This window comes from Pseudarthrobacter sp. AB1 (assembly GCF_014926485.1).
Lineage (GTDB): Bacteria > Actinomycetota > Actinomycetes > Actinomycetales > Micrococcaceae > Arthrobacter.
In genome coordinates this window covers 1-45,758 of sequence record NZ_PZKO01000051.1, presented here as the reverse complement: position 1 = coordinate 45,758, position 45,758 = coordinate 1, and the positions used below count along the sequence as shown (strand labels likewise).

The window sequence follows — 45,758 nt, the reverse complement described above, 5'->3', positions numbered from 1 at the left end:
TCTCGAGGCCGCGAGGGAGTACCTCACCGACTATGTGCACTGGTACAGCACCGATCACAAACACTCCGGCATCGCGCTGTTCTCACCCTCACAAGTCCACAACGGCTCTTGGAAAGAGCTCTGGGACAAGCGAGACCAAGTCCACCAGGACTACTACGAACGACACCCAGAAAGATTCCGCCAACGACCCACCACACCGGCCCCCGCCCAACACGTCGGGATCAACCTGCCCGAGACCAAAACACCCCAAAAACTAGCCCAGTGACTCCACACAGCTTGACAATTTTCGGCTCTCTCACTCCCTGCCGCAGCAGGGCAGGAAGTGATAGAGCGTTGGCGAAAAACCCACCAAAAGTGAGAGAGCGTCCGGGCTGGGGGGGAACTAGCCGCGGAACACCTGGACTACCGCCGGACGGGGCGCACGCACCTGGCCGCGGGCCGGCGTCGTGCCTTCTGCAACGTAGTCCGGGAAGAAGGAGTGCTGGTCCGCGAACGAGCCGTCTTCACCCGGGTGCTGCACGGACACGAACACGTTCCGCTCCTCGTCGTGGACGATCGGTCCGCAGGTTTCCGCTTCCCTCGGCACCGCCAGGAACTGCTCCACCTTGCCGCGCTCGGCGCCTTCGAGGGTGACCTTGAAGAGGCCGTCGGCCTTGCCGATGCCGGCGGGGGCACCGTCCGTGGAGATCCACAGGTTGCCAACGGAGTCGAACGCAAGGTTGTCCGGGCAGGAGATCGGCGAGACCTTGTCCACCGGGAAGCCGGAGAAGTAGGTCACGTCACCGGTGGCGGGGTCGCCGCAGACCATCAGCAGGTTCCAGGTGAACGCGGTGCCGATCTGCCCGGGAGCCTCGGTGATTTCCACGATGTGGCCGTCGCGGTTGGCGTTGCGCGGGTTGATCTCCGTGGCGCCTTCCTTGCCAACCTTGCCGCGGTCCGAGTTGTTGGTGCAGGCCACGTAGACCTTGCCCGTGAGGAGACTCGGTTCCACATCCTCGCAGCGGTCCATCTTGGTGGGGCCCACTTTGTCGGCGGCGAGGCGGGTGTAGACCAGGACCTCTTCCACGGTCATGCCGGGCACGGCGGAGGCGCCGTCCACCACCAGGGGCAGCCATTCGCCGGTGCCGTCGAAGGAACCGTCGGCGGGCACGTTGCCGGCTCCGGTGATCTCCTCCAACGGTGAGTTGCCGGTGAACCTGGCGACGTAGAGGTTGCCCGCGGAGAGCAGGGTCATGTTGTGCGCCCGGTCGGCAGCCGAAGTACCGGGGCGGTACTTCCCGGCCGAGACGAACTTGTACAGGTAGTCGAAGCGTTCGTCGTCGCCCGAGTAGGCCACTACGTGCCCGGAATCTGCCACGATCACGTTGGCGCCCTCGTGCTTGAAACGGCCCAGCGAGGAGTGCTTCTTCGGGGTGGACGTGGGATCGAACGGGTCAACTTCCACGATCCAGCCGAAGCGGTTGGTTTCGTTTTCGTAGCCGGCGTTGCGGGTGTCGAAGCGGGGATCGTCCAGTTCCCACTTGCGTGCAGTGGCCGACGACGACAGTCCGTAGCGCTTGTCGCTGGCGGACGTGCCCGGGGAGACGAAGTAGCCGTTGAAGTTTTCCTCGCCGGACAGGATGGTGCCCCACGGGGTGGTGCCGCCGGCGCAGTTGCCCAGGGTGCCCTTGATCTTGCGGCCGCTCGGGTCCGCGACGGTCTTGACGAGGGCGGAGCCCGCGGCGGGGCCGGTCAGTTCGTAGACGGTGTTGTTCAGGTACCGGCGGTTCAGCGGCGCGCCCTGGACGTAGGTCCACGGCTTGGTGGTGTTCTTGCGCTCGAGTTCGACGACGCTCAGCCCGTGCGCAGCGGCCCCCACCGCGCGGACGTCGGCCGCCGGCATGGTGGCCGGGAACATGATGTTCTCGTTCGTGTATTCATGGTTGGCGAACAGCACGGCGCGGCGGCCCTTGCTGTTCGGGACCTCCAGGATGTCCGTGTAGTCGTTGTTGTAGCCGAACTGCTTCTCCTGCGCGGCGGCCGTCTGGTTGTTCAGGTCGAAGTCCGGCGTGCCGTTGAAGATCGGGTCGCCCCAGCGGATCACGGGCTGCCAGGTAAAGCCTTCCGGCACCGTGAAAGCGTCCACGGCAGCGTCCACCGGAGCGATCGGCGTGAACGTCAGCTTCGACTTCGCGAAGCCTTCCTTAGCGGCGGGGGCCAGGCCGGGTCCGCCGGCAACTGCCGGTTCCGCGGCGGAAATGGCGCTGCCGAGTACGACGGCGAGCGCACCGGCGGCGCCGAAGCCCAGGGCGGCGCGGCGGGACATGGTGGCGGACGCGATGTCCCGGAAATAGCTGTTGGAGCTGGTGTTGCAGACATCGCCGGCACAGGCGTTGTCGCACTTCAAGGCGCAGGTGACGGCGCTGCGCTTGCCCTTGGTGTGGCCGAGCATGGGCAGAAGGGTGAACTTGCGGGCTGTCGTGTCAGACAAGGGGTGCCTCCAGATTTACGGTCGGGTCCCGCCCACCCTGTCAGCCGGTTCCAACGCCCAGCCGTCCGCCGGGTGAAGTTCCGGTGAACCGGCGGTGACCTGCAGGGATGTGCGAGAGCGTTGCCGGAAAAGCCGCAGGATGTGAGAGAGCGTCAGGGAGCCAGGAGGGCGTGGACGCGCCCGAGCCGGGCCAGCCACCAGTCGCGGCGTTCGGCGGAAGCCGCAAACTGCTCCAGCAGCCCGGCGTCGGCGGTGACGTCGCGGAGGCGGATGGCGCCGTCGTCGGCCACTAACGGATCCAGCGTGATATCCGAGGCGAACAGCGACACCGTCCCCAGCCCGCACGCGTACGGCAACCCGGGCAGGGCCGCCGCCAAGGCCAGTCCGGCGCGGATCCCCACGGAGGTGTCCAGCGCAGAACTGACGACGGCGGGGAGCCCGGCCTGCGCCACGATGTCCAGGGCGCGCCGCACTCCCCCGAGCGGCGCGACCTTAACAACCAGCAGATCTGCCGCGCCGGCCCGCGCCACCTTAAGCGGATCGGACTCCTTGCGCACGCTTTCGTCGGCCGCGATCCGCACCGGCGTTCCGGCGGCGCGCAGCTGGCGGCGCACCTCGGCGAGCCCCTCGATGGTGGGCACCGGCTGCTCGGCGTATTCAAGTCCGACGGCGGCGAGCAGGGTGAGTGCCGCCACGGCGGTAGGCACGTCCCAGCCGCCGTTGGCGTCGACGCGGATGGCGGCGTCGGGCAGGGCGGCACGGACAGCGGCGACCCGGGCGGCGTCGTCATCGAGCGTCTGCCCGCGTTCGGCCACCTTGATCTTGACGGCATCCACCCGGCCGAAGCGGGCCAAGACGTCGGGCACGCGGTCCGCGGAAACGGCGGGCACGGTGGCGTTGACGGGGATCACCGAACGGACGGGCGACGGGAAGCCGTCCCAGCCGGCCTCGATGCTGGCGGCGAGCCAGCGGGAGGCCTCGGCGTCGGCGTATTCGGGGAACGGGCAAAACTCGCCCCAGCCGTGCGGGCCGCGCAGCAGCAGCGTTTCGCGCTCCATGATGCCGCGGAACTTCACCCGCATGGGCAGGCTCACCACATGGGCAGTGGCGAGCAGCTCGTCCAGGGCGGGGAAGGTGGCAGGCATGGATTCACTGTACAAGCGCGGAAAGGTCCGCGTTGGACTCTGCAGCGTTGGCTGCCCACGGCCTCACTCGGAGTGCAGGAATCTCTGCAAGAGATAGGTGGTCTGCCGGGCGCAGCGAATGATCTGCCGAAAGCGGTCTGCCGCCAGCCGGGGCAGGACCCGGTCAGGCTCAGCATCGACGCTCTCTTGGCGAAGGGACCGTTCAAGGTCCAGGGCAAGTCCGGCCAGGCGTTCCGCGCCCACCATCTGGCTGGAAGTCTTGAGGCTCAGGACCGCATCCATCGCACCGGTCAGGTCACCGGTGGTGAGGGTCAGCCGCACCTTTTCAGTCCGGTGGGGCAGGTTCTCGATGAAGTTCTGCACGAACACCTTCCACACGCCGTCATCGTCATCGAGCTCGATGCGCAGCCTGTCCAGCACTGCCTGATCCAGGAGGGGCAGGGCGTTGACGTCTTCCGGCGCCATAACTGTCCTTCCTGCCCCGAGAAGCGGTGTACCCATGGACGTGCCGTAAGTTCCCCCCGTTCGACCGTATGTGGCCGGGATGCCGAAAGCATCAGTAGTCAGTACTCGACTTTCATCTCAGGGGCACTGAGTGCAGACGAGCTGTTGGCGCTAACCAGGTCAGCGATTGTTACGCTTTGCGGTGTGACTTCAATGAAACAGGCGCCCTGTCTCGAAGTACACGCGTGAGCGCTTCGGCACCAGTGGTCAACGCCCGGGCGTCAACCACCCCCCTGTACGCGGCCGGGTTCGTTACCGCGTTCGGCGCCCACAGCATCGCAGCAGGCATGGGTGCCCAGAGCGAGAACATTGGCCTGACACTGCTCAACCTGGGCATACTGCTCGCCCTCTATGACATTTCCGAGGTCTTCCTCAAGCCGGTCTTCGGCGCCCTGAGCGACCGGATCGGAACCAAGCCCGTCATCGTCGGCGGCCTCCTGGCCTTCGCGGTGCTGTCACTGATCGGCCTCTGGGCGGTGGATCCGCTGATGCTTGGACTCGCGCGGCTGGGGCAGGGCGCTGCGGCTTCGGCCTTCTCGCCGGCATCGTCCGCGATGGTTGCGCGGCTGGCGGCGGGTAAGAAGGCCGGGACCTACTTCGGCCGGTACGGTTCCTGGAAGAGCCTGGGCTACGTCATCGGCCCCCTGCTGGGCGCCGGACTGATCCTCGCGGGCGGGTTTGCCCTGCTGTTCGGGGCCCTGTCGGTACTGGCGGCGGGCACCGCCGTGTGGGTGCTGGTGTCCGTTCCCCACCTGCCGCCGCTCCCCCGGCAGCGCTACACCGTGCTGGACCTTGCCCGCCAGGTCACGGAGCGGCGCTTCCTCGTGCCGACGCTCGTGCTGGCGGCCTCGACGGGAGCGCTCGGCGCGGCGATCGGATTCATCCCCGCGCTCGCCACCCGGCACGGCCTTGGCCCGGTTGCCGGGACAGCCGCGGTCAGTGTCCTGGCCATCACCTCGGTGCTCACCCAGCCCTGGATCGGCAGGCTGCGCGACGCGCACCGCGTCAGCGACAACAAGGGTACGACGACGGGGCTCCTCCTTACCGCCGCGGGCGTCGCCCTCATCGCCCTCACCCCGGGTCCGGTCACACTGTTCATTGCCGCGGCGGCCATTGGCGCGGGAGTCGGCCTGGCCACGCCGCTCGGGTTCGCGCATCTGGCCGACACCACGCCGCCGGAGCGCATGGGCCGGACCATGGGTTCGGCGGAGCTCGGCCGTGAACTTGGCGATGCCGGCGGGCCGCTGCTGGTAGGCGGTATGGCCACCCTCACCGCCCTGCCGTTCGGTCTCGGGGCCCTGGCCTTGCTGGTCGCGACGGCCAGCATCCCGCGCCTCCCGAAAGCAGCTACCCCGGGTCCGGGCGCACCTCACACGCGTTAGGTAGACTGCAGGAAATACCGCACGCGGGAGGAAACCCAGCATGAACCGCAAAGCCACAGCACTCGACGTCGCCAAGCTCGCCGGAGTGTCCCGCAGCGCGGTGTCGCTGGTCCTGAACGGGCGCGGCGACGGAAATGTGGCCAAGGAAAGCCAGCTCCGGATCCGTGAAGCGGCCGCCACGCTGAACTACACGCCCAACGCCATCGCCGTGAGCCTGCGGAACCGCCGGTCGCGGATCATCGGGATCGTCTCGGACCAGGTGGTCACCAGCCCGTTCGACGGCAACATCATCGCCGGCGCGGACGCCGTGGCCAGGTCCCAGGGTTTTGTCACCGTGGTGATGGATACGGAGCTGGACGAGGCCCGCGACGAAAGTGCGGTGGCCACGCTGCTGGACCGCCAGGTGGACGGGCTGATGTACGTCACCGTGGGCCTGCGCCCCCTGCACGTGCCGCTCAACATGTTGCGGGTGCCGTCGGTGCTGGCCAACTGCTTTGATGACCGGCCCGAGGCAGGCCTTCCCGCTGTGATTCCGGATGAGGTCCGCGGCGGCCGGGAGGCGGCAACGCACCTGCTGGGGCTGGGCCACCGGGACATCGCATTCCTTGCCGGTGACAGCATCAGACCCGCCGCGCCGCGCCGCATCCAGGGCCACCGGGACGCCTTCGAGGCGGCCGGTTTGCCGGTGCGGCCGGGCCGGATCCTGGAGGCTGGCTGGGACATCGATGCCGGGTTCCACGGTGCCATGAAACTCCTGGACGGCGTGGCGGCGCCGGACCGCCCCACCGCAATCATGTGCGCAAACGACCGCCTGGCCATCGGCGTGGTACTCGCGGCCAATCGCCTGGGCCTGGCTGTGCCTCAAGATGTCTCCGTCATGGGATACGACGACGAATTCCGCATCGCCTCCACCATGGTCCCCGCGCTCACCACCATGGCCCTCCCGCTGCGGGAGATGGGCGCCACGGCCATGACCGGGCTCCTCCAGGAGCTGTCGGTGGAGCCGGAGGATCACGACGACGGCGGCGAACCCGCCGGACACAGCCGCCCCGGCCAGACACTGGTTCCGTGCCGGCTCGTGGTGCGCGAGTCAACCGGGCCGGTCCCCGCGGGCCGGGCCTGAGCCCGGTCCCCCAAACAGCAACGACAACGCGGGGTCACTAAACGCCCGTCCGAGGCCTCCGGATGGGCATTATGTGACCCCGCGTTGTACGTTATTCGGGCTGTTCCAGCTGCCAGACGTCTGCAGCCGCGCCGTCGGGAAGCCGCAGCACCCACCGCTCGCCGGGCGCCGGATAGGCGCGCAGCGTGGTGGCAACCGAACCGCTCCGGTACACCTCCACCAGCGACGCGTCCACAAACACCCGCAGCTCCTCCCCCGCCGCCAGCGCTCCGCTGAACACCACTTGCCCGCCGTCGGATGGGGATCCAGCATCCATTGATCCAGCGCCCGCCAGGGAAAGTTCGACGACGGCGTCCGCGGGCAGCGCCGCCGGCCCACCGCCCACAACGGCCTCGGCATACGGCGGCAGCTCAACGCTCCCGGCAACCTGCGACGCCAGTTGCGTGCCACGGTACGCATCCACCTCCGGAGCGGGTGCCACTGCCAGGGAACCGTCCACCACGGACAGAAGTCGCGGGTGGGTGAGAACGCCGGCCCAGCCCGCGGCGTCGATCTGTTCCTGGCTGCGGCCCCGGCGGCCGTCCCGCCCGGGTCCTTCATTGGCCCAGCCCCACAGCAGTGCTTTCGGCTCCGCGAGGGCAGCAAGAGCTGGGGAAGAAGCAGGAACGCCCGGGGCACCGGCGCCGGCACCGTCCTGCAGCTGCATGATCTGGGGCGCGTAGAAGTCGCGGCCCAGGTCAGACTTTCCGCCGGTCTCCGGGGAGAACACCGGCAGCCCGGTGGCGGGGTCCTCGGCCAGGGAGCCGATGAGGTGGCCCACGCCGTTGGCGTGCTCGTGGTCATCGCCGGAGAGCCAGAGGGAGAACATCATGACCCATGCGTCGCCGTCGTCCCCGGACGGCACCCGCACCAGCTGCGGGCATTCCCAGATCTCGGCCGGTGTCCGGGCAGCGGCGACCGGGTTCTCGGACGTGAGCCAGATGCCCTGGTACTTCCAGTCGAACAGATCCTCCACCGTGTACAGCAGGAGCGCGGCGTGGCCGGAGGCCAGCCCGGCGCCCTGCATGGCGTAGCGCTTGCCGTTAAAGCGGAAGATGAACGGATCGCGGACCGCCGTGACCATGGGGTCGGCCGGCATGGACGCCGCGACGTGGCCGTCCTGCGTCCAGGAAACGAGGTCCGCGGAACCGCGCGAGATGACCACTTGGGAGTGGCCGCCGTCGCCGCGGACGCCGGAGTACGCGGCGGTGGGGACGCCGCCGTCGTCCGTCACCACACCGGTCCAGCAGCCGAACGCGTCCGGCCCGCCGCCCTGCGGCCTCAACGCCACGGGGTGCTCTTCCCAGCGGACCAGGTCCGCGGAGCTGATGTGGCCCCAGGCGATCCTGTGGTGTCTGGCGGACTCGGGGTTGTACTGGAAGAAGACGTGGTAGCGGCCGTTGAGGTGGCTGATGCCGTTGGGATCGTTGATCCAGCCTTGCGCGGGGCGGGGGTGGAAGTGCGGGAACGCGGCGTCGGGGTGGGCGGCGGCAATGCGGGCGACGTCGGCGGCGGCGGGGTCCGGGGATGACATGGAAGTAAGCCTCTCAGTAGTTGGGGTTTATTTGCCGCTGCCGGCGGTGAGGCCGTCCTGCAGCGCGCGCTGGCCGAAGATGAAGACCACCAGGGCGGGGATCATGGACAGGACCACGCCGGCCAGCACCACGGAGATGCTGCCGGTGCCCAGGTTGCCCTGGAGGGAGACGAGGCCCAGCGGCAGGGTGAAGTTCTGTTCCGAGATGGTCATGATGAGCGGACGGAAGAACTCGTTCCAGTGGAAATTGAAGGCAAGGATGCCCACGATCGCCATCCCCGGGACAGCCAGCGGGGCGTAGACCGAGCGGAAGGTCCGCCAGGGTGAGGCGCCGTCGATCGACGCCGCTTCCGCGAGGTCGGTGGGCAGTCCCCTGAAGTACTGCCGCATCAGGAAGGTGCCGAACGCCGTCGGGATGGCGGGCAGGATCAGTGCCAGCAGGGTGTCCGAAAGCCCCATGCCGCGGATCAGCATAAACACGGGCACGATGGTCACCTGCACCGGCACCATCATGGTGGCCAGGACGATGGAGAAGAGGGCGCCGCGGCCGCGGAACTTCAGGTTGGCGAAGGCGTAGCCGGCCATCGCGGCGGTCACCATCTGGCCCACGGCGATGAGCCCGGTGACCAGCGCGCTGTTCAGCACCAGGAGGACGATGTCCAGCTGCCGGAAGACCTGCGCGTAGGACGTGAAGTCCGGATTCCAGGGGAAGAACGACGGCGGCAGCTTGAACGATTCCGACGGCGACCGCAGCGAGGTGGACAGGGTCCACATCACCGGGCCCAGGGTCAGGACGGCCGCGATCATCAGCAGGACAATTCGGAGGACCAGGTTCCAGTTCGGCTTCGGCCGGGACCGGGCAGGCACGGCAGGGGTGCGGGTGGAGACACGCTCTGTAGTGGTAGTCATGGCTGGCCTTACTGGTAGAAGACGAATCGTTTGCTGAGCCGGAACTGCGCGGCGGTGATGGCCATGATGATCAGGGTCAGGATCACGCCTATGGCCGAGGCCTCACCGAACTCGAGGCGCTGGAACGCGGATTCGAAGATCACCATCACGGCGGTGCGGGTGGAGTCTCCGGGCCCGCCGCGGGTCAGGACGTACGGCTGTTCGAACACCTGGAGGGCGCTGATGATGGCCATCACGGACGCCAGCAGGGTGGTGGGGCTGAGCAGCGGCAGGGTGACGTAGACGTGTTTGCGCCAGCCGGTGGCGCCGTCCAGCGAGGCGGCCTCATAGGTTTCCATGGGGATCGATGCCAGACCGCCAATGAACAGCAGGAAGGAGAACCCGAAGTTCTGCCACACGTAGACAAGGATGACGACGGCGGCCGAGCCGCCCGGGGTGGTCAGCCACGGCACCGCGGGAATGCCGGCGAGGGAGAGGAACCAGTTGACCACGCCGAACTGCTCGTTGAAGAGGTACCGCATGAAAATGGACACCGAGGCCGCGGAGAGGATCAGCGGGAAGAAGAAGGCCGAGCGGAAGAAGGTCCGCAGCCAGGCCGGCATTTTCTCCTGCACCATGACGGCGAGCGCCAGGGCCAGGCCCAACTGGAGGGCCACGGCCACAATCACAAACGCAATGGTGTTCAGGAAGGACACCCGCACCGTGGGGTCCTGGACCACTTCGGCGAAGTTGTCGAAGCCCACGAAGGTGGGGGCGGAGATGATGTCCCAGCGGAAGAACGCCAGGACCACCGACGCCGCGATGGGCACCAGGGTGAACAGGCCCATGCCCAGGACAGTGGGGGCCAGGAAGATCCAGGCGAGCCAGCGCTGGCTGTGCCGGCCCGACTCGGTCTGCGAAGTGGCGGGCGTTCCGGGCTTGATGGCCGTGGCGGCCTTCTTCGGCCGGTCCCGGCGAGGGATGGTGGTGCTCATGACTGCCTCCTCAGGGCCAGTTCAAGATCGCGCTGCATGGACTCGAGGGCCTGCTTGAGCTGGCGCTCATCGCCGCTGACGGCCAGCGAGACGTTTTTCATCAGGGCCGTTTCGACGGCGGCCTGCTGGGGCGGCGCCGGGATGGGGCCGGTGGTGGGGTACTTGTCCAGCGTGTCGTAGAAGACCTTCCAGTGCGCCGGGCCTTTGCCCGCGTACAGCGCCTCATTGACCATGGAGCGGCGGGCCGGGGTGGTGACCGGGTTGGGGAAGATCAGTTCCATGGCTTCGCGGCTGGCACTGAACTTGATCCATTCCCAGGCGGCGTCCTTGTCCTTGGCGGTTTTCATGATGGCGTAGCCGGCGGTGCCGAACTGGTGCCGCTGGCTCCGCCACTTGGGGAAGAACTGGACGTCGTAGTCGTTCTCCTTCATGCCGGCCTCGTGCAGGCCCTGGACCCAGTAGCCGCCAGCCGGGGTGGCGCCCACCCGGTTGGAGGCGAAAAGCCCCACCAGCGAACTGCCGCCGCCTTCTTCGGGCCGGACGCCGAGGCCGTCCTTGACCAGGCCGCGCAGGTAGTCGAAGGTCTCGAACACGCGGGGGTCGTCGGCGTTGGGTTCCAGCCACTGGTAGCCGCCGGAGCGCAGGTTGCGGGAGGGATCTTTGGCGTAGAAGGAGTCCCAGAGCCAGTCCCCGCCGGTGGAGCGGGTTTCCTTCAGGAAGCTGGTGTCGTTGGCGTAGAGCCAGGGCACCACGCCGCCGAAGAGCCTGTTGGTCCAGTAGTACGGCGTGAAGTCGGACGGGCGGACCTTGCGCATCGCGGCGAGGTTGTTGCGGAAGTCCACGTTGGTCCAGTCGTCCGCCGGGCGCTCCAGCCCTGCCTGCGCGAAGGCGGTGGTGTTGTAGTACATGTTGGCGGCGTTCCAGTCCATGGGGAGCTGGAAGAGGCTGCCCTTGTACATAAAGGCCTCCACCAGGCTGGGGTGGACGTCGTCGAAAAACTCGACCATGTCCGCGGCGTCGCGGCGCAGGTATTCGTCCAGCGGGTGGGCCAACTTGTCCGCGAAGAGCTGCGCGCCCTCGGTGGCCACATAGACGACGTCGGGCGGGGTGCCGGCGGCCACCATAGTGAGGATCTTGGTGAAGAAGTCTTTCCAGTCCACGGCCTGGATGGCCTGGACCTTGACCCGGATGTCCGGATGGAGGCGGGTGAACGCGTCGATGGCGCGCTGACGCGCGGCGGCATCGGCGGCGGTCCCCATGATGGCAATGCTGAGGCTGTTGTCGCCCCGCCCGGGAATGTCGGATCCGGAAAGCCTGGGCCACGATGCCACCGTTGCTCCCACAATTCCTGCTCCCAAAGCACCCAGGGCGGTCCGGCGTGAGAGTTCACGCAGGCGGCCAGTTGTGGCACCGGTCATGTCAATTTCCTTCCTAACACGTGTCAGGTAGCATATGACGCTGACCTAACACGTGTCAAGTGTCACATCCGGCCGGCTGGTAGTCCCTCGGGCCAGCCCTCGGCGCACGCCCAAAAGTTACGCAATTCGGCCAGCCTGGGCCTGAAACAACCGTGCGGTTCCTCCCAGTTTTCTGTGACACCCTTAACCGATGACCATTCCACGCCAGGCACCACCGCGGACCCCTGCCCGCCCCACCCCGGGCTCCGGCTTTATGTTCGCGTTCGCCTGGCTCGCCTGCATTGTGGGCCTGATCGCCACCTACTATTACTTCGTCCAGACCAGCACGGGCCAGTTCATCGACGAATCCGCGCTGGTTGAGGCCGTGGACATCCACGGACCCGCGGGCAAGGCAGCCACCGAGTTCCTGGACTGGCTGCCCACCATCTCACTGGTGGTGGCCGCCGTCGTGGTCCTGTTTGTCACGGTCATCCGACGGCGGTGGACGGCTGCCGGGGTTGCCGTCGCCGCGTGCATCGGCGCGAATATCGCCACGCAGATCCTGAAGGAAGTGCTGCCTGTGCGTCCGGACAAGGGTGTGGTGACGCTGGAACTGAACTCCCTGCCCTCCGGTCACACCACACTGGCGGCGTCGGCTGCGGCGGCGGTGTTCCTGATGGCTTCGCCGCGGTGGCGCCCGCTGGCCGGTTTTGTGGGCGGCACCTTCGCAATCGCCTCCGGAGTATCCACCTTGATCAACCAGTGGCACCGCCCCGCCGACGTAGTCGCAGCGTTCCTCTTGGTGGGCGCGTTTATGATCCCCGCCGGCTGGCTGATCATACGCAATGGCGCCGCATGGAACGTGTGGGATGGCTTCGGCAATCATGTGGGCTCGGCGAAAATCTGGCTCACGCTGCCGGTGGTGATCGGGCTCGCGTCGGCGGGGGTGGCGGTGTATTCGCTGGCCAAGATCGCCCCGGGCCCGCTCCAGGAGGGCAGCACCACCAACTACTTCTGGGCCGGGATCGCGCTTATCGTGATCGCCGGATACCTGGCCACCGTGGCCACCACGTCACTGTTCGCGTATGCCGCACGACGGCGGGACGCGCCCAGTCGCTGACGGCACCGCCGCGGCTGCCGCCGCACAGGCCTTCGCAGGCTGGTTGCCTAGCAATAGACCTTCTGGTTTTTGGAGTCCACCTTCAGGGTGTAGCTGGCAGAGGCCTGTGTCTGGTCTGTGGTGTACGTGGCCGTGACGCGCACGGTCAGTAGGGTGGCCGCGCCGCTGTCCACCACGATCTGCGAGACTCCAGTCAGGGTAATAGTGCCCGGCGTCGTGGTGGAAGCGATGGGAGTGGCCACGGAATAGGTGGGCCCGTAGCTCCCATCGGCCTGGAGGGCGGCGTAGGTCAGTGTGGCCGGCGCCAGGGGCACAGTAACGCTGAGGGTGGCTTCCTTCTGCGAGGCGATGTTTGAGCAGGTGATGGACGTGATGGCGGGACCGGGCCAGCTGCCGTTCGCAGTCACCGTCATCGTGGCTGTGGCTGACTGTTGCCACAGCGCCGCCGCGGGGCCGCCACCCAGGCCGAGCAGAACTGTGAGGGCGAAGGCTCCAACGGCCAGGGCCGGGACCGGGAGGCTCCGGAGTTTGCTCACTCCGCCTGCTCCGCCCGGGTGCCCCGCTTACGCATTTTGCGCACTGCTTTGAAGACCACGGTGGCACCGTACCCAATGAGGCCGGCTGCGGCCAGCCTGGTCCAGAGGTCACGGTCCACATTGCCCAGCGCGTTGGCGGCGAATCCCGCGTAGGGAACCGCATAGAACAGCTTGCCGGTGACCTGGGGGGCGGTGACCGGTTCGGCATCGTTGGCACCGTTGTTGTCGCCCCTGGTCACGAGGGTTCTTTCCCCCGCCTGGGTGGCGCCGAAGCCCACGATCCGGTGCGTTTCGACGTCGGGCCGGCCTGAGTACATCTGGAAGGTGATGACGTCCCCGTAGGAGAGTTCGTCGAAGGCCGCCGGCTTCATCACCAGGAACGTGCCGGGCGGGAACTTGGGCGCCATGGAGTTAGTCAGAACGGTGTACGTCTGGGACCCTGTGGCCCGGGGAACCACAACCAGCACCAGTGCGGCGAACACGGCGATCATCATGACCACCAGGTTCAGCACCCGCCAGGCCGCGGCCCAGAAAACACGGCCGGCAGGCTTGGAGCCGTCACGGCCGGCGGAGCCCGATCGGGTGGAACCGAAGCCTGAACCGCGGTCGCCTGCGAAGTACAGATCAGCAGCCACTGGGCACCCCGCAGAGCTGGCGGGCGGTGATCGGAAGAGTGATGTTCACGGCTTGGCCTTTCACGGTGGACGGGGCGGTGGAACTGAGGCTGACCTGGAAACAGAACACGGTGCTCGTGGACTTGGGGACGGACGCTGACGTCATCCCGGCTGCTGTCAGCGCCGTGTATCCGGTGGTTGTGGCGCACTGTGCGGTCGATGTGACATTTTTGGCGCTGACCGTAAGGTACTGGGCCAGGACGCCGCTGTTGACGTTGGCGAGGGTTGCCTGGCCAACGGTGAGCGCCGCGTTGAAGGTTCCGCCGGCGTTGCTGCCATTGGCAATTGCAACGTTGGCGTAGACCGAGTTTCCTGGCGAGACTGTAGCGGTCTGCGTGAGGTTCAGGCTGCCTGCCTGTCCTCCGGCGATGGTCATGTTGGTCACCTGCCCCGAGGGGCTCGCGGTGAGGGCGACATCGAAGGAAGCAGCGGAGACGATTCCCGGAGCAGCGGTGGTGCTGGCGTTCCACAAGGCGTAGGTGCCTTGGACTGTCAGCAGTCCGAGCGCCACCGCTGCTGCGATGAGTACACCGGTTCGCAGCATCCGCGGGATCCGCATTGTTCCTCCTGGTCCTGATCCTCATCTTTCCAGCCTGGCGGTTGGCCGATTGGCCAACCGCCAATCTCAGACTAGGACAGGCCGGCCTGCGTGACCTGCGTCAGCTGGAAGGCAACGCTGTTGAAGTTGTACGAAACACCCACGTCGGCGCGGCCGGCGGTCGTGGACAGGAATTCGAAGGTGATGGTGGCAGTCACCGTCTGGGCGGAGCCGGTGGGCTTGAGCGGGTTGGCTACAGCCGTACCGCCGACGGTCAGGACCGGAGCGGAAACGGTGACGTTGGCCGGCGTGAAACCGTTGGTGGCGGTGATACCGGTGGTGGCGACGTTGGCGGCCATCTTGTCCCCCACGAGAGTAACAGGCAGGTCCTGCGTGAAGGTGAGCTTGTCGCCCGGAACCACCTTGTAGGTGGTGATGTTGACAGCAGCGCCTACGCGGTCCTTCCAGGTGCCCGGTGTGGAGTTCACCAGGTTCAGGTCGCCGGCAACGATAGTGCCCGGGGTGGTTGTGGCTTCTGCGTTCCAGTTGGCCAGTGTGCCGCCGCCGCCCAGCATCAGAGCCCCGCCCAGTGCGATGGCTGCGGATCCGGTGATCAGTGTCATGTTCTTCATGGTGTGTCCCCTCAGACTTTGCTTGCGTGGATTCCTGCTGAACACCACAATGCACGGCCTCGATCAGGACTACCGGGGGGAATCCATCAAGGTTTACACAAGAACTTCCAAGCCAAAAACCGGTCCATCAAAGTTAGTAATTCCGCCGGTGCTTCAGCCTCGGCAGCACAGCAGCGAACACACCAGCCGCCGCGAACCCCAGGCACGGTCCGATAAAAACGCCGATCCTGCTGACCCCGCCCAGCGTGGACAGTGCCCGCGCCCGGAACTGGACGGGCACAGCCTCCGTGAGGTACTTCTGCCGCGCCAGGCTGAAGACGCTGGCGGCCATCCCGACGACGACCATGGCCACCGCGAGCAGCCACAGTCCGCTGGGGATCCGGGAGGACAGCGCGGCGGCCGCGAGTGCGAGGGCTCCCGCCGCGGCGGCGCCCACGATGGACCAACGTTCGCCGAACTTGAGCGTGATGAGGGACGCGGGCAGGTTGAAGAACCACGAGCCGAGCCCAATCAGCGTGACCACCAGGGCGGACACCGCCACCGACGCGCCGAGGTCGCGGGCGGAGAGGACCACCACAGGGAGAACCGCGCCTTCGCCGATGGAGAACAGCAGCGCAGGACCGAAGGCGGGTATGGCGATGCTTCGGAAGTTGAACGGCTGTGGGGTACCTGGCGAAGTCATCAGATTTATCTTATGCCGCCGGAAATTCGCCGGCTTTCAGGGGGTCACAAGCGGCGCCGTGAGGACTAACGTTTGCCTTGTGGGGCGCTCCCGCCTGCCCCTCTCAGCCAAGGAGGCCTCATGGGTGAAGTGTGGATACGCACCATCAACAACGGTTTGGTCCGGGCCGACAAGGTCACGGAAATCGCGTCCACCCGGGGGTCCCTTCACGAGGACCAGGGTTTTGCGCTGAAGGTCATCGTGGATGGCAAGGCCCACGTGGTAATTGACGACGGCGCGCTTCCGGGCACGCTTCCCGAACGGCTGGAACACGCACAGCATCTGGAGGATGCACTGCTCTTCGCCCTCGACGAGGCCCGCGAAGCCGAGGCATCCACGGTGGTCTTCTTCGCTCCGGAGAGCGACCGCTGGGCCCTCGCTGCGGCGGCGGAACTGGCTGGCGGCCTTCCCGCCGTCGGATAACCCCCGACGGCGGCCCTCCACCAAAGGGTGTGTGGGTCAGGCTGCGACGTGGCTGAACTCGGTGGCCTTCGCGGTGACGCGCCGGGGTGCCAGGATGCTGAGCGTGCAGTGGGTCTGCTGCGGGTCAATCCTGGCCGGCAGGTGATGGGCCTCGGAGCATGCCTGAAGCAGCCGCAGGGCTTCGGGATCGACGCGGGCGTTCCGCACGTCCAATTCCAGGTCCAGGTTGTGCTTCAAGGAGTTGGCGCGTTTCACCACAACGTAGAGGGCCTGGATGCTGTGGATGGTGACGTGGCCCTTGGCGAGAACCTGGGCCTTCGCGTGGTCGAGATCTACACGGACAAGAATGCTGAGCTTTTCGGACAAGATAATCATGCCTTCCTTGCGTGGCTGCGACACTGCAGCCGGGGAGGCCGCGACGCTGCGGCCAAATGGCCGCGCCTCTGCAGCCTCACTCAGAGTAGGCAAGGAATGTGATCTGCGCAACACCAGGGTTCATTGTGTCGGAGCCACCCGTGTCTGGCCAGCCAGCCGGGCCAGGCTCCAGGTCTCCTGCAAAGTCGTTTAGGCGATGGTGATGCCGGCGAGGTGTAGGGCTCGGTTGGGGTAGTTGCGTGCGTCTCGGGTTGCCTGGCAGCATCGGTGAAGCCGGTGACGCCCTCGCCGATCCAGAGACCGTGGCGTGGGCATATGACTCGTTCGTGGGTGGTGTAGATCTGCACGTATCGGCCGGCGCCGTGGGCGGGGACAAATGCTCCGCGACTGTTGACATTGGTTTGTCCTAAGTCATCAGCACCACGCGAATCTTCTGATACCGCAGCGGGCGGCATAGGTGACGAAGTCGCCGGGCCGGCATACTCAAGGGCCTGCTATCGACGGCGTACACCAATGTTTCTCATCCTGATCTTTGGCATCTCGCGGCTGCCAGTCTCCTAACCATTCCTGTAATGGCCGCTCCACCAATCAAGGACATAAATGCCCCGGTCGTTATCGCCCAGACAGGGGTATTCGCTCCGGTGACGGCACGAACTTCCGGAGCGCCTTCATATGTACCGCCAACAGGAGTCATGGAGGTGACACCACCTGGTGAGGCAGCAGAAGTCGCGCTCATTGGCGGGATCACCATCGCTGTTGACGACGGCGTTTCCGAGGGTGTCGTTTCAGCTTCTTTCGTGACTTCGTCCGCCATAGCCTCAGGGGAAATCACTTCAGGTTTTGCCGCCGCTGCTTCCCGGGCCGCATTGCCAGCAGCAGGCACAAGCGGGGCGAAAGTGGCTGCAACCTCCTGAGATGGAGCATCAGTCCGCACAGGCGCCTGTTGTGCAGGTGAGGGTGCGGGAGCCGTGGCATCTTCGGTAGTAGCTGGCGCTGATACTGGGGTGTCTTCAGAAATGGAAGGTGCTGCGTCCGGAGCCGTAACGGGAGCCTCAGGAGCAGGAACTTCAGGAGTAGCAGCGGAGGCGGGACCCGGGGCGTCTTCAGTAATAGAGAAAGTAGAAGCTGCCGATCCCTGGAGCCCACAATGTGTACCTACCCCAGCCCATGCATCCCCCGGCTTGAGATTCGAGCAGGAGGGAGGAACAGGAGGCGTGCCGGGGATGAATAGCAACCTATTAGGGGTTGCACCCTTGTTGGCACTAATTACACCTGTTGTAGCGTTATTGATCATTGACTGGTGAACCTGTGCGGGCGACAGTGCGGGGTCTCGGGAGAGCATAATAGCAGCCGCACCAGAAACGTGAGGGGTAGCCATTGAAGTGCCGCTCAAAGTGTTGTAGTCGGTAGAAGGATTGTTCCAAGCCGACCTGACGGATACTCCCGGCGCTTGAATGTCCACACATGGACCGTAGTTGGACCATGATGCCTGAGCGTCATTGATGTCTGTCGCTGCAACGGTAATGGCAGACGGAATTCGGGCAGGAGAGGAATTGCAGGCATCCGCACCGTCGTTACCTGCGGCGGCCACAACCGTGATGCCGTCATTTACCGCGCCCTGAACAGCCTGGTCAAAGGAGGCACTGGTGAAACCACCAATGCTGAGGTTCATAACTGCTGGCTGGCCGGCAATGTGGTGTGCAACCGCCCAGTCGACTCCTGCTATGGCTGTCGAGTTCCAGCCGCTTCCATCGCATTCGACCACTCGGACGGGAATGATAGCGGCCTTTTTGGCAACACCGTAGGTGGTTCCGGCGACTGTTCCGGCGACGTGCGTCCCGTGTCCGTTACAGTCATTGGCCCCATTGCCATCACTGATACCCGTCCAGCTGGCAGCAACCCTGCCGGTAAATTCTGAGTGCGACATGTAGAGCCCGGTATCAACAACGTAGACATTCACCCCGGCGCCTTCATTACCGATAGCGAATTGGCCGTCTCTTCCTGTTCGTTGATCTATTCGATCAAGCCCCCAGATGGAGGTGGAGCCGGTGATTGAGACAGGGGTGTCCAGTTCAACCGATGCTACGTGTACTGATTTCTTCAGTGTCTCTATCTCATCGGAGGTCGCTACAACCACTGAAGCTTTCATCGTATGAGAGAGCGTCTCTTTGACTTCGATCCCTCTCTCTTGGAGAGAATTGGACTCCGCTTCTGCATTCACATCGCTGCCATATTGCACAATGTATCGCTGTTCCCCTTCGGGTAGCGCAGAGGAGGACGGATGAGAAGAGAGGACCGGTAAGGGCGGGCTGTCAGTTACAGCATCAGCGTGAGCAGGTGTCAAAGATAGTGCTATCAACGCAAGGAAAGCGGATGCTATGGCTTTAAGGGCACGGGGCGGACCGCCATCGGATCTGGCCTCCGCCACCCAGGCACGGGCCTCTTCGGCTGTTTTAGAGAAGCCGGGCGAATTCGGGTTGTTCACCGGCTGCGGGACAAGGGGCACAGCCCCCAAGCTTACGGGCGCGACAGACAACATGAAAGCTCTCGACGAGACTCATCAATAGTGATCGCGAACCGGGATATTCCGTGGGGTATCGGGCCCCACTGTTGTTGGTTCTAAAAGCCGAACACTTGAGCTGCCAGCGAATATATCCCCCATAACCCGGCCGCTAACAGGATGCCGAGGTAGGCCAGGACCAGCCTCGTATCGCGGAGGTAGCAGTTTGACCTCGTCAGGCCCCTCCGCCGCGCTTTCCAATATCCTGCGAACCCGATGGCAGCGAACACGGCCAGTGCCACGGGACCGGCTGCCCAGCCGAGGAGGGCAATCGTCGCGAAGATGCAGAGCCGCAGCGGATCGAAGGTCGGCGGGGACTGCGGTTCCGTTTGGGGGTCAGGCCTGTGTCCGTGTCGGCCTGCGTGCTTGGAGCGCACGAGCTTGGACGGCGACGGCCCGGCTGCAATACGCCGGGCATCAGAAGCGGAACTCATCATTCCTCCCTGTCGCTGGCTCGGACCTGCCGGACCGGGAGAAGTTCGCGGCCCGTGGCTGTGCTCATTCGTTGCCTGGCCAGGGCCGGCCACGCCTGGACAGCACAGAACGGGGCGCACTGGTGGTCGCCGGCGTCGCTCTTGGTTCCCACGTGGACGCAGCATTGCGTGAGCCGTTCCTCGATCATGGTCGAGATGTCCATGAAGGGCTTGACCATGATGCGGGTGATCCGTTCGGCGAGGAGTCTACGCAGCCGCTGTTGTTGGCCCGGGAGCTTGCCGGCAGCCAGTGTGGTGAGTGTGCCGATGCCGAGGTCGCACTGGGTGCAGATGTTCTTCCAAAGATCCATTGTCCGCGGGTGGGACAGCGAGGATTGCTCGCTGAGCAGGTCCAGCAGGGAGGACTTCATGAGGTTGCGCAGCTCGAGCGGGATCGCGCTGTCGGCGATGCGGTTGGCGATGCTGTCCGGATTGAGTTCCAGCCAGGCGAGCAGCTGATCGTGCCCGATGAGGGCTGTCAGCGACCGCCAGACCCCGGAGTCGTCCTTCAGCATGTAGCCCACGGATGCGCAGTGCGGATGTGAGCACGGAAGTGCTGTCAGGTCGTGCCATGAGACCACCCCTCCCGTTTGCTCCGCGAGCCGTTCGAGTACCCCCGTATGGGTCAGTCTGTCCAGGGGGTCGATGCCGTGGCCGCGCCCGGAACCGAACACCGGCTGCAGCGCAACCCCACCCACGAAGGGGGTTTCCAAGGCCCTCATGACGACGGCGCCGACCTCACCGTCGTTGACGCCGAGTGTCGCTGTCATCGTCAGGGTGGTGAAAACACCTGCCTCGGACAGGCGCGCGATGGCCATGTCTTTGAAGCGGGTCAGGTCTCCCCCGCGGTGGTGGATGGATGCTTCTTTGGACGGTCCGTCGTATTGGAGGTACACCTCCACGCGGTCCCGGTGCCTGGCCAGCAGTGCAAGCAGTTCATCGTCGGTGGCCATCAGCATCCCGTTGCTGTTCACCATGATCCGGACGATCGGCCGGGCGACGAGCTCATCCAGGAGTTCGGCCAGATGGGGATAAAGCGTCGGCTCGCCGCCGGAGAGCATCAGCACGTCCAGCCGCCCGTTTTCGCGGGCAAGCCGGGTGTCGATATTCGCGAGCACCTCGCTGAGCGGCGCCACTCCCTGCAGCTGGGGGCCGGATGCGGTGAAGCAGGTGGGGCAGCGCAGATTGCAGTGCTCGATGATGTCCTGCAGGAGGATGCACGTGTGCTGCGTCTGCATCGCGGGCAGCCCATAGGCGTAAGCCTCCGGCACCTGGCGGTAATTGCCGGCCTGGTCCGGGATGTGTTGCTTGGTCGGCGCCTGCCACTTCTCCAGGTAGCGCAGAATTTCGGGAGACTCGTCGTACAACGTGCTGACGAGGCCGTGGTCCGGGCAGCCGCGTTCGAGCCAGACCCGGCCATCGCGGATCAGCAGCGCGCCGGAGAGGCGCCGCACCTGCGCGAGCGGGGGGTTTGTCTCGTGGCAGTGGGGACAGAATGCTGTGACGTACCGGTGGATGCGGTCCCCGCGCAGCGGCTGACCCGGGCCGGGCAGCGCCTGCCGGAAAGAGAACGGTGACGGATTCATCTCAGGCCTCTCATCTGCGAGAGGGCCATGACGCAGATCCCGCCGCCGACCAGGATGAAGACCCCCAGGCCAATGAGCAGCCCCGCACCCAACCGGGACGTGCGTGGCCGGACCGCCAGCACGATCGCTACCAACAGATAGACGGCGATAGGTATGAACGCTGCAGGCCCGGCGAGGAAGGTCTTATACCCTTCATCCGGAGCAATACCAGCTGTTGTCCCGAAATAGAGGGCATAAAGCGCAACAGCCCCTAACAGGATTCCGAGCACCATGGAGCCACGTCTTGGTTCAGGGGACGGCTCCTCTTCTCGGGGCGGTGGCAGTGAGCTCCAGGCTTCTTCAGGGTTGTCATCGCTCATGCCACTCTTCTTTCCAACTCGGGGCGGAGCGGTTTCCCGAAGACCCGCGGCGTCCGCCAGAACAGCAGGGGGAGAATCATCAGGAGGAACCAATGGGGACGGCTCATCCCCAGCCAGAGCACCTCGTTGCCCCGGACGAATTCGACGCCGAACCGGAATGCGGTCCCCGCGCAGCGGCTGGCCCGGGCCGAGCAGCACCTGCCGGGAAGAGAACGGTGACGGATTCATCTCAGCCTCCCCTCTGTGCGAGGATTCCGACACAGAGGCCGCCGCCGAGCAGGGTGAAGATTCCCAGGCCCATGAGCAGCCCCGCCCCCAACCGGGACGTGCGGGGCCTGCCTGCCAGCACCATCGCCACCACCAGATAAACGGCGATTGAAGTGAACGCTGCAGGCCCGGGGAAGAAAGCGTTGTACCCTTCATCGATACCACTTGTTGTCCCAAAATAAAGGGCAAAAAGGGCAGGAACCCCCAACAGGATTCCAAACCTCAGGGAGTCGCGCCGTGGTTCAGAGGGCGGCCCCTGTTCCTGGGGCGGTGGGGGCGGGTTCCCGGGACCGTCAGGGGTCTCGTCGCTCATGCCGCTGTTCCTTCACACTTCGGACGGAGTGGTTTTCCAAATCTCCCAGCATCCGCCAGAACAGCAGGGGGAGAATCACCAGAAGGAACTATTGGGGACGACTCATCCCCCACCAAAGCACCTCGTTGCCCCGGACGAAGCAGCGGCTGGCCCGGGCCGGACAGCGCCTGCCGGGAAGAGAACGGTGACGGATTCATCTCAGGCCTCCCATCTGCGCGAGGTTCCCGACGCAGATCCCGCCGCCGAGCAGGGTGAAGATCCCCAGACCAATCAGCAGCCCCGCACCCCACCGGGATGTGGGCGGCCAGACCGCCAATATAATCGCTATCGCCAGGTAGCCGGCGATGGGAACGAAGGTGGACGGCCCGGTCAGGAAGCGCATGTTATACGGTCCACCGGAAGCAATCGGTACCCCGAGATAGAGGGCATAAAGGGCAGTAGTCCCCAACAGGATTCCGAACCCCATGGGGCCGAGCCCTGGTTCAGGGGGATCCTCCTCCTCGCTCATGCTGCTCTTTCCTCCAACTTCGGGCGGAGAGGATTCCCGAAAACCCGCAGCATCCGCCAGAGCAGCAGGGGCAGAACCACCAGGAGGAACCATTGGGGACGGCTCATCCCCAGCCAGAGCACCTCGTTGCCGCGGACAAACTCGACTCCGAAGCGGAACAAGGCGTAAGAGGTCACGTAGCAGATGAAGAGGTCGCCAGGACCAGGCAGGCGGTCCCGATAACGCCACATGAGCGCGAACGCGGCCACGTGGAACACGATTTCATAGGCAAAGGACGGATGGAGCCCCACCCCGGAAACTCCACCCAACATCGCAGCCTGCCCGGGCGTGAGTAATATCCCCCACGTCCCCCCAGTCGGGGTGCCTGGCAATTCAGTAAGGAGGCAGCCGACGCGCCCGATGACCAGCGCCAAAGCGACCGCAGGCGCAAGCAAATCCCCGGTGGACTCGCGGTAACCTGTCAGCCGTTTACCCAAATGGACGCCCAACCACGCGCCCACAAGTCCCGCGAGGATACTGCGGTCACCGTTGCCCCACCAGTCCGCCAAGGAGACCTGACGGGAAACATCCCACGTGAGGACCCTTGAGCCGATGGCTCCGAAAGCGATGGCGAAACCTGCAATGGGCCACAGCCGGGGATCGGTAAGGCCCCTGCGGCGCTTTTCATAGGCGTAGAACAACAAGGCTGCGAGGATTCCCAGCCCTAACAAGCCGGCGTGCACCAGCCCGTCTCCCGCGAAGGGAAGCCCGATCATGAGCAGAGTGTAGCAGTGATCATTCCTGGCCCTCCGGTCCTACATCTGGACGTTCGCCGGAACTCCGGCCATCAAGCTGCGCCGGCAGGTGGCGCCCGTCATCCTCCACCACTTCCCAGCCCGCCGCTGGCAGCGCTGCACGATAGCGCTGCAACACATCGACGTCTCCGGAGAGCACAAACCCGCGGGTACAGCCGCCGACGCCACTCATGCCGCCACCACTGAAATAGCCGATGTGCTCGATGGAATCGAACGCCCGCTGGGACTCACGATCTGCAGCGGCCATAGGCTCGTCCGTGCCCTCGATCACGCATTGCGGAGTCGAATCGAACTACACCTCAGGCCGCTGCCCCAGTGCCGCGGGGGTGACAGCGAACATTCCGATCAGCATGGGACCGGGATGGCCACGGACGTAAGCCGCAACCGCGTTGTCGAGAGCATCCAGCCGGTGACGGCAACGACCGCGAACAGACCGCCAATCCGGCGGAACCGGCCGTCAACCCCCAAGTGAGCCCGTCGAACGCGGTACCGCTGACATCACCGTATATTCTCATGAATTCGTGGTGGACCAGCACAGCCAACAGCGCCAGTCCTGCCCCAATGACGAGCAGCACCGCGGCAGAGACGACTCGGCCAGCCACAGGCCTGACGATGGTTCCCCGGGTGACGCCCTCGGTGGTTGAGCCTGTCGAAACCCAGTTCGCGCCGGGCTGTCAGCGAGTGCTGGAACCCTGGTTCAGGACCTTCCGCAGGGACTCACGCAGGAGGCCAAATCCGGAGACGGGCGCAATAGGGGCGACCTTCCGGACGACACCTTCCATGGTCCGAGAGTAGGGACGCACAGCCGGCGCGCACACGAGTACGAAGTACCTGACTTCAGTGCCGCCAACCACTTGCGGAGTGCCCAATAGGACCTGAGCATGCATATTGCGTTCCAGCAAATACCGGGGCAGCGGACTAGTGGCTTCGCCTGTGGCGCACAACCGCCGCCGCGAGCCCCATGGCGCCCATCAGGGATCCGAGGATGATTGCCAGGCCTGTGAGGTATTCAAGAATGGTCATTGTTGACGCCCCTTTTCGTATGGCTGATGCGTCGACGCTAGTTATTGATCCTCAGGATCAGCCAAAGATGGCAGGGTGCATTCCCGCAAGATTCGGCGCCGTGCCGCAGGCCGGTGCTGATCGCAACCGTCCCGCACCATCCCTAGACTAGGAGCGTGCCCCCACTGCCCGAACCCTCATCCGATGCCACTCCGATACCGCGCGGCTGGCTGGCCCGGAAGCTGTTGCCGGGTGGTACCGAACCGGACCCCCGCTTCACCCTGGCCAACGAGCGCACGTTCCTGGCCTGGATCAGGACGTCGCTGGCGTTCCTGGCCGGCGGTATCGCGATCGAGGCGTTTGCCGGCGGGCTTTTCAGCGGACCCGTCCGGGAAGGGCTGTCCGTCCTGTTGCTTGTCCTCGGCATGCTGATCAGCTCGGGCGCCGCCGCCCGGTGGCTCTCGGTGGAGCGAAGCATGCGGGCTGGAACGCCGCTGCCTTTGCCGCTGCTGGTTCCGCTGCTGGCCCTCGGCGGAGCCATAGCCGCGGGCCTCATCATTTTCCTGATCCTGGCGGGCTGAGCAGTGTCCGTGCATACGGATCCGGGGCTCCAGCCCGAACGAACCGTCATGGCCTGGGGCCGCACACTGCTGGCCCTGCTCACCGTCAGCGCCATTTTCCTGCGCTGGTTGCCGACTCACGGGCCGCTGGTACTAGCCCTCGTAGCCGCGGCAGCGGTCACGGCCGGTGGTATCTTCGCCACCCAACGGATCCGGTACCGGCGAAGCTCCCGGGGCATTAACGCCGAAACTCTCCACGCCGATGCGGGCGGCGTCTTGGCCTTGTCCGCAGGAGTTGTCCTGCTCGGCGCCGTCAGCCTCGTCGCTGCGCTGACGTTCTAGCCCGCCGCCGGCGTAGCCCGGTGCCGGCGTATCCCGGTGCGGTGAAGTCCGAAAAACCCTACCGGTACCCGTCCACGATCGACGCCGCGATTTCCTTGTACGCCCGCCGGGTCTCCGGCTTCAGCACGTCCAGTGTGACCAGGTCGCCGTCGGCCACTCCGCGATCGTGCGGGACTGCGATGAGCTGGCGGCAGATCCCGGCGAGGTGTTCCTCGATGGCATCCTTGTCCACGCGGGAGGAGACCTCGTCCTTGTCCGTGATGACCACAATCGCGTTCCGGGCCAGGTCCTCGTACCCGTGGCTCGCCAGCCAGTGCAGGGTGCTGCGGGCACGCTTGGCCCCGCTCACCGCATACCCGGCGGCGATGATGATGTTGTCCGCCGACTGCAGGATCCCGCTCATGGCATTGTGGGTCACGCCCGTGCCGCAGTCGGTCAGGGCCACGGAGTAGTAGCTGGAGATGAGTTTGCGGATCCGCAGGTACTCGGCGGCCGTGAGCGAATCCGAGACCTCCGGGTCCTGCTCTCCCGCGATCAGGTGCAGCCGGCCGGCGTGGTGCATGTACCGGGCCAGTGCGGTAAGGGAGTCAACACCTTCGATGTTCGCCAGCAGGTCCGTGATGGTGCGCGGGCTGGCCTGCTGATAGATGCCTTCGCCCAAGGCGCGTTCCACGAGGTCGCCGGAGTCCGGGTTGGCGTCGATGGCGCAGGGCGGGTCGCCACGGAATTCGGCAAGCGTCAGGCCCACGCCCACCGTGGTGGAGGTCTTGCCGATGCCGCCCTTGAGGCTCAGTACCGCGGTGTTGAAACTGCCCTGCAGCTGACGGGAGATGCGGCGGCCCAGTTCGTCTTCCTCGCGCTGCTTGGCGCCGGGGCCCAGGTTCCAGGCCCCGCCCGTGAGCGCGTAGAGGGCGCCGCGGACTCCGCCCACCGGCCGCGGTTTCTGTTCGCGCACAAACAGGCCCGGGGAGCTGATGAAATCGGGCATGGGGCTCTCGGCGATGACGTCCGCCGCGGTAGGGCGGACGCGCCGGAACGCCGGCGTCGGTGCTTCCCCTGGAACGTACGACGACGACGGCGCGGCGTCGTCGCCGTCGTACGCCGTTGCGGGGGTGCCTGAGTCTGGCCCGGCAGGCTGCCCGGCCTGCGGTACCACCTGTGGCTGCGCGGTCACGGGCGGGCGCGCGGGCCGGCGGGTGGGCGCAGGAACAGAGGTGATGGGGGCAGAAGATGCGGGAGTGGCTTGGTCGGCGGCGGCCGCCGCCTCGGCCCAGGAACTGCGGCGCGGTACGGGGGTGCCGGCGTCGGGGGTGTTGGAGAGATCTGGCGTTACGGCTGGCATGGTTCCTGTCTGGGCATCCGAAAGGGCGCCGTCGGGGCGACGGAGGTCACGGCGTCGTCGGGACGGTTGCGGTAGCCCTGCATCTGCGATGGGGCGTGCGTTCTGATCCGCCGGATCGGGCATGTCTGTTCCCCCAGGACTTTCGGCACAAGGTTCTGCGGCACTTTTCGGACTGATTCAATCAGTAAGTCTAGGCGCTGGTGCGGAATGGCGAGGTCAGCCGCGGCTGAGCGCGGCAATCACCACGGCGGCGGTGAGGACCAGAAGGACGGCGAGTACGGTGTAGGCCTGCCATTTGGGGCGGCCCTTATGCGGGTTGATGTCGATGTAGGGCATGGCTAGCTGCGGTTACTCCTCGTGGCGGTCACCCGCACGGCGCGTCGCTTCCGGCGCAGCACGTGGTACGTCGCGTAGAAGGGAATCAGCAGCGTGCCCAACAGTGCGCACAGCGCCAGGGCATAGTCAATGAGAGCCACAACGGTCTCCGAAGGTTAGAAGTGATCCCCCATGCGATCAGAGGTCACGTTATCCGTTGGTCACGTTGATGACAAGTCACATCGTCCCCAGGCTGCGCGGCTCCTCCGGGGCAGCCGCGCAGCCTGTGGTCGATGGATGTGTTACTGATTGCGTGGATTACCGGCTTCGGCTCAGCTGGCCGCAGGCTACCGGCAGTGTCGCCCAGGCCGGAAGTCCGGGCAGGGACGCAACCGTGGTTGGCAGCGGGTCGGTCGGATTGATGCCGTGGATGACCACGTGCCGGTCCCCCAGCTTCAGTGCCTGCTTGAGTTCTGATTGCAGGTGGGACTTGGCGGCCTCTTCACTGTAGTGATAGCTGCCGGACGCGTCCGCCACCGGGAAATCGAGTGAGGGCGCGAAGCTGTTCAGGTCGCTGTCCAGGGAGATCAGAACCGGCCCATACTTGGGCAGACCTTCGATAACGTCCACGAAGCTGTCGTGATTCACGTCATCGCTGGCATTGGGGCAGGTGGTCCCGGCGTGGATGTGCTGCGGGTGGAGCGTTCCGGCGGTGACCCCTTGGACGTCCACAGTGACGGTTATATCGTCACCGTTGACTGTGATGACAGCGGTCCCGCTCGCTGACGGAATCGTGTAAGTTGTGCCGGCGACAGTGTGCGCGCCCGCGTTCAACGGCGACAATTGAGCTACGAATTCCTTGTTCGGCAACGACTTGGTGCTTGGCCCGGAAGCCGCAGGTGCCCCTGCCGCGGTAAGCAGGACAAGCCCCACCGTCACTGTCCCGCACAATACTGCTGATCTGCGCATGATGTCTCCTCAAAGGATCACCGTCTCGCCATAGCCTCATCCAGTGGCGGGTCCGGCTTACACTCAAGGAACGGCGCCGGCCCATGCGGGGTAACGACCGCCCCCCGGCATGTAGCCTGAAAATACCATACAGCGGGGGCGCAGGCGATAGCCCCGGCCCGGCAATGACAAAGACGCTAGCCTGCTGGCCACGCGGCATGAGGACGTCCGCGGCGCCCGGCGGCATTGCGCTCCGCAGACCCGCCGGAACCGCTCGCCGCCCCAAGCAGCGCACGGACACGGGCGTTCAGGCCGCCACGGGAACGTGCCGGATTTTATGGAAATGGGCAGCAGGAGTTTCATGGCCCCCCGGCGGCGCTGCCGGGCCGGCCGCCTTGGAGGTGTCGGCGATCAGTCCCATGCCGGCGTACTCCCGCACGGCGGCAATGCCTGCCACGGCTGCTGCCTTGCCGTCAAAGGCCTTGGACACGGCCATCACGGTTCCATCCGGCGCGGTGACCCGGAACCTGAAACTCGATTCAGCATCAACAAACAGTACAAACATCCCAGCCATATCCATCCTCCTGGTCTGCGGATCCTCCGCGGCGTCGCTGCCACTGAGCAAGAAACGCACCTTTGCATTCCTCTCCGCCGATGCGGTTATCACATCGCAATTTATCAATTCATCAAATGCTAAAGAGTCTGCCGTAAGTCCCCGAAAAAGGGAACCCTCCGGGCTACCAGGCGTATGCTTTTTGTCAGTGGGACAGACAGGTCTGTCCCACTGCGCTACGCACGGTCCGGCAGGCCCGGCCACGGCAACTAGACCAAGAGAAACGGAAGGGCTGCCCCTGTGAGCAAGATATCCAACGGGCCGGCGTTAGTGGAGGCGAAATCGGACCTGTTCCGATCCCTAAGCCACCCTGTCCGCATCCGGGTGCTGGAGTTGCTCGCAGGCGGTCCGGTGAGAGTGAGCGAGCTGCGTCAAGCCACCGATCTGGAAGCGTCCAACCTGTCCCAGCACCTCGGCGTTCTGCGGAGGCAGCGGCTGATTATTTCCGCGCGCGCGGACGGCCAGATCCACTACCGGCTCAGCAACCGCGAGGTGTTGCCGTTGCTTGCCATGGCCGGCGCGCTGCTGCGAAGCGCACACCAGTCCACCGGGCTTGAACTGGCCGACGCAGAGGCGCCTCTCCAACCACTGTAGGGACGGCCGGCCGCGGGGAACGCTTCGTGGTCAGCCCCAGGGCTTCAGTGCAGCGGCCGGGTCTCCTGCAGTCGCTTGATGAACCAGCGTGACTGCTCCGGACCATACGGCAGGATGGGGATGGCCTTGGTGGCGTCCGTGGGGGTTTCGCGGATGGACTGCTGGGCCTGGCGGACGGCCGTGGTCATGGTGTTGGCCATGGTCTTGACGAACTGATCGCTGCAGGGCTGGCCGTGGCCGGGGATCAGGAACTCGTAGCGGTGGCGCAGGGCGGAGATGTGACGCAGGCTGTCCGCCCAGTCCTCCGGGTAAGAGTCTTCGAAGGACGGGTGGGCTCCCTGCTCCACGAGGTCCCCCACGAAGAGGGTGCTGGCGGTACCCACCAGGAGGTCGCCGTCGGTATGGCCGCGGCCCAGATAGAAGAGCGTGACGTTTGTTCCGCCCAGGTCCACCAGCACGGGCTGGTCCTTGACGATGGCGTTGGGTACCACCAGTTCAACGTTCTCGCCCTCGCCCACGGACATCTCAGGCTCCAGTGTTCCTACGAACCGGCGCTGCAGGTCCCCGTGGTCGTCGATCTCCCGGGCGCAGTTTTCGTGTGCCCAGAACTCGGTGGCGCCGTCGGACGCGAACACGGCGTTGCCGAAGAAGTGGTCGTAGTGCGCGTGGGTATTGACCACCACCAACGGCAAAGAGGTCTTCTCCCGCACCGCATCCAGGATCTCGCGCCCCTGCCGCGGCCCGCAGCCGGTATCGATCACCATGGCGCGCTCCGAGCCCACAATCAGGCCGGTGTTCAGCAGTGATCCTTCGGTGACCAGCACATAGTTGTCCGCGCCGACGTCGAGCCATTCTGACATTGTTTCTCCGTACCTCCGGAAAGCGACTGCGTTCTTCTTGGCCTCGATTCTACCCATGGGCCCTTGGAGTTCCCGGGAGGCCGCCACGGCCGGGCAGCATGTGGAGATCCACATTCCTGGACGATTTACAACCTTAAATCCATCGATCTGCGTAACATCTTGCTATGCAGACAAAACAACATATGTGCTTCTGCGAGGAATGCGGCAGGATCACTACTCATGTGACCCACTACGAAAAGGCCGACGCCGGTGGCCCGCTGATTGCGAACGTGCGGTGCGCTGAGCACGCAGAGGAAGCCGCCTGAGCCACCCTCCCCCGCCCAAGGCCGCATCAACACTGAACATCGTCTAACTGCCAGACATCACCTTTCGGATGGGCGTTCGCGCATCCCCCCGTACCGGCGCTAATGTGTAGCCTGTTTGAACTGGGGGGATGTTATGAAGGCGTTATTGAGCGTATTGGCAAGGCCCGGGCGGGACTTTTTCCGGCGGAAGCGGTGTTTGACCACGGCCAAGGATGGAGTGGACACGCCGCCGGCCCCGGTTTCCCACGCATTGCTTGCCCGCGCCCTGGACACCGTCTCTGAGAGCTCCCTCATCACCGATGCGGAGCAGCGCATCATCTATGCCAACAATGCTTTCACAGCCGTCAGCGGATACAGCGGGCAGGACGTCATGGGCCGGAACTGCCGCTTCCTCCAAGGCCCCGGTTCGGACGCCCTGACCGTCGCGGCCCTGAGAATGACACTCGCCCGCGGGGAAACCTTCCGGGGCGAAATCCTTAACTACCGCATGGACGGAACTCCCTTCTGGAATGCCCTGACGGTTTCCCCGCTGCGGGACGGCGACGGCACAATCACTCACTTCGTCAGTGTCCAGAGGGACGTCACTGCCCAGAAGTCCCTGCGCGACAGGCTCCGGTTCCTGGCCCTTCACGATCCCGTGACAGGCCTTCCGAACCGCACAGCTCTGGATCGGCATCTCTCCGAACTGGCGCGGCGCCACGCAGGAGGGGCCGGACACGCCGCCGTCGGGGTCATCGACCTTGACGACTTCAAGCCCGTAAACGACACCTACGGGCACGAGGCCGGCGATGCCCTTCTCATGGAATTCGCCAGGCGACTGAGACTTAAAATGCGGGAAACGGACTTCTTGGCACGGCTCGGTGGGGACGAGTTCGTCATTGTGATTGAGGACCTGGACCCGGATGCCGCCCAGGAACAGCTCGGCGGCATCCTGGCCCGCCTTCACGAGGCCGTCGACACGGCCATGATCCTCTCTCCCACCGTCAGCGTCCAGATAAGAATGAGCCTTGGCTTGGCCCTGTGCTCCGTAGATTCCGGCGACGCAGTGCTTCGTCGGGCGGATGCCGTGCTCTATGACCTCAAATCCTGCAAGGCCAACCGGGATCTGTGGTGGCAGCTGGACAGCATGGCTAAGGCTTCACCGCCCGGCAGCGGCGGGGCCGAGACCGTGCAGGCCGGGCCGAATGCACCCGTCCCAGGTACCGGTCTGTCCGCCCAGGCCCTACGGGACAGGCTCTTCACCGGCGGTCTGCAGATGTATTTCCAACCGGTGATGGACCTACGTAACGAAAAAATTCATCTTTTTGAGGCCCTCGCCCGGCTCTGCCTGGAGGACGGGACCATCCTCCCGCCCGGATCATTCCTGCCCCGGCTGAACCAAGGCGACATCGCCCAGCTCTTCCGCGACGGGCTCCACCAAACCCTGAAGCAGCTCGCTGACTGGGACCGCCAAGGCAACCGCCTGAGGGCGAGCGTAAACCTTCACCCCTCCACCCTGCTCAATCCGGAGTGCCCTCACTGGGTCGCCTCAGCCTTGGAGCGCCACAACATCGCCCCACACCGGCTGATTCTCGAACTCCTCGAAGCCCCCGTTGAAGACCGCGAATCCCAGCGCAGGATCTTCGACGAACTCCTCGCCCTCGGGGTGGGAATGGCCCAGGATGACCTTGGCTCGGGGCACAGCAGCATACGCAGACTGACCGCACTGGCCTTCGACACCGTTAAAATCGACCACAAGATAACAGCCCAGCTCAGCACGTCGCCCATCACCACCCTGACATTCCTCGCCTCGATGATCACGATGGGTCAGGACATGGGGTGGCAGGTTATCGTAGAGGGGCTCGAGGACTCCGGGGCTACCGAGGCGGCAACCATCCTCGGTGTCCCTTACGGCCAGGGCTACCACCTGGGACGCCCTATGCCCGCAAAACACGTCCTTGCCTGGATCTCCGCTGTCCCAGCGACCCGCCGCCAAGACACCATCGGAACTTTTCTGGGCGCTCTCACTTTCCACTGGCAGTTCGTCCGGCTTGGCTCGCCCCACCCGGGCCCGCTGGAAGCCTGCCCGCTAACCGGCTTCCTGGCCGTAACCGGTTCGGCCCAGGAGGCGAAGACTTGGCACCATCAACAGCATTCATCGGCTGGGCGGCACCTCCCGCCTTCCAGGCAGCTGCTGCAGTGGCTCACGGAGCGCGTTACCGGGAACTGTGGCGTGGGGGCCGGTGCCTCTACGGGCGGCCGTGGCTCCGCCAGCATTTATCCAGGGAACCCGGAATTCTTTGTTCTACCGTCGGATCTCTGAAGCAGCCCCGGCCAGCTCCCGCTCCGGAATGGGACGGACGACGGCGGGATCCAGCCTTCTGGAGGCCCAGCGGCGGATGGGTGCTTCCACAAATCGGAATGACCCGTAAGCCGCCAGCACTGTCAGGGCTGCCGTCAACGGTACGCGGACGGCGGGTGAGGGCACCAGGGGAATCAGCAGGATGAAGACCGGCAGGTGCCAGAGGTACATTCCATAGGACAGGTCCCGGCCCGGGCCGGAAAGCCAGCGGTGGCTCAGGACTTTTGAGATGAGGCCGTCCGGCTGAAGGACAAGCCAGCCAATGACCAGCCCGGCCAGTATCGCCAGGGTGGTGGGGCCGGCGGTCCAGAAGACATCAAACCAGGCCCCGGGTGTGGTGGGCTCCTTGAGCGCGAACACGGCGGCCACCAGGGCGAGTGCCGCGAGCGGACCACCCCGGCGTACACCGGCCTGCAGCGAGACATGGAGGCGGGAGCCCGGGCGGATGGAGGACAACACCAGGGCCACGGCGCACCCCAGAAGCAGCTCGTCAGCCCTGGTATCGGGCCCGTTGTAAATGCGGGCCAGCGATGCCCCGCCGGAGACCAGGACGAACCGCGAGACCAGGAACCCGGCCGCCAGGACGGCCGTGGCCCATGCAACCGTGCGGACCCGCCAGAAGCGCAGCATCAGCAGCAGGAGCACCGGCCAGATCAGGTAGAACTGCTCCTCGACAGCGAGCGTCCAAGTGGGGCTCAGCGCGCCGCCGCCGGTCGAGGAACCAAAGGCTCCGAAGTTGGACAGGTTCATCACGTAGCCGGCGGCCGGAATGGCATCGGCTGCCTGACCGCCCCACCCGGACGACGGAAAGATCAGGCCGCCCGTAACAACAACAGCACAAAGAACCAGCAGCGCCGGCCAGAGCCGGGCGAGCCGCTTGGCGTAGAAGACGCGCAAGCGCAGCCGGCCCGTGGCCCGGTACTCCTTCATGATCAGCAAAGTGATCACAAAGCCACTGAGCGTAAAGAAGACGTCCACACCAATGGATCCACCGGGGGCGAACCCGGTGACGGTGTGGAAGAGAAACACCCCGGCCACCGCAACGGTGCGCAGCCCATCAAGTGCATGCTGCCGCCCGGACAGCAGCCCGGATCCGGGCGGCAACGGGCGTTCCTTTACTACCGAGGTTTCCCGGTTTAACAAAAAATTCACTAAGCAAGCATATATAACGTTTTGATAACCCCGCTGGGTGGAGGCTGGGCGCCAGCTGGATGCGGTGGATCTTCAGACCGGCGCCCAGCAGCAACTAAATATCAGCCAGCACGGATCCCGGGTTCTCAATTGCGTCAGCCACGAACCGCAGGAATCCGGCTGCCGTGCCGCCGTCGCACACGCGGTGATCGAAGGTGAGCGTCAGTTCTGTGACCTTGCGGACCGCGAGTTCGCCGTCCACCACCCATGGCTTGTCGATGATGCGTCCCACCCCGAGGATGGCCACCTCGGGGTGGTTGATGATGGCCGCGGAACCGTCCACGCCGAAGACACCGTAGTTGTTCAGGGTGAAGGTGCCGCTGCCCAGTTGCTCCGGCGTCGCTTTGCCCTCGCGGACGACGGCGGTGAGCCGCCGGATCTCCGCGTCCAGTTCACGGGCACTGAGTTTGTCCGCGTTGCGTATCGAGGGGACCATCAGTCCGCGGTCCGTCTGGGCCGCGAAGCCCAGGTTGATGCCGGCGAAGCCAACGATCTCCTGGGCACCGTTGTCGGCCGTTTCGATGCGGGTGTTCAGATCCGGAAATCGTTTTAACCCAGCAGTGACAAAACGAGCGATGAACGCCAGGAGTCCCGGCGTAGTGTGCGGATCGGACTTCTTGAGGCCTGCGCGGAGTTCCACCAGCGCGGTGGCATCCACGCCCACCCAGACGGTGGCCTCGGGGATCTCCGAGCGGCTGCGCGACATGGTGGCGGCAACGGCTTTCCGGACACCCTTGACGGGCGTCCGGGAGGAAATCCCAAGACCTGTGCGGGAATCGGTGGAGCCTGTCGAAACCTCCGGTGATCGAGCCTGTCGAGATTCCGGGCGTTCGGTGGTTGAGCCTGTCGAAACCTCCGGTGATCGAGCCTGTCGAGATCCAGGATGGATGACCGCTTCTACGTCCCTACGCATGATCAGTCCGCTATCACCCGAGCCGTGAACGTTGCCCAGGTCCACGCCGTGTTCCCGGGCCATCCGCCGGACGAGCGGTGAAATGACGGCTCCCAGTTTCCCGGGGACCCTGGTGCGGAGCAGCAGCAGGTCATCGGCCGCCTTCTGGGCGTCAGGCTCAACCGCGGTCCGGGGAGCCCTGGTCCGCCGGGCAGTGCCACTGCCGCCGGGCGTTCCGTAGCCGATCAGCACGTTTCCGGACCCCGATTCCTGGGTTTCGACAGGCTCAACCACCGGACTTTCGTTGGTTGAGCCTGTCGAAACCACCACCGGAGTGTCGTTGGTTGAGCCTGTCGAAACCTCAGCACCAACCGGAAGAACCGAGATCAGCGGCTTACCCACGTCCAGTGTCTGGCCGGGCTCGCCGTGGAGCACCGTCACAGTGCCGGCGTACGGAGATGGGACTTCCACCATGGACTTTGCTGTCTCCACTTCGGCGATGGGCTGGTCCACGCGGATCTCATCGCCCACGGATACCAGCCAGTTGACCAGTTCGGCTTCCGTCAGGCCTTCGCCGAGGTCCGGAAGCATAAATACTTGCAGTTCTGAGGTCATGGTCAGTTCTCCCACTGGAGGTCGTCAACGGCGTCGAGGATGCGGTCCACGCCGGGCAGGTAGTAGTGCTCGAGCTTCGGCGCGGGGTACGGGACGTCGAATCCGGTCACGCGGCGGATGGGGGCGGCGAGGTGGTGGAAGCAGCGTTCCTGGACGCGCGCCACGATCTCGGAGGACACGGACGCGAACCCGTGCGCTTCGGCGATCACCACGGCCCGGCCGGTCTTCCGGACGGACGCGCACACCGTCTCATCGTCAAAGGGCACGATGGAGCGGACGTCGATGACTTCCAGCGAGCGCCCCTCCTCCGCAGCGGCCGCGGCAGCTGCCAGTGCGGTGGGCACGGACGGGCCGTAGGCGATGAGCGTTGCGTCTGTGCCGGAACGGGCGACGGCGGCCCGCCCTTCCGAGGATGTGCCAGCCTCGACGTTGAGGGAGTGCTGCGCACGGAGGTCGTCAAGGTCCACCATGTCCTTGGACCAGTAGAGCTTCTTGGGCTCCATAAACATCACGGGGTCATCCGAATCGATGGCCTCCCGCAGCATCCGGTACGAATCGGCCACGGTGGCCGGGGTGAAGACTTTCAGGCCGGCGGTGTGGGCGTAGTAGGACTCGGAGGAGTCACAGTGGTGCTCCACTCCCCCGATGCCGCCGGCGTAGGGAACGCGGATCACCATGGGCAGTTTCACGGTGCCCTTGGTGCGGTTGTGCATCTTGGCCACGTGGCTGACGATCTGCTGGAACGCCGGATACGCGAACGCGTCAAACTGCATCTCCACCACCGGCCGCATCCCGTTCATGGCCATCCCCACGGCCATGCCCACAATGCCGGACTCGGCCAGCGGCGTATCGAAGCAGCGCTGCTCCCCGAAGGTCTTGGTGAGGCCGTCCGTGATGCGGAAGACCCCGCCCAGGAGGCCCACGTCCTCGCCGAAGACCAGGACGGACGGATCGGCGTGCATGGCATCGGCCAACGCCGTGTTGAGGGCCTTGGCCATGGTGACGGCCTGCGGCCCGGACGCTTCAGCCACAGAAGCGGCGGAAGCCGCAGCCCGGGCAGTTGCCGCGCTGACGTTGCCGTTCGCCTCTGACGAGGTGGTGATGGTCGGACTCATTTCGGCGACTCCTCAGACGACGCTTCGCGGGCAAGTTCGTCGGCCAGCATGGCGGACTGTTCCTTCAGCTGTGGTGTGGGCACCGAGAACACGTGCCGGAAGAGTTCCTGCGGGTCCACCGGAACGTCCTCGCCAAGGCCGTCCCGGAGTTGGGTGGCAACTGCTTCCGCCTTTTCCGCGATCCGCGCGGCGCCGTCGTCGTCCAGCAGTCCACGCCCGGTGAGGTAGGTCTTCATCCGGCTGATGGGATCCTTGGCCAGCCACTCGGCCACCTCGCTGTCCTGCCGGTAGCGGGTGGCGTCGTCGGCGTTGGTGTGTGCCTGCATCCGGTACGTGTGCGCCTCCACCAGGAGCGGCCCGGAACCTTCGCGGGCGAGCTTCACTGCCCGGTCCAGGACGGCGAGGAGGGCCACAACGTCGTTGCCGTCCACCCGTTCGCCGGCCATGCCGTAGCCCACTGCCTTGTGGGCGAGCGACGGCGCCACGGACTGGTGCGCCAGCGGAACCGAGATGGCGTACTTGTTGTTCTGGACGAAGAAGACCACGGGCAGGTGGAAAACGGCGGCGAAGTTCAGGGCCTCGTGGAAGTCGCCTTCGCTGGTGGCGCCGTCCCCGCACATCGCCAGGACCACGGTGTCCTCGCCGCGGAGCTTGGCCGCGTGCGCAACACCCACGCCGTGCAGCAGCTGGGTGGTGAGCGGCGTGCACTGGATGCCCACCTTGTGCCTGGCCGGATCGTAGCCGCTGTGCCAGTCGCCCCGGAAGATGGTCATGGTCTCCACGGGATCAACGCCACGGGCCATCACCGCCACGGCGTCCCGGTAGGTGGGGAACAGCCAATCGCCGTCGGAAAGGCAGAGTGCCGCTGCCACCTGGCAGGCTTCCTGGCCGTGGCTGGACGGGTACACCGCCATGCGTCCCTGGCGGACAAGCGCCGAGTTCTGGTCGTTGACCCGGCGTCCGACGACGAGCTGCTCGTAGGCGGCCATCAGTTCCTCATCGCCGGGCAACGGATACTCGTGGCCGGGTTCGGTGCCCTGCTCACTTTCTGCCTTGAGCCGTCCGTCCAGATCCACCATCTGGATCTGGTGGCGGGCGGGCAGCATGTAGTCCTCCACCGTGATGCCGAACTTCCGCACCGCTTCGGATACGGCATCTTCAGCCGGCAAACGCTGGGCCTGGTCCGGCGCAGGGTGCTCCGCGGAGATCGTCATTGGTCCATCCTTCTGTAGCCACTAGTCGGTTCCAGTATGGCCCTCGAGGAAGTTTCGTATCCAGTAGTTCGCCGAATCATGGAAGGTTCAGCCGAATGGACCTAGTCTGGAAGACGAATTGAAATGTGATCGGGACAACGGGCAGGAGCAGTGGACGAATTGGCACGACTTGAGGGAGACTCCGGGGAGGTGCCCCTGGACGACGTCGACCGCAGGATCATCGCCGAGCTCACCCGGGACGGGAGGATGTCCGTGACCCAGGTGGCCGAGAACGTCCACATTTCCCGCGCCCATGCCTATACCCGCATCGCCAGGCTCACCGGCGAGGGTGTGCTGACCAAATTCACGGCGTTGGTGGACCCCATCAAGGCCGGGTTGAAGTCCTCCGCCTACGTGACGCTCAAGGTGAGCCAGCACTCCTGGCGCGAACTCCGCGAACACCTCAGCTCCATCCCAGAGGTCCATCACATTGCCCTGGTAGGAGGCGATTTTGACGTGATCCTGCTGGTGCGCGCCATCGACAACACCGACCTGCGGCGGGTAATTTTCGACCAGCTGCAGGCCATGCCGGGCGTCTTGGACACACAGACGTTCCTGGTGTTCGAGGATGTTGATACGCGGTAGTAGATGGTGTCGCAAGAGCATCGCCGCGTCCGCAGAAGGCGGCTCACTGAATCAGCGTGGCCCAGGACTCCAGGAACTTCTCAGCAAGATGTGCGTGGCCGGCCGTGTTCGGGTGCGCACCGTCAAAGTCGAATCCCGGGCTGTTGGCACCCGTGAACCAGCCGGCCTCGTAGGCGTCGATGAACGGTGCACCAGCGGCTGCGGCCCCGGCGCGGACGGCGCTGTTCGCACCCTGCAGTTCCTCCGCTAACGGCTGGGGGGCCGAGGGCCCAAGAACCACTACCTGGACGCCGGGCCACAACCTGCGGGCCACCTCGATGGTCTGCGCCGTGGCGGTTTGGATTTCATCAGGGCTGGCGACCAGTGCGTCGTTCTGGCCGCCTTGCAGTAGGAGGACGTTGGGGACGAAGCGCGGATCCGCAGCGGCTTCCCGCAACCGGACTTCGTACTCACGGGCCTGGTTGTCCTGCGGACCACCGCCCCACGCGAAGCCGGTTCCGCCCACACCGTCGATGTTGGAGGGGTATCCGAGCGAGCCGGCAACAAGGTACGCCCACCCCTGGCCTGGCTGGTCCGCGCCGACACCGGCAGTGTACGAATCGCCAAGAATCAGGAGGACGGGCCGGGCGGGAAGCTGGATTTTCACCTGTTGGGCCGTTGCAGTGGCTGTGGGTGTCGGGGTTGCCGTAACAGTCGGCGTGGCCGCCGGAGAGCTTGCCGTCACAGGGCTGACGGCTTCGTCCGGGCCGCGCGGATTGGTCAGGGCGATCCCTGCCACCCCGAAGGCAGCCACGGCCAGCAGAAAGAGTGCACCGTACTTGATCCATTCCTGCCTAGTCACGTTAAGTCCAGCACCGTTTCTCGTCACCGGCACATCTTACCGGCGTCGTCGCGGAGAAACTCAGACCGCCGTCCCGGCGCGAAGGAGCCTAAGCCCGCCCGGCGAACTCCAGTTCCAGGACTGGCTCCGGAACGGGACGGACGACGGCGGGATCCAGCCTTCTGGAGGCCCAGCGGCGGATGGGTGCTTCCACAAATCGGAATGACAGGTAAGCCATCAGCAAGGTCAGGATTGCCGTCAGCGGTACGCGGACGGCGAGTGAGGGCACCAGGGGAATCAGCAGGATGAAGACCGGCAGGTGCCAGAGGTACATGCCATAGGACAGGTCCCGTCCGGGCGGGAAAGCCAGCGGTGGCTCAGGACTTTTGAGATGAGGCCATCCGGTTGAAGGACAAGCCATCCTATGGCCAGCCCGGCCAGTAGTGCCAGGGTGGTGGGGCCGACGGTCCAGAAGACATCAAACCAGGCTCCGGGTGTGGTCGGCTCCTTGAGCGTGAACACGGCGGCCAACAGTGCCAGTCCCGCGAATGGACCGCCCCGTCGCACTCCGGCCTGCAGCGAGCCATGGAACCGGGAGCCCGGGCGGATGGAGGACAACACCAGGGCCACGGCGCACCCCAGAAGCAGCTCGTCAGCCCGCGTGTCCGGCCCGTTGTACAGCCGGGCCAGCGATGCCCCGCCGGAGACTAGGAAGAACCGCGAGACCAGGAACCCGGCCGCCAGGACGGCCGTGACCCAGGCGACCGTGCGGACCCGCCAGAACCGCAGCATCAGCAGGAGGAGTACCGGCCAGATCAGGTAGAACTGCTCCTCGACCGCGAGGGTCCAGGTGGGGCTCAGCGCGCCGCCGCCGGTCGAGGAACCGAAGGCTCCGAAATTGGACAGGTTCATCACGTAGCCGGCGGCCGGAATGGCATCGGCTGCCTGACCGCCCCACCCCGACGACGGAAAGATCAGGCCGCCCGTAACTACAACAGCACAAAGAGCCAGCAGCGCCGGCCAGAGCCGGGCGAGCCGCTTGGCGTAGAAGACGCGCAAGCGCAGCCGGCCCGTGGCCCGGTACTCCTTCATGATCAGCAAAGTGATCACAAAGCCACTGAGCGTAAAGAAGACGTCCACACCAATGGATCCGCCGGGGGCGAACCCGGTGACGGTGTGGAAGAGAAAAACGCCCGCCCCCGCAACGGTGCGCAGCCCATCAAGTGCATGCTGCCGCCCGGACACCAGCCCGGATGCGGGCGCCGCCAGGCGTTCCATACTGTTCGGGATTCCACTACTTGACCAAAAATTCACTCATCAAGCATATATAACGTTTCCATAACCCCGCTGAGTGCAGGCTGGACGCCAGCTGGGTACACGGCGATCCACAAGCCCGGATACCGACGGACGACAGCGGCGGCCCCTCGGCGCCTCGAGCTTTCCTTTGAAAGTTCAAGCGAGGTCTGGCCGCTGGCCCTGCGGATCACTCCTTCGGCACAGAGGCGCAGTCTGGGTGGCAGCCACAATGGCCTCGACCTCGCGCTGGAATGGGTGCCCGGCAGTCGCCATGAAGTTGTGCATTGTCAGGAAACGGGCCCCGGGCGAGGCCATGGGGACAACCACATTTGCGATAAGCAGGCTGTTCTGTGGCCAATGCGCTCCGGCTACGCTGAAAGTCGTGCATTCTCGGTTTATTACTTCGGCTGAGTCCCGATCAATTCCGAGTGGATCACAGCGGACCCCGTGTGCGTGGCAACGAAGCCGTGCCTAACGGGCCACGGACCTAACACCAACCCCTATATGCTTTGAGAATGGCGCAAAGAAATGACATGGGGGCGGCACCATCTTGGGGGCAACGCCTGATAGGTATCGATGGGCTTCGCGGCCTCGCAGCAGTGATGGTTATCATCACTCACACAAACCAGCGGCTCTCACCGGACGCTGGGCCAAGTTGGCTGGGGTCCGCGGTGAATTTCGGCGGTCAGGGTCTCACCCTCTTCTTTGCCCTTTCCGGGTTCCTTCTTTACCGCCCGTTTGTAGGCGCAATAGTGAGTGGAAGTGGGTTCCCATCGCTGAGGAACTATTTCACGAACAGGGCGCTCCGGATATTCCCTGCTTATGTGGCTATTTTCCTTTTCGTGGCGCTCATAGCGGGAGTCGCCTACTTGAGGCCCGCAGCATTGGGAGAGATCTCCGTGGTTGCCGACCAGCCGGTAGGTTATCTAACGGATCCGTTCCTCTTGATCAGTAATGGACTGATGCTTCAAACGCTCACCCCAGGGGCAATAAAAACCGGAATACCCGCGGCTTGGTCATTGACGGTTGAACTCGCCTTCTATGCTGTAATGCCGCTACTGGCGCTTATCGCAATCAAGGTCAATAGTCGACGAAGAAGCGCTGCGGTTTGGTGGGCATCAATGCCTATCGTGGCAATGCTAGTCATTGGGGCGATTGGCAAATATTCGTATGGCCTGATCGCGAATCCCGCCAATAGGGCGGAAGCCTACTGGCTCGAATGGGGCGGCAACTGGACTGCCGTTCTTGGAAGAAGCTTCCTCTACCACGCCGACCTGTTTGCTTGGGGGATGGTTGCAGCCCTGATCCTTAGCCTCTACCAAAGGGGCACCCTATCAGCGCGTACTCTGCATCTATGGCGGTGTGGAGCACTGGCCCTGGGAGTCATGGCAGCAATAGCCGGCTGGCTCTTCGAATACTCCAACTCTGGTTTCGCCGTACTATCGGGAGCGGTTATCCTTTTCGTCGCCACTCCGACCAGACTGCACGGCGCCGGGAGGTTGGCCACCACACTTCAAATGCGCCCATTCGAACGGGCGGGCCAAATCTCGTATAGCGCCTACCTCTGGCACATCCCAGTAATTCTGCTCATTCAGCGGTACAGCCTCGCGCTGCCGGACACGGTCGCGGGCTGGATCGGGAACACAATGCTGGTACTGGCCCTAACCGCCGCACTGTCCACGTTGACCTACAAATTCATCGAGCAACCACCGTTGGCGCTGAAGAAGCGAACCGGCCCCACACAATTCGATCCTCGCAAAGTTGATGCACAGGGTCACAAGACGACATGAAGTCTTACGGGTGTAATGGGGTTATCACCTTCAAGAATGAAACCGCCGGATATCCCGAGATCGCATCCACGGACGCCGCAGAAGAGTTTCGGAAGCAGCAGATCAACGGGATGGGTCCCCACCAGGGGCGGGACAACCCTTCGGATTAGCGGTGCGTTTAGTGGCTTGTATCTTCAAGTTCCCGGGGAATGGTCTGCTGAGATGATTGCTCATGCTGCCGTCCAGGCTGCACTTCTCAAGAGAATACGCGATTTTGTAGTTGTCCGGGTTGCGGTAGCCGCGGGCGGTCATCAAGGGCCGGTTAACTGATTTCCGCTTGATGTGCTTTATCGCGGTGTTATTGGCTTCTACCTTGGCCGTTGTAGCTCCGGTAACGATAAGGACTTCGATCTCGGCCCACCAGCGGCACACGGTCCGGTAGAGCCTGCTTGTCTCGGGCATCGCGGCGCGTTCCACGAGGTCGGCCAAGGCAGTCTTCGCCGCAGCTGCGGCCGCGAGGGAGCCGGTCTGCAGCAGGGTGCGGAGTTGTTCCTTGACCTGCCAGGCGTTCTGAGAGATTCTCGTTGGCCTCGAGCAGCAACATACGGTCCGCCCACGCCGGGTCCGTGGCCCTGCCCCGCCAGCCCCGGCCCTGCTGGGACAGACCCTTGACGGACCGCGGTGAGCATGTCGTTGGCCAGCATCGTCACGTGGAAAAGATTCACCGAGACCGTCGTGCGCGGCAGCCACATCCGCAGCGCCTTCCGGAAGGCCGCGGACGGGTCGATCGCGACGACCTGCACCCCCAGCCGCCACTCCAGCGGCCGCGCGAAGAGCCAGTCCCCGACACCCTTGTGGTCACGTCCATCAACGATGCCCAGGACCTGCCCGGTGTCCAGATCAACAATCGCTGTCATCCACGGCTCGTACCGGGTCCAGGCCTTCGTGCCGGGGTCCTGGAAGAAGCGCACAGACCGGTACCGGTGCTCATCAATGCCCAGCATCCTGGGTGCCAGCAAGTCCACGTCCGGCAGGCGCAGGGCGGCGTCACCGATGACCTTCTGGACCAGCCACCACGAGATCCCGAACGCCAGGGCCGTCTCGGACACGGCCCGTCCCGAGGTGATGACCGCGTCCAGTACCGTCTGCCGCAGCCGCCGTGTCGACCGTGCCCGGCGAGGGACCTGCGGCGTCGCCTCACAGAACGATTTCCGCTCGCATAGGTACTCGTCACAGAACCAGCGCCGCTTGTCCCAGAGAAGCTCCACCCGGCCGGCGACCGGGATGTCCCGCAGCCGCTGGCACCGGCGCTCCTTCACCCGGGACGCGATCACCCCGCAGCTCGGGCAGCCCGGCGGGAATGTGGTCTCCACCGTGATGTGGCGTGCCCCGTCCGGGAGCAGCACGGCGCCGGTGACGCGGTAACCGGGCAGGTTGAAGATCAAGCTGGCAGCATCTTCGGCCGCCAAAGTAGGCTCTAACAAGGCTCGTGGTTCCTGTTCAGGTTGAATGCGTAGATAACACTCATCCCAGCAGGACCACGAGTCCTCTGCTAGCTACAACACGAACCTATTTCCCCGGGAACCTTGAAGAGATTCCCTAACGCTTGTCAACCCTTTTTTGGCTCTGGACGGCAGACAGGCTGAGTGCACCCTCGCCTGTGTTTTGCCGGTGAAGGCTGGGTGCTGCCCCGTCCGGGACAGACCGTCGCCGGGTGCCGCCGGTGGCTGGTGGTGGTGGGGCAGAACGGCATGGGTCTGGTCACCGAACGGTGCGGAGGGCCAGTGGTACTTACCGTGTTAGGCGTGCCCGTTTCGCTTCGAGGGTGTGGGACCGCGACTGGGTGCGCTGTTGGGGCGTGACGGTGTAGTGGGAGGCGATGAGCTCTTTCGCTGCCCGTTTGGTGACTGGCTGCCCTTGGAGGTCGCGCAGCTCGTACATCTGCCCGGTGGTGAGGGTTTTCCAGGTTCTTTCGGCCAGTTTCCTGGCGACCGCGATGGTGGCCTGGGTGTGGCAGTGGCCGTGTTCGGTCATGAGCCGGTGATAGAACGCGGCCAGTAGCGGGTGCGCGGCTCCGCCGCGCCAGTGGGTGCCGAAAATTCGTACGGTTCCGCAGTCTCGCGGTACTTGTCCGGTGGGACTGTCGGGACGATGATGGTGCCGTCTGTGATGGTTGACGCCGGTCCAACTGTGATGCCGTGGAGCTTGTAATTTAGCTTGGCGCGGAGGGCTTCCATGGGCGCCGTGGATTGTTGCCTCGAGCACGCGTATCAGTTTCCTTGATTCATCCCACCCTCCCCGTCGCAGACCCAACCGCTCCCCGGGCCCGGGGAGCGAAAAGCGACGATGGCGGAAAGGGTTTGCCATGGAGGTCAATGATGTCGTTTACCAGCGCGTCGCGGGTATCGATGTTTCCAAGCGCGACGCGAAAGTATGTATCAGGGTCCCATCGACACGTCCGGGCCAGTACTCCTCGAAGGTCACCACCTGGGGTGCGACCGTGCCCCAGATCATGGAGTTGAAAAGGTTCCTGGAAGAGGCCCGCCTTGAGCTGGTGGTGATGGAGTCGACAAGCGACTATTGGAAGCCCTTTTTCTACCTGTTGGAGGACTCGGTACCGGTGCAGCTGGTCAATGCCCGCCAGGCCCGGAACCTGCCTGGGCGCAAGACGGACGTCTCCGACGCGGCCTGGCTAGCGAAAACCGCCTCGTGGGGGTTGCTGCCGCCCTCCTTTGTGCCGCCTCCGCCGATCCGCGAGTTGCGGGNCCTGACGAGGATGCGGACCACAGTCACCCAGGAACGGGCCAGCGGCCCTGCAGCGCTTGGAGAAGTACCTGGAGCACACCGGCATCAAGCTCTCCTCGGTGGCCTCCGACCTGGACGGGGTGAGCTCGACCTTGATCCTGCACGCACTCATCAACGGCGAACGCGACCCCGTGGTCCTCGCGGGCCTGGCCAAGGGACGGCTGAGAAACAAGACCGCGCAGCTCGAAACGGCCCTGACCGGCATCCGCTTCACCGCCCACGACGCTTTCATGGTCAGCCTGCACCTTCAGAACCTGCGCATGCACCGCGAATTTCTGGAAGCCCTGGACGCGCAGATCACCGAAGCGTTTGAACCCTTNCGCTCCGAGATAGAGGTCCTGTGCACCATCCCGGGAGTGAAGGACAAGATCGCCCAGGTCATCATTGCCGAAACCGGCGGGGACATGGCCGCGTTCCCCACGGCACCCCAGCTCGCTTCCTGGGTTGGGGTCGCACCGGGCAACAATGAATCCGCCGGTCGCCACAAGCCCGCAAAAACCAAGAAGGGCAACGCCTACCTCAAGGGAGCACTTGGCCAGGCCGCCCTCAACATCGCGAAGCAAAAGCACGGCTTCTTGTCCATCCGGTACAAGCGGCTCGCCAACCGGCGTGGCAAGTCCCGCGCCATTGTCGCGATCGGACACAGCATCATCACCGCGGCCTACAACATGCTCGCCAACGGTGTCTGCTACGAGGAACCACCCCTGCGGCACTACGGCCAGGCCAACGCAGACAGAACCCGCCAACGCGCGCTCAAGGACCTCACCCAACTCGGATTCGAGGTGACGATCACACGCACCCCAGCCGCATGACTCCCCACATTTTCGTATCAGTTGGCA

At 64.9% G+C, this 45,758-nt stretch carries 46 protein-coding genes and 4 pseudogenes; 13 read left to right on the top strand and 37 right to left on the bottom strand.

Annotation, left to right across the window (positions count from 1 at the left end):
- Positions 1 to 265: pseudogene (locus DAD99_RS12940) on the top strand (hypothetical protein); the annotation flags it as partial.
- 117 nt (positions 266 to 382) lie between these two features.
- Here DAD99_RS12940 and DAD99_RS12935 read toward each other — a convergent pair.
- From DAD99_RS12935 to DAD99_RS12925, 3 genes are all read right to left on the bottom strand, one after another.
- Positions 383 to 2,470 carry a PhoX family phosphatase gene (locus tag DAD99_RS12935; protein WP_193341877.1) on the bottom strand — a complete coding sequence of 696 codons (2,088 nt, stop codon included), beginning with the start codon at positions 2,468 to 2,470 and terminating at the stop codon, positions 383 to 385.
- Positions 2,471 to 2,622: 152 nt separating this feature from the next.
- Complete coding sequence (locus DAD99_RS12930) at positions 2,623 to 3,615, bottom strand: o-succinylbenzoate synthase (protein WP_193341876.1); 993 nt, start codon at positions 3,613 to 3,615, stop codon at positions 2,623 to 2,625.
- 63 nt (positions 3,616 to 3,678) lie between these two features.
- Positions 3,679 to 4,080, bottom strand: a complete 402-nt coding sequence (locus DAD99_RS12925; RefSeq protein WP_193341875.1) for an Hpt domain-containing protein — start codon at positions 4,078 to 4,080, stop codon at positions 3,679 to 3,681.
- Between the two features lie 224 nt (positions 4,081 to 4,304).
- On the opposite strand from DAD99_RS12925, the gene DAD99_RS12920 reads away from it, so the two are divergent.
- Both DAD99_RS12920 and DAD99_RS12915 read left to right on the top strand, forming a co-directional pair.
- Positions 4,305 to 5,501 carry an MFS transporter gene (locus DAD99_RS12920; protein ID WP_193341874.1) on the top strand — a complete coding sequence of 399 codons (1,197 nt, stop codon included), beginning with the start codon at positions 4,305 to 4,307 and terminating at the stop codon, positions 5,499 to 5,501.
- A 40-nt stretch (positions 5,502 to 5,541) separates the two neighbouring features.
- On the top strand, positions 5,542 to 6,624 hold the full coding sequence (locus DAD99_RS12915; protein WP_193341873.1) for a LacI family DNA-binding transcriptional regulator: 1,083 nt from the start codon (positions 5,542 to 5,544) through the stop codon (positions 6,622 to 6,624).
- Positions 6,625 to 6,715: 91 nt separating this feature from the next.
- Here the strand turns inward: DAD99_RS12915 and DAD99_RS12910 are convergent, their stop codons facing one another.
- From DAD99_RS12910 to DAD99_RS12895, 4 genes are read right to left on the bottom strand one after another with little or no spacing between them, the layout of a single operon-like run.
- Positions 6,716 to 8,197: a glycoside hydrolase family 32 protein gene (locus tag DAD99_RS12910; protein ID WP_193341872.1), complete on the bottom strand. Its 1,482-nt coding sequence runs from the start codon at positions 8,195 to 8,197 to the stop codon at positions 6,716 to 6,718.
- A 27-nt stretch (positions 8,198 to 8,224) separates the two neighbouring features.
- Positions 8,225 to 9,106 carry a carbohydrate ABC transporter permease gene (locus DAD99_RS12905; protein ID WP_193341871.1) on the bottom strand — a complete coding sequence of 294 codons (882 nt, stop codon included), beginning with the start codon at positions 9,104 to 9,106 and terminating at the stop codon, positions 8,225 to 8,227.
- An 8-nt stretch (positions 9,107 to 9,114) separates the two neighbouring features.
- Positions 9,115 to 10,080: a carbohydrate ABC transporter permease gene (locus DAD99_RS12900; RefSeq protein ID WP_193341870.1), complete on the bottom strand. Its 966-nt coding sequence runs from the start codon at positions 10,078 to 10,080 to the stop codon at positions 9,115 to 9,117.
- Positions 10,077 to 11,498 carry an extracellular solute-binding protein gene (locus DAD99_RS12895; RefSeq protein WP_193341869.1) on the bottom strand — a complete coding sequence of 474 codons (1,422 nt, stop codon included), beginning with the start codon at positions 11,496 to 11,498 and terminating at the stop codon, positions 10,077 to 10,079. Before DAD99_RS12895 ends, DAD99_RS12900 begins: the two co-directional genes overlap by 4 nt.
- 190 nt (positions 11,499 to 11,688) lie before the next feature.
- Here DAD99_RS12895 and DAD99_RS12890 point away from each other — a divergent pair, with 190 nt between their 5' ends.
- Positions 11,689 to 12,597, top strand: a complete 909-nt coding sequence (locus DAD99_RS12890; RefSeq protein WP_193341868.1) for a phosphatase PAP2 family protein — start codon at positions 11,689 to 11,691, stop codon at positions 12,595 to 12,597.
- A gap of 47 nt (positions 12,598 to 12,644) precedes the next feature.
- Here the strand turns inward: DAD99_RS12890 and DAD99_RS12885 are convergent, their stop codons facing one another.
- The 5 genes and pseudogenes from DAD99_RS12885 to DAD99_RS12865 form a co-directional block, all read right to left on the bottom strand.
- Positions 12,645 to 13,133 (bottom strand): hypothetical protein, encoded by a 489-nt coding sequence (locus tag DAD99_RS12885; RefSeq protein WP_193341867.1) that lies wholly within the window; start codon positions 13,131 to 13,133, stop codon positions 12,645 to 12,647.
- On the bottom strand, positions 13,130 to 13,768 hold the full coding sequence (locus tag DAD99_RS12880; RefSeq protein ID WP_375372230.1) for a signal peptidase I: 639 nt from the start codon (positions 13,766 to 13,768) through the stop codon (positions 13,130 to 13,132). Before DAD99_RS12880 ends, DAD99_RS12885 begins: the two co-directional genes overlap by 4 nt.
- Complete coding sequence (locus tag DAD99_RS12875) at positions 13,758 to 14,366, bottom strand: SipW-dependent-type signal peptide-containing protein (protein ID WP_193341866.1); 609 nt, start codon at positions 14,364 to 14,366, stop codon at positions 13,758 to 13,760. Before DAD99_RS12875 ends, DAD99_RS12880 begins: the two co-directional genes overlap by 11 nt.
- Before the next feature lie 71 nt (positions 14,367 to 14,437).
- A complete protein-coding gene (locus DAD99_RS12870; protein WP_193341865.1) occupies positions 14,438 to 14,977 on the bottom strand; it encodes an alternate-type signal peptide domain-containing protein in 540 nt (179 codons plus the stop codon).
- A 187-nt stretch (positions 14,978 to 15,164) separates the two neighbouring features.
- Positions 15,165 to 15,659 (bottom strand): annotated as a pseudogene (locus DAD99_RS12865) (MFS transporter); the annotation flags it as partial.
- 120 nt (positions 15,660 to 15,779) lie between these two features.
- Here DAD99_RS12865 and DAD99_RS12860 point away from each other — a divergent pair.
- Positions 15,780 to 16,121 carry a hypothetical protein gene (locus DAD99_RS12860; protein ID WP_193341864.1) on the top strand — a complete coding sequence of 114 codons (342 nt, stop codon included), beginning with the start codon at positions 15,780 to 15,782 and terminating at the stop codon, positions 16,119 to 16,121.
- Between the two features lie 36 nt (positions 16,122 to 16,157).
- Here DAD99_RS12860 and DAD99_RS12855 read toward each other — a convergent pair whose 3' ends face one another.
- The 9 genes from DAD99_RS12855 to DAD99_RS12815 form a co-directional block, all read right to left on the bottom strand.
- Positions 16,158 to 16,496 carry a hypothetical protein gene (locus tag DAD99_RS12855; protein WP_309233267.1) on the bottom strand — a complete coding sequence of 113 codons (339 nt, stop codon included), beginning with the start codon at positions 16,494 to 16,496 and terminating at the stop codon, positions 16,158 to 16,160.
- Positions 16,497 to 17,016: 520 nt separating this feature from the next.
- On the bottom strand, positions 17,017 to 19,002 hold the full coding sequence (locus DAD99_RS12850) for a S8 family serine peptidase (RefSeq protein WP_193341863.1): 1,986 nt from the start codon (positions 19,000 to 19,002) through the stop codon (positions 17,017 to 17,019).
- A gap of 113 nt (positions 19,003 to 19,115) precedes the next feature.
- Positions 19,116 to 19,490, bottom strand: coding sequence for a hypothetical protein (locus tag DAD99_RS12845; RefSeq protein WP_193341862.1), 375 nt, complete (start codon positions 19,488 to 19,490; stop codon positions 19,116 to 19,118).
- Positions 19,490 to 21,115: a radical SAM protein gene (locus DAD99_RS12840; protein ID WP_193341861.1), complete on the bottom strand. Its 1,626-nt coding sequence runs from the start codon at positions 21,113 to 21,115 to the stop codon at positions 19,490 to 19,492. The genes DAD99_RS12845 and DAD99_RS12840 overlap by 1 nt, the downstream gene beginning before the upstream one ends.
- Entirely contained in the window at positions 21,112 to 21,474 is a 363-nt protein-coding gene (locus DAD99_RS12835) for a hypothetical protein (RefSeq protein WP_193341860.1), read from the bottom strand. The genes DAD99_RS12840 and DAD99_RS12835 overlap by 4 nt, the downstream gene beginning before the upstream one ends.
- Before the next feature lie 229 nt (positions 21,475 to 21,703).
- Entirely contained in the window at positions 21,704 to 22,054 is a 351-nt protein-coding gene (locus DAD99_RS12830) for a hypothetical protein (RefSeq protein ID WP_193341859.1), read from the bottom strand.
- A gap of 193 nt (positions 22,055 to 22,247) precedes the next feature.
- On the bottom strand, positions 22,248 to 22,562 hold the full coding sequence (locus tag DAD99_RS12825; RefSeq protein ID WP_193341858.1) for a hypothetical protein: 315 nt from the start codon (positions 22,560 to 22,562) through the stop codon (positions 22,248 to 22,250).
- Positions 22,559 to 23,317 (bottom strand): prolipoprotein diacylglyceryl transferase, encoded by a 759-nt coding sequence (locus DAD99_RS12820; protein ID WP_193341857.1) that lies wholly within the window; start codon positions 23,315 to 23,317, stop codon positions 22,559 to 22,561. The genes DAD99_RS12825 and DAD99_RS12820 overlap by 4 nt, the downstream gene beginning before the upstream one ends.
- A 19-nt stretch (positions 23,318 to 23,336) precedes the next feature.
- Positions 23,337 to 23,603, bottom strand: coding sequence for a hypothetical protein (locus DAD99_RS12815; protein WP_193341856.1), 267 nt, complete (start codon positions 23,601 to 23,603; stop codon positions 23,337 to 23,339).
- Between the two features lie 931 nt (positions 23,604 to 24,534).
- Here DAD99_RS12815 and DAD99_RS12810 point away from each other — a divergent pair.
- Both DAD99_RS12810 and DAD99_RS12805 read left to right on the top strand, forming a co-directional pair.
- Complete coding sequence (locus DAD99_RS12810; protein ID WP_309233266.1) at positions 24,535 to 24,939, top strand: DUF202 domain-containing protein; 405 nt, start codon at positions 24,535 to 24,537, stop codon at positions 24,937 to 24,939.
- A gap of 9 nt (positions 24,940 to 24,948) precedes the next feature.
- Positions 24,949 to 25,260, top strand: coding sequence for a DUF202 domain-containing protein (locus tag DAD99_RS12805; protein WP_309233265.1), 312 nt, complete (start codon positions 24,949 to 24,951; stop codon positions 25,258 to 25,260).
- Positions 25,261 to 25,318: 58 nt separating this feature from the next.
- Here the strand turns inward: DAD99_RS12805 and DAD99_RS12800 are convergent, their stop codons facing one another.
- The 4 genes from DAD99_RS12800 to DAD99_RS12785 all read right to left on the bottom strand — a co-directional run bounded on the left by DAD99_RS12800 (position 25,319) and on the right by DAD99_RS12785 (position 28,439).
- Positions 25,319 to 26,725, bottom strand: a complete 1,407-nt coding sequence (locus DAD99_RS12800; protein ID WP_375372228.1) for a MinD/ParA family protein — start codon at positions 26,723 to 26,725, stop codon at positions 25,319 to 25,321.
- A gap of 215 nt (positions 26,726 to 26,940) precedes the next feature.
- The gene (locus DAD99_RS12795) at positions 26,941 to 27,078 is read right to left on the bottom strand and encodes a hypothetical protein (protein ID WP_193341854.1); all 138 of its coding nucleotides are present in this window, start codon (positions 27,076 to 27,078) and stop codon (positions 26,941 to 26,943) included.
- 157 nt (positions 27,079 to 27,235) lie between these two features.
- Positions 27,236 to 27,886: a CHRD domain-containing protein gene (locus DAD99_RS12790; protein WP_193341853.1), complete on the bottom strand. Its 651-nt coding sequence runs from the start codon at positions 27,884 to 27,886 to the stop codon at positions 27,236 to 27,238.
- Between the two features lie 286 nt (positions 27,887 to 28,172).
- A complete protein-coding gene (locus DAD99_RS12785; RefSeq protein ID WP_193341852.1) occupies positions 28,173 to 28,439 on the bottom strand; it encodes a DUF1508 domain-containing protein in 267 nt (88 codons plus the stop codon).
- A gap of 279 nt (positions 28,440 to 28,718) precedes the next feature.
- On the opposite strand from DAD99_RS12785, the gene DAD99_RS12780 reads away from it, so the two are divergent.
- Complete coding sequence (locus DAD99_RS12780) at positions 28,719 to 29,072, top strand: helix-turn-helix transcriptional regulator (protein ID WP_193341851.1); 354 nt, start codon at positions 28,719 to 28,721, stop codon at positions 29,070 to 29,072.
- Positions 29,073 to 29,116: 44 nt separating this feature from the next.
- Here DAD99_RS12780 and DAD99_RS12775 read toward each other — a convergent pair whose 3' ends face one another.
- On the bottom strand, positions 29,117 to 29,932 hold the full coding sequence (locus tag DAD99_RS12775) for an MBL fold metallo-hydrolase (protein WP_193341850.1): 816 nt from the start codon (positions 29,930 to 29,932) through the stop codon (positions 29,117 to 29,119).
- A 164-nt stretch (positions 29,933 to 30,096) separates the two neighbouring features.
- Here DAD99_RS12775 and DAD99_RS12770 point away from each other — a divergent pair, with 164 nt between their 5' ends.
- Together DAD99_RS12770 and DAD99_RS12765 are read left to right on the top strand one after the other, a co-directional pair.
- The gene (locus tag DAD99_RS12770) at positions 30,097 to 30,237 is read left to right on the top strand and encodes a hypothetical protein (protein WP_193341849.1); all 141 of its coding nucleotides are present in this window, start codon (positions 30,097 to 30,099) and stop codon (positions 30,235 to 30,237) included.
- A gap of 217 nt (positions 30,238 to 30,454) precedes the next feature.
- Positions 30,455 to 32,539 carry a bifunctional diguanylate cyclase/phosphodiesterase gene (locus DAD99_RS12765; RefSeq protein WP_193341848.1) on the top strand — a complete coding sequence of 695 codons (2,085 nt, stop codon included), beginning with the start codon at positions 30,455 to 30,457 and terminating at the stop codon, positions 32,537 to 32,539.
- Here DAD99_RS12765 and DAD99_RS12760 read toward each other — a convergent pair.
- The 4 genes from DAD99_RS12760 to DAD99_RS12745 form a co-directional block, all read right to left on the bottom strand.
- Positions 32,522 to 33,730 carry an acyltransferase gene (locus DAD99_RS12760; RefSeq protein ID WP_309233264.1) on the bottom strand — a complete coding sequence of 403 codons (1,209 nt, stop codon included), beginning with the start codon at positions 33,728 to 33,730 and terminating at the stop codon, positions 32,522 to 32,524. The genes DAD99_RS12765 and DAD99_RS12760 overlap by 18 nt on opposite strands.
- 94 nt (positions 33,731 to 33,824) lie before the next feature.
- The gene (locus tag DAD99_RS12755) at positions 33,825 to 35,276 is read right to left on the bottom strand and encodes a dihydrolipoamide acetyltransferase family protein (protein WP_193341847.1); all 1,452 of its coding nucleotides are present in this window, start codon (positions 35,274 to 35,276) and stop codon (positions 33,825 to 33,827) included.
- A 2-nt stretch (positions 35,277 to 35,278) separates the two neighbouring features.
- Positions 35,279 to 36,391 carry an alpha-ketoacid dehydrogenase subunit beta gene (locus tag DAD99_RS12750; protein ID WP_193341846.1) on the bottom strand — a complete coding sequence of 371 codons (1,113 nt, stop codon included), beginning with the start codon at positions 36,389 to 36,391 and terminating at the stop codon, positions 35,279 to 35,281.
- Positions 36,388 to 37,605 (bottom strand): thiamine pyrophosphate-dependent dehydrogenase E1 component subunit alpha, encoded by a 1,218-nt coding sequence (locus DAD99_RS12745; protein WP_193341845.1) that lies wholly within the window; start codon positions 37,603 to 37,605, stop codon positions 36,388 to 36,390. Before DAD99_RS12745 ends, DAD99_RS12750 begins: the two co-directional genes overlap by 4 nt.
- A 159-nt stretch (positions 37,606 to 37,764) precedes the next feature.
- On the opposite strand from DAD99_RS12745, the gene DAD99_RS12740 reads away from it, so the two are divergent.
- Positions 37,765 to 38,229 carry an Lrp/AsnC family transcriptional regulator gene (locus DAD99_RS12740; protein WP_193341878.1) on the top strand — a complete coding sequence of 155 codons (465 nt, stop codon included), beginning with the start codon at positions 37,765 to 37,767 and terminating at the stop codon, positions 38,227 to 38,229.
- Positions 38,230 to 38,272: 43 nt separating this feature from the next.
- Here DAD99_RS12740 and DAD99_RS12735 read toward each other — a convergent pair whose 3' ends face one another.
- From DAD99_RS12735 to DAD99_RS12730, 3 genes are all read right to left on the bottom strand, one after another.
- Positions 38,273 to 39,070 carry an SGNH/GDSL hydrolase family protein gene (locus DAD99_RS12735; protein ID WP_193341844.1) on the bottom strand — a complete coding sequence of 266 codons (798 nt, stop codon included), beginning with the start codon at positions 39,068 to 39,070 and terminating at the stop codon, positions 38,273 to 38,275.
- Positions 39,071 to 39,158: 88 nt separating this feature from the next.
- Positions 39,159 to 39,383 (bottom strand): hypothetical protein, encoded by a 225-nt coding sequence (locus DAD99_RS21765; protein WP_227007990.1) that lies wholly within the window; start codon positions 39,381 to 39,383, stop codon positions 39,159 to 39,161.
- A complete protein-coding gene (locus tag DAD99_RS12730; protein ID WP_227007989.1) occupies positions 39,347 to 40,327 on the bottom strand; it encodes an acyltransferase in 981 nt (326 codons plus the stop codon). Before DAD99_RS12730 ends, DAD99_RS21765 begins: the two co-directional genes overlap by 37 nt.
- A 551-nt stretch (positions 40,328 to 40,878) precedes the next feature.
- Here DAD99_RS12730 and DAD99_RS12725 point away from each other — a divergent pair.
- Positions 40,879 to 42,135 (top strand): acyltransferase, encoded by a 1,257-nt coding sequence (locus DAD99_RS12725; RefSeq protein ID WP_193341843.1) that lies wholly within the window; start codon positions 40,879 to 40,881, stop codon positions 42,133 to 42,135.
- A gap of 102 nt (positions 42,136 to 42,237) precedes the next feature.
- Here the strand turns inward: DAD99_RS12725 and DAD99_RS21760 are convergent, their stop codons facing one another.
- The 4 genes and pseudogenes from DAD99_RS21760 to DAD99_RS12710 form a co-directional block, all read right to left on the bottom strand.
- Entirely contained in the window at positions 42,238 to 42,864 is a 627-nt protein-coding gene (locus DAD99_RS21760; protein ID WP_309233268.1) for a transposase, read from the bottom strand.
- Positions 42,792 to 43,487, bottom strand: a pseudogene (locus DAD99_RS21755) (transposase); the annotation flags it as partial. The gene DAD99_RS21760 and the pseudogene DAD99_RS21755, both read right to left, overlap by 73 nt.
- Before the next feature lie 418 nt (positions 43,488 to 43,905).
- Complete coding sequence (locus DAD99_RS12715; RefSeq protein ID WP_193341842.1) at positions 43,906 to 44,148, bottom strand: hypothetical protein; 243 nt, start codon at positions 44,146 to 44,148, stop codon at positions 43,906 to 43,908.
- Complete coding sequence (locus DAD99_RS12710; protein WP_193341841.1) at positions 44,145 to 44,351, bottom strand: hypothetical protein; 207 nt, start codon at positions 44,349 to 44,351, stop codon at positions 44,145 to 44,147. The genes DAD99_RS12715 and DAD99_RS12710 overlap by 4 nt, the downstream gene beginning before the upstream one ends.
- A gap of 128 nt (positions 44,352 to 44,479) precedes the next feature.
- Between DAD99_RS12710 and DAD99_RS12705 the strand changes: the two are divergent.
- Positions 44,480 to 45,731: pseudogene (locus DAD99_RS12705) on the top strand (IS110 family transposase).
- Positions 45,732 to 45,758: the final 27 nt, after the last annotated feature.

Coding starts and splice junctions, on each gene's coding strand:
- DAD99_RS12915 (WP_193341873.1), top strand. CDS start 5,542: ATGAACCGCAAAGCCACAGCACTCGACGTCGCCAAGCTCGCCGGAGTG.
- DAD99_RS12725 (WP_193341843.1), top strand. CDS start 40,879: ATGGGGGCGGCACCATCTTGGGGGCAACGCCTGATAGGTATCGATGGG.
- DAD99_RS12770 (WP_193341849.1), top strand. CDS start 30,097: ATGCAGACAAAACAACATATGTGCTTCTGCGAGGAATGCGGCAGGATC.
- DAD99_RS12870 (WP_193341865.1), bottom strand. CDS start 14,977: ATGAAGAACATGACACTGATCACCGGATCCGCAGCCATCGCACTGGGC.
- DAD99_RS12785 (WP_193341852.1), bottom strand. CDS start 28,439: ATGGCTGGGATGTTTGTACTGTTTGTTGATGCTGAATCGAGTTTCAGG.
- DAD99_RS12845 (WP_193341862.1), bottom strand. CDS start 19,490: ATGAGTTCCGCTTCTGATGCCCGGCGTATTGCAGCCGGGCCGTCGCCG.
- DAD99_RS12750 (WP_193341846.1), bottom strand. CDS start 36,391: ATGAGTCCGACCATCACCACCTCGTCAGAGGCGAACGGCAACGTCAGC.
- DAD99_RS12840 (WP_193341861.1), bottom strand. CDS start 21,115: ATGAATCCGTCACCGTTCTCTTTCCGGCAGGCGCTGCCCGGCCCGGGT.
- DAD99_RS12790 (WP_193341853.1), bottom strand. CDS start 27,886: ATGCGCAGATCAGCAGTATTGTGCGGGACAGTGACGGTGGGGCTTGTC.
- DAD99_RS12905 (WP_193341871.1), bottom strand. CDS start 9,106: ATGACTACCACTACAGAGCGTGTCTCCACCCGCACCCCTGCCGTGCCT.
- DAD99_RS12745 (WP_193341845.1), bottom strand. CDS start 37,605: ATGACGATCTCCGCGGAGCACCCTGCGCCGGACCAGGCCCAGCGTTTG.
- DAD99_RS12925 (WP_193341875.1), bottom strand. CDS start 4,080: ATGGCGCCGGAAGACGTCAACGCCCTGCCCCTCCTGGATCAGGCAGTG.
- DAD99_RS12730 (WP_227007989.1), bottom strand. CDS start 40,327: ATGGAACGCCTGGCGGCGCCCGCATCCGGGCTGGTGTCCGGGCGGCAG.
- DAD99_RS12855 (WP_309233267.1), bottom strand. CDS start 16,496: ATGATTATCTTGTCCGAAAAGCTCAGCATTCTTGTCCGTGTAGATCTC.
- DAD99_RS12860 (WP_193341864.1), top strand. CDS start 15,780: ATGGGTGAAGTGTGGATACGCACCATCAACAACGGTTTGGTCCGGGCC.
- DAD99_RS12910 (WP_193341872.1), bottom strand. CDS start 8,197: ATGTCATCCCCGGACCCCGCCGCCGCCGACGTCGCCCGCATTGCCGCC.
- DAD99_RS12900 (WP_193341870.1), bottom strand. CDS start 10,080: ATGAGCACCACCATCCCTCGCCGGGACCGGCCGAAGAAGGCCGCCACG.
- DAD99_RS12875 (WP_193341866.1), bottom strand. CDS start 14,366: ATGCGGATCCCGCGGATGCTGCGAACCGGTGTACTCATCGCAGCAGCG.
- DAD99_RS21765 (WP_227007990.1), bottom strand. CDS start 39,383: ATGTACCTCTGGCACCTGCCGGTCTTCATCCTGCTGATTCCCCTGGTG.
- DAD99_RS12775 (WP_193341850.1), bottom strand. CDS start 29,932: ATGTCAGAATGGCTCGACGTCGGCGCGGACAACTATGTGCTGGTCACC.
- DAD99_RS12830 (WP_193341859.1), bottom strand. CDS start 22,054: ATGAGCGACGAGACCCCTGACGGTCCCGGGAACCCGCCCCCACCGCCC.
- DAD99_RS12930 (WP_193341876.1), bottom strand. CDS start 3,615: ATGCCTGCCACCTTCCCCGCCCTGGACGAGCTGCTCGCCACTGCCCAT.
- DAD99_RS12815 (WP_193341856.1), bottom strand. CDS start 23,603: ATGGCCGCTGCAGATCGTGAGTCCCAGCGGGCGTTCGATTCCATCGAG.
- DAD99_RS12890 (WP_193341868.1), top strand. CDS start 11,689: ATGACCATTCCACGCCAGGCACCACCGCGGACCCCTGCCCGCCCCACC.
- DAD99_RS12835 (WP_193341860.1), bottom strand. CDS start 21,474: ATGAGCGATGACAACCCTGAAGAAGCCTGGAGCTCACTGCCACCGCCC.
- DAD99_RS12715 (WP_193341842.1), bottom strand. CDS start 44,148: ATGACCGAACACGGCCACTGCCACACCCAGGCCACCATCGCGGTCGCC.
- DAD99_RS12710 (WP_193341841.1), bottom strand. CDS start 44,351: ATGGAAGCCCTCCGCGCCAAGCTAAATTACAAGCTCCACGGCATCACA.
- DAD99_RS12755 (WP_193341847.1), bottom strand. CDS start 35,276: ATGACCTCAGAACTGCAAGTATTTATGCTTCCGGACCTCGGCGAAGGC.
- DAD99_RS12895 (WP_193341869.1), bottom strand. CDS start 11,498: ATGACCGGTGCCACAACTGGCCGCCTGCGTGAACTCTCACGCCGGACC.
- DAD99_RS12820 (WP_193341857.1), bottom strand. CDS start 23,317: ATGATCGGGCTTCCCTTCGCGGGAGACGGGCTGGTGCACGCCGGCTTG.
- DAD99_RS12825 (WP_193341858.1), bottom strand. CDS start 22,562: ATGAGCGAGGAGGAGGATCCCCCTGAACCAGGGCTCGGCCCCATGGGG.
- DAD99_RS12800 (WP_375372228.1), bottom strand. CDS start 26,725: ATGCCCGATCCGGCGGATCAGAACGCACGCCCCATCGCAGATGCAGGG.